Genomic DNA, 57,671 nt, shown 5'->3' on the forward strand with positions numbered 1-57,671 from the left:
ACTGTCTAGTGAAGGCGTGACGAAACAGGAAGGTTCTCGGGGTGACTCAAGAACCCTCGCCTAAAGCGCGAAGCGCGGCGGGCGGGGAGTGTCAGAACAGCAGATTTTACCCGCTTGTGGCCGATTGAAGGTTTTACTGCAAGTGCACTGCCTGTGGATGTGGTGTCTTTAGATGCACAGCGCCAAGGGGCTTGGATCACTTGGAGTGATTTAGGTGCAGGCGAAAGTTATTTTAGTACTCGCCTATATTATTTTGATGGCCAACAAGTGGATCAGCTTTATCAGGTCGATTTTTCTGATAATTATGGGGTGTGTGGTGCTCAATCCCAGCGTATTTGTCAGGGGGATGATATCTATATTCAAAGTTATTGGCACCCAACCCAAGCCCCCATCAATCAATATCAATTCTTGCAAACACGGATTCACTATCAAGGGATAGAAAGTGATGCATTACAGATCAAAAGCATCCAAACACACATTAAAAGTTTGACGACGCAGCAACTGCAATAAATAAGAGAGATTTATGGCGTATTGGTTATTTAAATCTGAGCCAGATCAGTTTTCAATCCAAGATCTGGCGCAGTGTCCGCAGCAACGTGAGCCTTGGGATGGGGTGCGTAATTATCAAGCACGTAATTTGATGCGTGATCAAATGCAGGTCGGGGATTTGGGTTTTTTTTATCATTCTAATTGCAAACCACCAGCGATTGTTGGTAGCGTCCGTGTGTGTCGTACGCAAGTGCGCGATGAAAGTGCATTTGATCCGCAAAGCCCATATTTTGATCCTAAATCAACGCTAGAAAACCCGCGTTGGTGGTGTGTAGAGGTGGAGTTAGTTGAAATCTTTGCACGCCCTTTGCCTCTGCCCTGGCTGAAGCAACAAGCGCAACTTGCCAAGATGCCGTTACTTGCCAAAGGGCAGCGTCTTTCTGTGCAGCCAGTGGCACCAGAACATTGGCAATACTTGATGCAGGCGGTTCAGACTGGCGTTTAATGCATTGATAAAGCGCAGACTTTTGTTGTTGCGCTCTTATTTGGTGCATTTTTGGTAAGGCCTTATGTGAGATGAATACCATACTACTCTGATTCAAGGTGCTAAGATCGTAAATACATGTATTTAGGTTGCAGTTATGTGTGAGCCTATCTCACTTAAAAACTCGGTTTCTAGGGCGAAAATCCTTAAAGATTGATTTTTAGGCATACTTTTGGCTAGTTTTACTAGGTTGTTAACTTCTTGTCTCCAGTGTGAAGCCTATACCTTCTTGTCTGTGCTGGCCTTCCTAATAACAAGAATAAATGCCTGCAATCCCCGTGTTTTGGGTCGCTGAAGTCGGTCTGCTGAAGATCGCTTGCCCCCGATTAGGTAGGAGCCTATGAATGATGGAAGCCTCTGTCGTACAGGAACATTTAAATCTCGTATGGATGCTGGTGGCGGCTGCAATGGTGATGCTGATGCAAGCCGGTTTTACTGCGCTTGAATCTGGCTTAACTCAAGCAAAAAATACGATTAATGTCGCTATCAAAAATATCACTGATTTTATTGTCGCTGTCTTATCTTTCTGGGCGATTGGCTATGGTTTGATGTTTGGTGACACGAGCAGTGGTTGGTGGGGGAGCAATCTATTCTTTTTGCATACAGAAGATCCCAGCTTATACGCCAGTTTTGTCTTCCAAGCGACTTTTGCGGGTACTGCAGCGACCATTGTCTCTGGTGCGGTGGCTGAGCGTATGAAGTTTATGGCATATGTGGCAGCTGCTTTTGTACTCACCACTTTTATTTATCCTATTTCTGGCCATTGGATTTGGCACCCTGAAGGCTGGCTGGCAGAAATGGGCATGATAGATTTTGCTGGCTCAACGGTCGTGCATTCTTTAGGCGGTTGGGTTGGTTTGGCTGGTGCTTGGATTATCGGGCCGCGTTTACATCGATTTAACGCACAAGGTCAAGCCCAGCCTATTTATGGTCATTCTTTAGTATTGGCAGTGGTTGGGGTGCTGATTCTTTGGTTTGGTTGGTTTGGTTTTAATGGCGGCAGCACCTTAACCGGCGATGCCAGTATTGCCCCGATTATTGCGAATACATTATTAGCGGCTGCCGCTGGTGGTGCGGCTTGCTTTGTGACTTCTGCACTTTTACATGAACGCCGTGAAGTGCAAGTTGAAAAGCTACTCAATGGTGTCGTGGGCGGTTTGGTAGCCATTACCGCAGGCTGTGCTGTGGTTGAGCCTTCTGGGGCAGTTGCTATAGGTTTTTCTGCAGGCTTGGTGACCTTTGCCGCGGAACACGTCATCTTGCATGTTTTAAAGATTGATGACCCGATTAATGTCGTTGCTGCGCATGGGTGTGGTGGTGCTTGGGGTACCTTGATTCTGGTATTTTTTGCAGATCCCAGCCAGTTAGTGAACCAATCTTTAGGTGATCAATTTATCGTACAACTGATTGGTGTGGCTAGCGTATTTGCTTGGGGATTTGGATTAGGTTGCTTGTTATTTTGGCTGTTAAAGCAAATGAACTGGCTGCGTGTGCCGCCAGAGGATGAAGAGCGCGGTCTCAATGTGAGTGAGCATGGTGCTAGCTCTGCGGTATTAGATTTACAAAATGCCATGCATTCGATTATTCAAGACGGCAATTTGACCCGTCGTGTGCGTGTGGAAATTGGCAGTGAATACGCGCCTTTAGCCCAAGTCTTTAATCGCTTTATGGACAGTTATGAAATGGCGATTGGCAAAATTCAGCGCAGTTCTAACAAAATGCAAAACTATGCTGCTTCGATTGCTCAAGCAGGGGAATCGCTTAATCAGGGGGTGGCTAGCCAAGAAGTCCAAACAACGCAAATTGCCGTAGCTATTGCGGAATTGAGCCAAACGGCTACCGAAGTTGCGCATACGATTCGAGCGACCTCAGAAGGAGCGCATAGCGCCGCACAAGATGCGCACACAGGTGAGCAAGAAGCAGAACGTACTCTAGTGCATATTCAAAATTTGGCAGCACAGATTGAGCAAGTGACGCAAGTGGTGCAACAAGTAGAAACCGATACCCAAGCGATTTCTAGTATCTTAAGTACGATTGATGAAGTGTCTGAACAAACCAATTTACTGGCATTAAATGCGGCGATTGAGGCGGCACGTGCGGGAGAAGCCGGACGCGGGTTTGCGGTGGTGGCAGATGAAGTCCGTGCCTTATCACGTAAAACACGTGATAACACGCAGCATATTTATCAAACGATTCACACACTGCGTGCAAAAGTAGGGCAATCAGTCCAAGAAGTGCAAGCCAGTTTGGAGCAAGCGAATCTCAGCGTGCTTGCAGTCCAGCAATCTGGCGAGACTTTTAAAAGAATTGCCACCCAGGTACAGGCGATTAGCAGTCAAAGTACCCAGATGGCGGCGACTGCAGAGCAACAAAGCCAAATTGCGCATGAGGTGAATTTGAGCACTCAAGCCATTAGTGAGGTCGCGCATACTAATGTAGCGCGCCTGCGTGAAGTGGCGGAGCGCAATCAAGAATTGCAAGCAATGGCATTGCGTTTAGCAGATTCAGTGGCGCGCTTCCAGGTGTCCCCTGTGTAGCTCAACTCTGGGTTTGACCCAATATTCATTGATGATTAAGGAACCAAGAATTAAAGCGCCTCCTAAGGATAAGCGGGTTAAATCCGCCTCCTTATTCCAAATCAGCACATTGACCAGCAGACCTGCCGGCACTAGGGCATTATTCATAATGGCTAGTGCCCCCGCATCCACCAAGCAAGCGCCTTTATTCCATAGAAAATAACCGATCCCAGAAGCGACCACACCCAACCAAAGCAAAATACCCCAATGGGTACTGGTGCTGGGGAGTTTGTCCAGATTGCCCCAAATTAAGAAAGCGGGCACAGCAATACATAAAGCCCCTAAATAAAAGAAGCCAAAAATAGACGCTTGCTGAATTGGGTTGTTTTGCTTTTCTAATAAGTATTTATAAGCGACTTGACCAATAGCAAAGCAAAGATTAGCGGCTTGCACTAAAAGAAAACCAATCAAAAAACCTTCGCTAATATTCTGATAGCGAATCACTAAGGCCCCTAAAACTGCAATCGCAGCCGTCACTAAGTACCAAGGGGTGAAGCGCCCTTTTAAACCATCATAAATTAGTGTGATATATAAGGGGGTAAAAATAGTAAAGAGCAACACTTCTGCAACGCTTAAATATAAAAAAGAATGATAAAAGCAGATATACATGATGCCTAATTGTATAGCTCCTATCCCCATTAAAGGATAAATAAGCGGTTTGCTGAGTGTGCGCCAACGTAAAAAGGGTAAAAAAATGAGCGCAGCTAATAAAACTCTAAGCATCACCGCAAAGTAAGCATCGACTTGACCTGCCAAATAAACCCCAATCAGGCTAAAAGAAAAAGCCCATAGTAAAGTGACCCCAATAAGGTATGGCATCTGATTCCTCGATTTGTGTTGATTTGATCTTGTATTAGATGATGGAAGGCAAAACAAACGCCTCAAAAAAAGTACGCTTGCCTACGCAAGAAACCGCTGAGTTGATTTAAACACCAAGAACTCACGGAATCGGCTACCAAAACACATCAGCAGTAGATTGACAATAGCCAAGAAATGCTCAGCTTATTGCAAGCATGAGCATCAAGAACCAAGAGAGATCTTTCCCCCTTGGTGGTGGGTTATTCTGGACTTTTTTGCGGTGAGTTTGCTTGATTTTTTGATTTAGACTCATTCATTAAAATTTCCCCAAATAAGCGGCTTACAGTTAAAGTCGCTGCAGCACCTAAAAAGAAAATCCCCAAAGTTAACCAAGTTTTCCACACGATTTCATCTTCTATTTCGCCCCAAATAATCGCTAACGAGAGCACGACGCCAGCGACAATACATAAAATACAGATGGTAAAACACACACGATTTAAAGTTTTTAAGTTCATGTAGTTGCCTCTGGCTGATCTTGTAAAGTAAAAGGCGGGCTTAATTGTGGAAAGCCTAATCTTTGATCAATTAAAGCACGCGCCTGTATTTGTGGATGCTGACAGGCTTCTGTAAAGGTTAATACGGGTTCCACGCAGGCATCAACTTGTGCAAAACGTGCACACCAATACGCAAAATCTTGTTGTTGAAAGGCTTGTGTGAGTAAGGCTTTCGCTTGTGTTTGACTCTTAGGGTCAAAGTCTTGAAATAAAGGCAAATAATCGGCGGAAATCGCCAAAGTTTCTAGTAATTTAGCTAAAAACACAGGCTCTAGGCTGCCAACCGCCATATAACGCCCATCTGAGGTGGCGTAATAGTCGTAAAAAGTACCGCCATTGAGCCAGCCGTTCTCCGCACTAGGCGCTTCCCCTCCTGCTAAGGCTGCTGCGCCTGTCATCGCATTTAAGGCAAAGGCGGCATCTGTCATACTAATATCAAGATGTTGGCCTTGGCCTGTACTCTGGCGTTGAATCACGGCAGCTAAAATACTCATCACCGCATGGTGAGAGCCACCGGCAATATCAGCAATTTGGGTCCCTTGTGGCACAGGTGCTTGATTTTGCCGACGTGAATAATCAGCGAGCCCACTCAGTGCTAAATAATTAATATCATGGCCGGCGCGTTCCCGATAGGGGCCAGTTTGCCCGTATCCTGTGATGCTGCAATAAATCAACCTTGGATTCAAGGCAGCGAGAGTCTCGTAATCTAAACCTAAACGCTGCATCACCCCAGGGCGAAACTGCTCAATCACAATATCGTATTCTTGAATAAGGCTTTTGGCCTTTGCTACATCTTGTGCTTGTTTGAGATCCAAGGCGATCTCTTGCTTATAAGCATTTAACTGCCAGAAAGCCGCGGATTGCCCTTGGATTTGTGGCGGTAAAAACTTCACCATATCCGGCCGTGGTGCTTGCACACGTAACACTTGTGCACCCATGTGCGCCAGTAACATGCTAGCGTAAGGACCCGGTAACAGGGTGCTAAAATCAAGAATTTTTAACTGGGCTAATGCTTGCATCTTGAGGATCTCCTTCTTTTTTGATCAGGCTGGTTTATTTGTATTTCAGAATGCAATAACCTTTCAGTGAAGTACACTGCTTATCTTTATCTACGCTCATAAAATGATGACAAAAAAGGAGTTGGGCCTATGCAAGCACTTCACAAAATTCAAGTGACGGATTATATGTCACATGACACTTACCATATTCTAGAAACCCAAGATATTGCGCAAGCAGCCAAAGCCTTACGTGAGCATCGTTTGCCTGGTGCGCCTGTCACCAATGCGCAGGGTGAATTGATTGGGTTTGTTTCTGAGCATGATCTGTTACGTCAGTTATTACAAAGCTCTTATCACTGTGATAGTGCAGCCAAGATAGGCACGGTTATGCAAACCCAGGTTGTTTCAGTGAAACCCAGTGATAGTATTATTGAAGTAGCAGAAATGATGAGTGGTGATAAACCGAAAGTCTATCCTGTCGTTGAAGGTAAAAAGCTGGTGGGAATTATCACGCGGCGTGATATCTTAAATGCCCTGTTAGCAAATCGCCAAAATTGTTAAGCTGATGTGTATAGCAGGTGTCTAGCGGGCATCTGCTTTTGTTGGTCTCTACTTATTATTTGACACAACCTATTTGACGCAAAGAGGGAAATCTCATGCCTTATGCAACTTATTATGCTTGGCCTATCCAGTGGCGATTTAGTCATTTATTTACCCTAAATACTTGTAGATTGGCGGCCAGTGTGCCTTTACTTTGTGTTCGCGTTCGACGTCGGTGATTTCTCATTAAAGATGTCAACGCCTCGTGATAGAGTCGTTTTTTATGTTAACCCAAGCGGTCATCTCGCCTGCAGATCTTATTCGTCAACTGCCAGTTGATGCCTCCTTAAGTGCCAGTATTCAAGCCCATAGAGCACAAATCCGCCGTATTTTACATCAAGAAGATAAACGCTGGTTGCTGATTGTCGGCCCCTGTTCCGTGCATGATGTGGACGCCAGTTTAGAATACGCCCATGCCTTAGCGGATTTGCAAGCACAATGCGCCTCCCAGCTTAAATTAGTGATGCGTGTTTATATTGAAAAACCCCGCACGCACTTGGGTTGGAAAGGCTTGGCTTATGATCCCCATTTAGATGAAAGTGACGATCTTCAGCAAGGTCTTTACCTGAGCCGCCAACTTATGCGTGCTTGTGCGCGTTTAGGCCTTGCGGTAGCGACTGAGGTTTTAAGCCCTTTGGTCGTGCCTTATATGGCTGATTTAGTGAGTTGGGGAGCGATTGGTGCACGCACCAGTGAATCGCAAACTCATAGAGAAATTGCCAGTGCCTTGCCTTATCCGGTGGGTTTTAAAAACACCACAGATGGACAAATTCAAATTGCGATTCAAGGGATGCAAGCGGCTGCACGCGCCCACCATAGGTTGACGATCAATGCCCAAGGCCAGTTGGTCCGTGAGCAAACCGCAGGTAATTTGGATACACACTTGGTACTGCGTGGTGGTCATCAAGGGCCAAATTATTCGCATCAACACCTGCAAGCCTATACCCATTTGAGTCAGAGTCTCACAGGGCGCCAGGTGCCTATGTTAGTTGATTGCAACCATGCCAACAGTGGCAAGCGCGCCGATTTACAGCCAGAGATTGCCTTGGATGTGCTTGCCAGTACCTTAAGTGCACAATTACCTGTCGTTGGCTTGATGTTAGAAAGCTTTCTCGTTGGTGGACAACAGGCGAGTGCTTGCGTGTATGGACAATCCATCACGGACCCTTGTTTAGACTGGGCCAGTACGCAGCATCTGATTTTGCAAATTCAACGTGAGCTTGAGCAAGCGCGGCATTTCCAGTCGGTTTGTGCCTAATCCACATAGGTTTTCAATGGCTTGTTGATACTTGGTGTTTTTGGCCAATTTACGCCCCTAGTGAACCAGGGGCGTTTTGGGTACTTTTAGATTTAAAAATGGTATGATGCGCCCTTTATTTTGACTGTGCAGGATATCTTCGGCTATGCAACTTCAATCCCTAGATGCACAAGTGTATCGGCAACGCTCCCGCCGTCTTGCTTGGCTGTTTGCGCTGGTCTTTGCGTTTTTAGGTATGCTGTTTTCTAGCAGTTTGGTGTACTTTTGGGGGAGTTCTCAAGGTGGGAATTTCTATCTTAACCTAACAGGTGTGCTTTTAGGACTGGGATTGACCAGTTTGCTTGTCAGCCTCAACCGCAAACATCCTTATATGGCAGAAATCCAGTACGCATGGGCACTAAAAAAGACCCTCAATCAAATCAGCAACCGGATGCCGCAAATCAAAGCCGCTGCGCAAGCCAATCAGCCAAGGGCGCTACAGTGTTTATATTTTTATTATCAAGGGTTAAAGCAGATTTATCATTTAGAAGATAATCCGCATCACCAAGTGGAACTCTTAGCCGATATACAAGCGCTCAAAGAACAATTAGAAAGTTTGGGTTTAGATTATAGTCACTTGGATACCTTTGATCCTCAATGGCTAACCGACTTGGAAGCAGGCTAGTGTATGTGGGTGTATCCAGAGATTGATCCTATTGCTTTGCAACTAGGCCCCTTAAGTATCCACTGGTATGGGCTTATGTATGTCGTAAGTTTTGCCGCTGTGTGGGCGTTAGCACATCGGCGCCGTGCCGCTTTAGGATTAACAGGGGAGCAAATCCAAGATTTAATTTTCTACGCCGCTTTGGGTGTGGTTTTAGGTGGACGTTTTGGTTATGCGCTCTTTTACCATTTTGACCGTGTACTTGCAGAGCCTTTGTGGATTTTTAAGGTCTGGGAAGGCGGCATGTCTTTTCATGGTGGTTTACTCGGAGTCTTACTAGCGTTATTGCTCTTCGTACGCCGTTATACGCTATCTGCTGCACAACATTCTGGGTTGCAACACCCTTTTTGGCGCTTAAGTGATTTTATCGCACCTTTAGTGCCTATTGGTCTGGGAGCAGGGCGTATTGGTAACTTTATCGGCGGTGAATTGTGGGGGCGACCAACGGATTTACCTTGGGGTATGGTGTTTCCACATGTGGATGCGTTAGCACGTCATCCATCCCAATTGTATCAAGCGACTTTAGAAGGTCTCGGGTTGTTTGTACTTTTACATTGGTATCAAAGCCATCCTCGGCCTGCAGGGGCGGTTTCTGGGGTCTTTCTCCTTGGTTATGCCAGTGCGCGCTTTGTTGCAGAATTTGCACGTCAACCCGATGCGCATTTAGGCTTGTTAATGATGGGGTTGAGTATGGGGCAAATACTCACCTTGCCGATGTTTCTAGTTGGCGCTTGGTTGTTACAGCAAGCTTATCGTCGTTAAACAGCGCCTATCTTCCACATAAAGTACAGATGCTAAGACCATGCAAACCTACCTAGATTTAATGCAAGATATTTATACCCAAGGCCTGGTGAAATCCGATCGCACCGGCGTAGGTACACGTTCTGTCTTCGGGCGGCAAATCCGCCATGACTTGCGCACCGGTTTTCCTTTGCTGACCACTAAAAAATTGCACTTTAAAAGCATTGTCTGTGAGCTTTTGTGGTTTTTAAGTGGTGATACAAATGTGAAAACACTGCAAGCCCAAGGCGTTAATATTTGGAACGAATGGGCGACGGAAACTGGGGATCTTGGGCCGATTTATGGCAAGCAATGGACCGCATGGCCCACCGCTGACGGCGAGCATCTCAATCAAATTGATGCAGTCGTGCATGCCCTCAAACATAATCCAGAGAGCCGTCGTATTTTATTCCATGGGTGGAACCCTGCAGATTTACCAGATGAAGGTCTTTCCCCGCAAGAGAATGTCAAACGCGGCAAAATGGCATTACCACCTTGTCATTTGTTGTATCAATTTTATGTGGCTGAAGGTCATCTCAGTGCCCAGCTTTACCTGCGCAGCTCAGATACTTTCTTAGGTCTGCCTTACAATATTGCCAGCCTTGCTCTATTAACCCATATGTTGGCCCAACAAACGGATCTAATCGCGCACGAAATTATCCTAACGACTGGGGATTCGCATTTATACTTAAACCATGATGCGCAAGTACAAAAGCAATTGACGCGTACCCCGAAACCTCTACCTGAATTAAAGATATTACGTCGACCTGAAAGTCTCTATGATTACCGTTTCGAGGACTTTGCTATCCTAGGTTATGATCCTCATCCACACATTGCTGCGCCCATTGCTGTTTAGGCGTGGTGTCTTGAGAAAAAAGTAGCTTACTGTATGACAACGCCAGCCAGAATTGCCTTAATTGCTGCCTGTGACCGCGCAGGTGTGATTGGGGTTGATAATCGCCTTCCTTGGTATTTGCCTGAGGATTTGCAATATTTTAAGCGGATTACCTTGGGTAAACCTATTATTATGGGACGCAAAACCTTCGAATCGATAGGGCGTCCTTTGCCTGGACGCTGTAATCTTGTGGTCACAGCAAACCCGCATTTTAAAGCTGAGGGTGTCAAAGTGGCATCTAGCCCACAAGAAGCCTTACGTATGGCGCAACATATTGCACATATTGATGGCACAGAGGAGATTATGGTGATAGGTGGCGCACAAATTTATGCACAAACGCTTGCTGCGGCACAACGTCTCTATTTGACGCAAGTCGAGGTCGAAGTGACCGGTGGAGATGCGTATTTCCCGCAATTTGATTCACAACAATGGCAAATGATCAGTGAGATCAAGCGTCCACCGCAAGATCCCTTGCCTGGATACCGTTTTTGTGTACTGGAAGCGGTGACGCAAGCGAGCGAGTAACCAAGCATGAAAGGGTTTAAATTTTGGCCATTGGGCCAAAGCGTTTTGGCACGGCAAGCCAGTGTAGAGGCTTTATGGCAAGAGTTGCAGCACAAGACACAAACCAGTCTTGAACAATTGCAACAACTGCGTCAACGTGTGCACGCGCTAGAAACCCTAGTTCACCAACAAAACCAAGAATATACACAGCTGCAAGTTCAGTATCAGCAGCTTTTAACCCTGCATCAAAATAGCTTGCAAACCCATCAAGCGACAGTGCAGGCGCTGCAGGAATTTCGACAAGGCGTGCTGGCGGCGACTCAGCTACCCTTATCCCATTCTGCAGCCGCTTTGTTGAAATTAATTCGTGTTGCCAAACTTCAGCCAGGGTCGGCTCAGTTGCATACGCCCGCTTCGCCGATCCCTTTTTCCACCCCTGCGGTATCCGCATCTGACTTAGTAGAGCAAACCAAGATCGTTATGAGTGAACAGGCCCTAGATACTCAGCCTTTAGAGGATAAGGCACCTTTAGAAGATACTGATACGGCTCAGGCAGCAGACGCGCCGGCGCCTAGTCCGCATGAAATATTGCAACACTGGTATCAAAAATATCCGCAGATTTTTAACCCACGCGAACCCAAACCTTTAAAAAAAGGGATTCACAAAGAGTTTGCCCAGTTAGAAGGTCTCAGTGATCGCCAAGCCAGACGCGTTTTAAGTATTTATGTTAACTTAAATACTTATTTGCGTACCTTTGAGCTAGGCGCAGTGCGTATTGATAGCCAAGGACAGCCTACGCAAGAAAGCATCCAAGCCGATGAGGTGGAATATGCACAGCAAAAGCTGGCACAGCGCAAACAAAAGTACTTAGAGCGTCAAGCCGCGCGTAAAGCACAGCAAGAAACGACAGGTGATGTCAAGCACGAAAAGCCTAAAAGTCATCCGCGTCGCTTTAAGGCTAAAAAGGTACCTGTGAAAAAAACAGCAGCATCTCAACCACAAACAAAAGTAACACAAGTGGCTGAGGCCAACGCCGAGCCTCAGTTACAAGATGTGCAAGATCCACAAGCACGGATGCAGCAAAAATTACAATGGTTATTAGAAAAAAATAACCGCAAGTAAGCCAAACCGAGGACGTCACTATCACAGTCTAAATTGATGTGGTAGTGGCGACTTTAAACGAGTTGCCAAAAGGCAATGGCTGTCAGGCTCGCTAGCTTGTTAAAAAATCACGGGGGCTGAAAGTGCATGGCACTGAATAAGGAGGAGCAAGCCCGCTGGTCATTAGGGATAAAGACACTGGAAAAGCGGCCTTGATGGTGTCAGTTTTGCAAATTTATTTTTCGGAATTTGTGTATGCGTCCAACCAGTCTGCTTACTCACTTGCAGTGCTATTTAAGCTTGATTTTGCTGAGTTTCAGCGCTGGTTTGACGGCGGTCGCTAGTACTCAAGCAACCGATCCGCAAAAAATTCCCTTACGTGATTATTTCGCTGAAACTTGGTCAACTCGTGATGGTCTCCCGCATAACAGCATTAATAGCATGGCACAGACGCCAGAAGGGTATCTGTGGTTTGCCACTTGGGAAGGTGCGGCACGTTATAACGGTCACGCATTTCGTATTTATACCCGAGGACAAGAAACCCACTTACCTGATTCCGGCTTGCGTGCTCTTGTTACAGATGATGAAGGTCGTCTATGGGTCGCAGGATCGCGTGGTGGTATGAGCTCTTGGTATCAAGATCAATGGCATCCTTATCCACAAGCAGCAGGTATGATTAATCATCTTTTATGGGCCGATGAAGGTGATTTATGGTTTGCTATCGAAGGAATGGGGGTGTATCAAAGACCAGCGGCTAGCTTGCATACGAATGCGCAAGATCAGGCCGTGCTCAAGGATCTAAGCGCTTATTATCTCGTGCAAGATCAAGCAGGCGATTTATGGGCTGCCACCGATGAGGGCTTGTATCAGATTGATCCGGTAAATCGGCAAAGCCAAGCGATGAGTCTGCGCCTTGGTTTGCCACCAGGACGAGTTTTCACCCTGCAGTTATTAAAAACAAAAAATCAACTTTTGATCGGGCATGAGCAAGGCTTGTGGCAGCTCGATTTACATACTTTAGCGCTTAAGTTAGTACATCCACAACTGGCACAAGAAGCCGTCACTGCTTTAATGCTAGACTCACATCAGCATCTTTGGCTGGGGACTTTAAATCACGGTCTCTATCGATTAGGTAGTCCTGATTGGCAAGTCTTAGAAAAGTTAGATGCATCCGCAGGTTTGCCGAATAACCGCATTTTGTCCCTACTCGAAGACCAAGAAGGCAGTATTTGGATTGGTACCAATGGTGGTTTATTTCGCTTGCGGGCAGCGCCTTTTGTCTCTTGGACCCCTCGGCATGGCCTAGCCGGTTACTATGTGCGCACCCTGCTCAGTCATCCACAAGATCAAAGCGTCTGGATTGGCAGTAGCACAGGATTAAATCGGTATAGTGCGCAAGGTGCGTTAACGACGTTAGCGCTTGCCACTGAAAGTCATCAGCAGACGCCTTTATCCGTACTGAGTTTAGCGGTATCACCTCAGCAGTATCTTTGGGTTGGCACCTACACACAAGGCTTGCTAAAAGTTGTCGGTGAACACTTAGAACCTGTATTAAATCGACAAACAGGTCTAAGTAGTAATGAAGTCCGCGCGATTTTAGAAGACAGTCAAGGCCGAATTTGGATAGGTACAGCGTCTGGCTTGAACCTTTGGTATCCACAGCGTCAACAAGTATACACCTATACGCAGGCACAAGGCTTGCCGGCAGATTTTATTATTGGGTTGGCAGAAGATGAACAAGGCCGTATCTGGATAGGTACAGGGGAGGGCGTCAGTTATTTAACGCCACAAGCACACCAAGAAACCCCAGCACACTTACAGCAAGGCTTGCCTGGCGAGCTAACACATCTTAACTTAACGCCCTTAGATCAAGCTGAATATGCGTTTGGTTTTTATCAACAGCCAGGCTTTATGTGGATGACAACCGACAGAGGTTTGATCCGTTATCGTTATTCGGATAGTCATCTGGCTTTGGTTGCTCGCCGTCATGGTTTGCCAGTGGATAAATTATTCCAAGTGGTGGCAGATAGCCAAGGTGGATTCTGGCTGACGAGCAATCGGGGGGTTTTGCGTATTCAACAACAAGAGGCCCATGCGATTGCCGATGGCTTAAGTTCACGTATTCAGTTTGAACATTATGGCGAAAGCGACGGTATGCTGAGTGCACAAGCAAACGGTGGCTCAAACCCCGCAGCGACTGTCGATCATCAAGGACGTGTCTGGATTGCCAGTGCTCGCGGGGCGGTTAAAGTGCAGCCGCAAGATTTACAAGAAGCAGGCTTGTATTATCCACCTGTCGTATTAGAAAACTTGCAAATAGATGGACATACTTATCCTCTTGTACCAACACAAAAAATCAAATTACCTGCAGGAATACAAAGGCTAGCCATTACTTATGCCGGTTTGGGCTATGTGATGCCGCATCGTATTGAATATCGTACGCGCTTGCTGGGTTTTAGTTCTGATTGGATTGTCCGTGATCATCAAGCCCTTGTTGAATATACCAATTTGCCACCGGGAGATTATCGCTTTGAAGTGCAAGCACGTTATCCTTATGGTCAATGGGATGGCCCTAGCACACATTTAGTGTTTTCTATCCAGCCGCTGGTATGGGAACGTATGGAATTTAAAGCCTTAATGGCCGGTGCAAGTTTAGCGCTTGTGCTTGGTTTGATGCGTTGGCGTACTTGGCATTTAAAGCGTAACGAACAACATCTTTCAGCCTTGGTAGATCAAAAAACCTACGAATTACAGCAGCAAGCCAGTGTCTTGGCACGTCAGGCCAATGAGGATCAGTTAACTGGCTTAGCGAATCGACGTGCGCTCGATGCTTGGTTAGCTAAGACGTTTTATCATGCGCAGCAAGCAAATCGCCCCTTATGTTTGGCGATTTTGGATATAGATCATTTTAAGCGAATTAATGATACTTGGTCACATTTGGTGGGAGATCAAGCGATTTGTGCCCTAGCAAAAATTTTGAATACGCACTTGCCGACAGATTGCAAAGTCGCGCGTTGGGGCGGGGAAGAATTTACGCTGATTTTGCCAGAACGCTCGTTAGAAACCGCTTATGCAGAGTGCGAACACTTGCGTAAATTAATAGAAGGCCAAAATTATAGTGCTTTGGCAGAAGGCTTACAGATGACAGCGAGTTTTGGTTTAGCCTCACGCGAAGGCGCTTTAGATTACAACAAAATGCTCAACCATGCGGACCAAGCTTTATATCAGGCAAAAGCCCAAGGACGTAATCAGGTAGTGATTTGGCAACCTGAAATGAGCAACACTGAGGCAGACACATCGTGCTGACTCCTACTTTGATGAGGAGCCAGCAAAGGGTAAAAGTCTTATTTAGGACGCAAGTCGGTCACGCGTTTTGCCTTGCCTTCCGAGCGCGCTAAACTGCCGGGTGCTTTGACCTCGACTTGGGTGCTAATCCCAATAAAGGATTTGATGTGGTGTTGTAATTCCTTGCCGATTGCTTGTTGATTGTCGGTTTCTAAATGCGTTGCATCAGGCTTAAGCTCCACACGCACCAACATGGTATCGAGGTGACCGTCGCGGTCGACTTGAATTTCATAATGTGGAGAAAGCGGCGCCATTTTTAAAATGATTTCTTCGATTTGCGTAGGGAAGACGTTCACGCCACGAATGATTAACATATCATCACTACGGCCGGTGATTTTATCAATACGCCGCATGGGCCGCGCAGTACCAGGTAACAAGCGTGTTAAATCACGGGTACGATAGCGAATAATAGGGAAGGCTTCCTTCGTTAAAGAAGTGAACACCAGCTCGCCATACTCACCGTCGGGCAAAACTTCTCCTGTATTTGGATCAATAATTTCTGGATAGAAATGATCTTCCCAAATGGTGGGACCATCTTTGGTTTCGACACATTCCATGCCGACGCCAGGGCCCATAACTTCAGAAAGCCCATAAATATCCATCGCATCAATGCCAAGGCGTTGTTCTAATTCTTGGCGCATGGTCCCTGTCCAAGGTTCGGCACCAAAAATCCCAATACGTAAATTGATCGAACGTGGATCAATGCCTTGGCGGTCCATCTCATCTGCAATATTGAGCATATAAGAGGGCGTGACCATAATGATATCCGGATTAAAGTCACGGATCAGTTGCACTTGTTTCTCGGTTTGTCCTCCCGACATAGGAATCACAGTACAACCAAGACGCTCAGCACCATAATGTGCCCCGAGACCGCCGGTAAAAAGACCATAGCCATAGGCAATATGTACTATATCTCCCGGATGCCCACCAGCCGCACGAATCGAGCGAGCGACCACATGCGCCCAGTGATCAATATCCGTTTGAGTATAGCCAACAACCGTGGGTTTCCCTGTGGTACCACTGGAGGCATGGACCCGCACGATATCGCGCATAGGCACAGCAAACATACCGAAAGGGTAGTTATCACGCAGATCATTTTTGACTGTAAAGGGAAATTTCGCTAAATCCTCTAAGCTGCGCAAGTCATAGGGATGAATGCCCATATCATTAAAGGTTTTACGGTAAAAAGGCACATTATGATAGGCATGAGCTAGGCTCCAGCGCATACGTTCTAGTTGCAATGCGCGTAATTGATCAAGGCTAGCGGTTTCGATCGCATCAAGCTTGGATAAAGGATGAATCAAGCTACTCATAAAATATCTCCCAAAATCTTTTATTGTTATTAGCCGTATCTTAGGGAGGCGCGTGCAGCGCACTCTTAAGATGCATCACCAAGGCCGCCCATTTTTAATCTCTTTTGTGTGGCTGTACCTTGGATGCTTGCTAGCAAGTGGTTTATAAACGTTCGATGACAGTCGCAATCCCTTGACCCACACCAATACACATCATGCACAAAGCGTAGCGCCCGCCGGTACGTTCTAGCTCATGCAAGGCGGTAGTGATCAAACGCGCGCCACTCATGCCCAAAGGATGCCCTAAAGCAATGGCACCACCATTGGGATTGACGTGGGCCGCATCGTCAGCCAGCCCCAAATCCCGCATCACAGCTAGCGCTTGCGCAGCAAAGGCTTCGTTAAGCTCAATCACATCCATTTGCTCAATGCTGAGGCCGGTTTGTGCCAAAACCTTACGTGCTGCAGGTGCAGGACCAAAGCCCATAATCCTTGGCTCAACCCCCGCGGTGGCCATGCCTAAAACGCGCGCGCGTGCCCTGAGACCGAATTGTTGAGCAGCTTCTGGGTTCGCAAGTAAGAGGGCACAAGCACCGTCATTGACGCCTGAGGCATTACCTGCAGTGACACTACCACCGGCCCGGAAAGGCGTTGGCAGTTTGGCAAGAATCTCTAAAGTCGTTTCTGCGCGTGGGTGCTCATCTTGGCTGATGATCTTGGGTTCGCCTTTACGCTGCGGAATGACCACAGGAATGATTTCTTGGGCAAGCTTGCCATTGGCTTGCGCAGTTGCGGTTCTTTGTTGGCTACGTAAAGCAAAGGCATCTTGATCCGCACGGGAGATATTGAAATCTTCGGCAACGTTTTCCGCGGTTTCTGGCATTGAATCCACGCCAAAGGCCTGCTTCATCAAGCGGTTAATAAAGCGCCAGCCAATGGTGGTATCGTAAATTTCCGCATTGCGTGTAAAGGCACTTTCTGCTTTGCCCATCACAAACGGCGCCCGCGACATGGATTCTACGCCGCCTGCCAGCATTAAACGGGTTTCGCCGGCTTTGATAGAACGTGCAGCTAAGCCAACAGCATCCATTCCTGAACCACATAAGCGGTTAATGGTGGTGCCCGGTAAAGTCACAGGTAAGCCTGCCAATAAAGAGGACATACGCGCGACATTGCGGTTATCTTCTCCTGCTTGGTTGGCACAGCCATAAATCACATCATCGACTTGGGTCCAATCTAAGTTGGGGTGGCGTTCCATTAAGGCTTTTAGAGGGACTGCGCCCAAATCATCTGCACGGACACTTGCTAAAGCCCCAGCATAACGACCAATGGGGGTACGAATGGCATCAATAATGAGGGCATCTTTCATGCGGGGGTCTCCTCTGCTAATAAAGTTCCGCGCACACTGTAGGATTTACCACGGAAAAGGGCGATCAGTTGCCCGTTTTGGTTTTCAATACGCACATCATAAGTGCCTGTGCGTCCTTTACGGGCTTTTTCCTCTGCCGTGGCTGTGAGCACATCGCCAAGTTTGGCCGGTGCGATATACTCAATACTGCATCCAGAGGCAACAGTGACCACATTGTAAGTATTGCAAGCAAAGGCAAAGGTTGAATCTGCCAAGGCAAAGATATAGCCGCCGTGGCAACTTTGATGGCCTTGAATCATGGTGTCGCTGACAGACATTTGCAAACGTGCAAACCCAGGGGCAATTTTTACGATCTGCATCCCTAGGGTTTGGCTCGCCTGATCGCGCGCGAACATGGCTTGTGCACAAGCTTGGGCTAAGGCTTGTGGATCTTGAGGGACCTTATTCATAGAATACGCCTCCGCTATAAGCTTTACGACGTAGTAATAGGGCTGGGCGGTATCTATCTTCTGCATAACTGGCTTGCAGATGGGCTAAGACTTGATAAATACGTGCTAACCCGACCTCCTGGGCCCAAGCGAGAGGACCACGGGGATAATTCACCCCATTTTGCATGGCGATGTCGGCATCTTGTGGGTTACAAACCCCTTGTAAGACAGCATCTGCAGCCTCATTGGCTAACATGGCGAGCGTCCGCATCACCACAAGGGCCGGCGTGTCTTCCATCACGGACACTTGAATTCCCAAGGCTTGTAACCAACCCACGACTTGGGTTACAGCCGTTTCTGAGGTGGAATCCGCCGCAGCAATGGCTAAGTGCGTGGTCTTGGCATAATCCAAGGCTAAATCCAATACCACCAATTGACTGATGCCTTCTACGACGGCGCGTTCACTGGCCATACGTCCATCGGTCAGAGCCACACAGGCATCACCAATACGTAAAAGACCATCTTGCGTACGTCCTGCGTTAGCGCGTTGATGCATTGGAATACCAGCGGCTTGGCTACGTGTAATCAAAGCCTGTGCAGGTCCTAAATTGCCCTCAAGCAAAATCTCGCTGGGAGCCGGTGCTGCAGTGGCATAGTTCACAGCTTGCTTCGCCTGTGCATGTACAAGGGCGCCGGCGGTTTCTGTGTAAGCATAAAAACCTTGACCGCTTTTGCGCCCTAGACGTCCACCTTCCACTAAAGCTTTTTGAATTAACGAGGGTTTAAAGCGCGGATCTTGATAGTAGGCACTGAAAACGGAGCTGGTCACCGCATAATTCACATCATGCCCAATCAGATCCATCAATTCGAAAGGTCCCATGCGAAACCCACCGGCATCACGCATCAGTGCATCAAGGGTTGCCACAGAGGCAGCCCCTTCCTCTAATAGGCGTAAGCTTTCCGCGTAAAAAGGGCGTGCGACCCGATTCACAATAAAACCTGGGGTGGAGCTAGCATAGACGCTTTGTTTGCCCCAAGCTTTGGCGGTGGCGTACAAGCATTGGGCAACCTCAGGTGCGGTTGCTAAACCAGAAATCACTTCCACCAGTTTCATAATGGGGGCTGGGTTAAAAAAGTGCAGTCCGGCAAAACGTTGTGGCTGGGCTAAAGGAGCAGCAATTGAGGTAATCGAAATCGAAGAGGTATTTGAAGTCAGTAAAGTATGTGGACGGCAAAGACTTTCAAGCTCGGCAAAGACTTTTTGTTTAATCTCTAGGTTTTCTACGATAGCTTCAATCACCAAATCGACTGGCGCAAAATCTGCTAAGGTGTTGACCGCTTGTATACGTCCACAAAGTTGATCGGCATCGGCTTGGCTGAGCTTGCCTTTGGCAACGAGTTTGCTCAATCCTTGCGCGGTTTTGTCGATACCTTGTTGGGCAGCGCCTTCGGCGGCATCATACAGTAACACCTGATGCCCATACGCCGCAGCGACTTGGGTAATCCCCGCCCCCATAGCGCCTGCACCAACCACACCAATGACGGCCTCTGGTGTGAGTGCGCCTTGGGCGTCTAATAATTCCGTGGGAATTTTATGCATTATGTGCTCCTTGTCTTAGCGGCCGCTAAATTCTGGCTGGCGTTTTTCCATAAAAGCGGCCACCCCTTCGCGATAATCTTGGGTGCGTCCTGCTAAACGCTGCAAATCACGTTCTAAATCCAATTGCTGATCGAACGTATTGGTCGCACTGGCATTGAGGGCACGTTTAATTAGCGCCAGTCCTTGGGTGGGTTGGGTTGCCAAGAAGCGGGCTTTCTCAAGCACGGTATCCATCAGGGCGTCATCCTCGACCACCTGCCAAATCATGCCCCATTGTTGGGCTTGTTCGGCGCTGATTTTATCGCCTAACATGGCTAACGCGGTGGCACGGGCTTGACCAACCAAACGTGGTAAAGTCCAAGTACCACCAGAATCAGGAATTAAGCCAATTTTGCAGAAGGCTTGAATAAAACTGGCTGAGCGTGCGGCATATACAAGGTCGCAAGCAAGGGCAATGTTGGCCCCTGCCCCTGCCGCCACGCCATTGACCGCGCAGATCACAGGCATCGGCAGATCACGTAGCATACGCATTAAGGGGTTGTAGTTTTTCTCAATCGAAGCCCCTAAATCCGGTGCTTGTGCATCTGGTGCGACATTACGATCGGATAAGTCCTGCCCTGCGCAAAAACCACGGCCTGCACCTGTGATCACGAGACAACGCACTTGGGAATCTTTGCGTGCGGCTTTTAGGGCATCTTTGACTTCGGCGTGCATGTCGGCATTAAAGCTGTTGAGATTGGCCGGACGGTTCAGCGTCAGGACAGCCACACCCGCGTTAACTGTGTATTCAATACAGGTATAAGTCATAGCACTAGCATCCTTTATAAAGGGGTTGGCGTTTTTCCATAAAGGCTTGAATGCCTTCATTGCGGTCTTGGGTGGCTGCCAATAAGGTAAAGGCTTTGCGCTCGTATTGCAGGCCAGTGGCTAAATCCATATCCAAGGCTTTGAGGAGGACGTCTTTCGCTTGTTGTACGGCTAAAGGCGCTTTGCGGGCGATGGTCCGCGCGATGCTTTGCGCACGTTCTAAGGTGAGCTCAGCTTGGGTGATTTCAGAAATTAAGCCGGCTTCATACGCACGTTGCGCACTGATGGGCTCTCCAGTGAGGACCATCTGCATCGCAGTACTTTTACCGACAGCTCTAAGTAAACGTTGCGTACCACCAGCTCCTGGAATGATGCCGAGGTTAATTTCTGGTTGCCCAAATTGGGCTTGGTGGCCGGCAATCAGAATATCCGCATGCATGGCGAGCTCGCAGCCACCACCAAGGGCAAATCCATTGACTGCGGCAATGATAGGTTTAGGAAATTGACTGATGCGCTTCCAGTAACCAACACGTGGATCTTGCAGGACACCCACAGCATCCAAGGTTGCCATTTCCTTGATATCTGCGCCGGCAGCAAAAGCGCGTTGGCTGCCTGTGATCACCACAGCAGCAATACGGTCATCTTGCGCACTTTGATCGAGAATATCCGCGAGTTCGCCTAGTAAAGCGGTATTGAGGGCATTAAGAGCCTCTGGCCGGTGCAAGGTTAGCGTGAGCACGCCAGCCTCTGGGCCATCAAGCAGAAGGTAATTTGGCATAGACTCCCCACAGGCTAAATTAGCCTCTAGCATCACTTTGTTATTCTTGTGGGCCAAGCCCATTGGCTTAGCTTGAGTGCAAATCTTTCAATGCGTGTGAAGCGCATAGCAAAAATTGCGCTAAATCAGTATATCTAAAAAGGGATACAGATCAATACATAAGAAAAGACTTTATGTATCGCATGTGGCAAAAAGCCGCATAGGCAAAAGCAAAAAAATTATTTGTATGACCTAGATAGCTAGCAAAGATTGACTGTCGGGTTTATAGTGAAAATCAAAGTTTCAATGCATGCAGGTGCAGTTGAGTTAATTTAAAGTGTTACAAAAAATTTGATATTGTCTTTAGCTATGTTTACCTTTGCCAAGGTGTCCTACCTTGTTGCTCTGGTGATGTTTGACGATCAGTTAGCCAACAAGTGATAACAAAATCAATAAAATGTACCCAGCAGGAGAGATCTTCCTATGAGTGATGCGCAAGCGCTATTTGCAACCCACCAAGCCACATTGCAGCAAGCTTTAGAGGCGATTCAAACACGTGATTATTGGACGCCCTATTCAGAGATGCCCAGTAAGCGGATCTATGGAGAAAATGCAGAAGCAGAAGGCAAGGCGGCTTTCGAAAGTTATTTAAACGCCCGTTTTGAACTTGCTGGTGTACCAGAGGTTGCAGACGTAGGCGAGGAAGCTTCTCCCTATGGTATCGAGCTCAATATCCGTTACCCACAACCTGATCCGCAAGCCTTGATTGCGCGGATGCAAGCGGCTTTACCTGCATGGCGGGATGCAGGTGTGGATGCACGTGCTGGGGTGTGTATGGAGATTTTGCAGCGTTTAAATCAACGCAGCTTTGAAATTGCCCATGCGGTGATGCACACCACAGGACAAGCCTTTATGATGGCTTTCCAAGCGGGTGGCCCTCATGCACAAGATCGTGGTTTGGAAGCGGTCGCTTATGCCTATGCAGAAATGAAAAAAGTCCCTGAAAATGCGACTTGGACCAAGCCACAAGGGAAAAACCCGCCTCTAGTCATGCACAAGCGTTTCCATATTGTACCGCGTGGGATTAGTTTAGTGATTGCTTGTTCCACCTTCCCCACTTGGAATACTTATCCAGGGCTTTTTGCCAGCTTAGTCACAGGTAACCCTGTGATTGTGAAACCTCATCCAGGTGCGGTCTTGCCTGTGGCGATTTCGGTGAAGATTGCTCAACAAGTGTTAGAAGAAGCGGGTTTTGATCCTGCCTTGGTCTCTATGGCGGCGGATTCCAGTCAAGCGCCGATAACCAAAACGCTCGCTTTAGATCCTGCTGTCAAGTTGATTGACTTTACCGGTTCTACGGCTTTTGGGGATTGGCTAGAAGAAAACGCACGTCAAGCCCAAGTCTTCACTGAAAAAGCCGGCGTCAATAGTATTGTGATTGATAGCGTGCAAGACATGAAAGCTGTGGCGCGCAACCTTGCCTTTACTTTGAGTTTATATTCAGGGCAAATGTGTACGACCACCCAAGCGATCTATGTGCCACGCACTGGGATTAAAACCGCGGAAGGTTCGCTTTCCTTTGATGAGGTGGCACAAGCGCTTGCCACGGCAACGAGTAAATTCCTTGCAGATAATGACCGTGCGTGTGCTGTTTTGGGAGCAGTGCAATCATGTGCTACCGCGGAACGTATTGAGCAATGCACGGCTTTAGGTGAGGTGGTACTCGCGAGCGAAAGCCGCCAACATCCAGAGTTTGCGAATGCGCGTGTGCGTACCCCCTTGATTTTAAAGGTCGATGCGCAAGATAAGGCGACTTATAGCGAAGAACGCTTTGGCCCGATTGCCTTTATCATTGCCACCGACAGTACAGAACATAGCCTGAATTTAGCCCGTGAAGTGATTAACGAAAAAGGCGCCATTACTTTAGGCGTCTATTCCACAGATGCGCAGGTTTTAGAGGCTGCAGAAGCGCTGGCAATCGATGTAAAAGTAGCGCTTTCTTGTAACCTAGATGGTGGTGTATTTGTGAACCAATCGGCTGCGTTTAGCGACTTTCACGCGACTGGGGGTAACCCAGCGGCGAATGCCTCTTTAACAGATACGGCTTTTGTGGCACGTCGTTTTGTGATTGTGCAAAGCCGTCGTCACGCTTAAGAGATTCAGTTAACAAAGGACAGAGGTGAAGTTATCAACTAACTTCACCTTTTTTATGTATTCATAACCAGAATATCCAAGGAGATCTTAAAATGCCTTGTTATCGTTTAGAAGGGGTCACGCCGGTTGTCGATCCCAGTGCCTATGTACATCCAACGGCTGTATTAATTGGTGATGTCATTGTTGGGCCTGGGGTTTATGTGGGTCCCAATGCGTGCTTGCGTGGCGATTTCGGACGCTTGATTTTAGAAAAAGGTGCCAATATCCAAGATACTTGCGTGATGCATGGCTTTCCAGGGACAGATACTGTGGTTGAGGAAGATGGCCATATTGGTCATGGCGCGGTTTTGCATGGTTGTCGTGTGGGTCGTAATGCCTTAATTGGCATGAATGCGGTCATTATGGATGGGGCCGTGATTGGTGAAGCCTCTATTGTCGCGGCCACCGCCTTTGTGAAAGCAGGTTTTGAGTGTGCGCCTCGATCCTTAGTCGTCGGTGCGCCAGCCGAGGTGAAGCGTCAACTCAGTGAGCAAGAAATTGCTTGGAAAGTGGCTGGAACCCAAGAATATCAGCGTCTAGTGACCCGTTGCCACGATAGTTTGCAAGAATGTGTCCCCTTAACCCAAGTGGAAGCACAACGCCCAAGAGTTAACGCCGGTGAAGTCAAACCCAAATACCAAACCAACCCATAGGTTCAACGTATGCAATACCAATTGATTTGTGTCGAACGCCAAGGTGCTGTCGGTATCTTGCGTCTGAATCGTCCGGAAGTGCTCAATGCTTTATCTGTGGCTTTGGTTGCTGAACTTGGCCATGCGATTCGCGCCTTTAATCAGGAGGATCAGATCGGTGCTTTATTATTGCTTGGGAGTGAGAAAGCCTTTGCCGCAGGTGCGGATATTAAGGATATGCAAGATAAGGCTTTTGTGGATTTGTTCCTAAGCGATTTTCCGCATCTTGCAGGCGATGGCTGGCAAGCTTTGCAGCAAGGCCGTAAACCTATTATTGCCGCGGTTGCCGGTTTTGCGTTAGGGGGTGGTTGCGAGCTTGCGATGGCCTGTGATTTTATTTTGGCAGCAGAAAATGCCAAGTTTGGCCAGCCTGAAGTCAATATAGGTACTTTACCCGGCGCAGGCGGTACACAACGTTTAACCCGTGCAGTCGGCAAGGCTAAAGCTATGGAAATGTGTCTGACAGGGCGCATGATGGATGCGCAAGAAGCTGAGCGCGCAGGTTTAGTGAGTCGGATTGTACCACTGGCAGATTTGGAAGCAGAAGCACTGAAGGTCGCCACGAAAATTGCTGCGCAATCGCGCCCTGTGACTTTGATGATTAAAGAAGCGGTCAACCAAGCCTTTGAATCATCTTTAGCCGATGGTTTAAAGCTAGAGCGCCGCTTATTTGCTAGTAGTTTCGCCCTAGAAGATCAAAAAGAAGGGATGCGTGCTTTTGTAGAAAAACGCCGACCTGAGTTTAAACATCGTTAATCTGGGTAGAAAAACAGGTTGGGTGCTGTACTTGCCCAACCTTGCAAGTTCACCTTTTTCCTACTTAGGTAATATAAGATTGACTAGCTTCCAAGAAAGGCCACGACGTTCAAGGATAAATCTTGTTTCCTTGCCCTGCTCATTCGGGACCCATACGGAGAATTGACTGCTTGAGTCATAGGAAAAACGTGCATTTTTGAACAAATCGTCTTTTTCAGGGGGCGGTGTCTGATCACGAGACGGCGCATCTTTAACAGGCTGTTTGCCTTCCATGATGGCGGCAAGTCCACTGGGTGTTACAAAAGAATCTACCATGCCATCAACGACTTGAGCAGCTAATCCCACAGCCAGAGCGGCAAAAGGATTGTCTTGCATGGCGACGCCTGATTTTTTCATCATGGAAGCATTGAGTTGTTCTTTGATGTTCTGACGCAAGGTGGGAAATTCGATATTTTCCGACATTTTTTCAGCATCATTTTCTGCTATCCCTGTTTTAATTGCGGCAACAGTGATATAGGGGCCAGCTGCAAGATAACCAATAAATAAGGCGACTAGCATGGCTAGGCTCACGATGATTTTTTTCATATCTACCCTTGGTGCGGTTACTGGAATGATTTTGATCAATTTTCTGTTGGCAAAGCTTCGGGTGCTTGATAATGCTCTGGCCATACACGTGCTACCACAGGGGAAGTCCGGCTTAAGCTATGACAGGTATCCAGGATAAAAGGTGTATGTCCTTGCCTTTGGTGATGATCTCGCAAAGCTTCATACATGGTTTGATAGGCTGAAGTCGCCATAGGGCCCAGGAGTTCTGTAAGATGGGTGCAGCCTTTCACACCACCTAGACGATCTTTGACCGCACGATTCCAACCCGGACCAATTTGTAAGCCAATTAAGGCTTTATACGCTGTGCTAATACTATGGCAGTGATTAAAAGGAGCATATTCTGTACTGGCGGCAGCATCGACAATATTCAGATCTAAATCTAGGGTGAGCCTGAGCCACATTGCATGGATGGGTTCTCCAGCGGGGATTTGCCCATTTCTGTCGTCATTATCCACAGCATAAGTTTTAATATCTGTCATATGGCCTTCAATATCCCAAAGACCATCGGCACGCTGATAACCGCGGCAAGTCACTGTACGTGTATGTAATAAGCGACGTTCAGCGGTTGCTGGAGGTAGGGTATTTGTCATTTGATTCAGTCCTTAATTCAAACCACCAAAACGCTTGTAAAAGGCTGGGCTAGGCTCAGGCAAAGGCCCTTCGGCAGTTTCTAAAATTTGGCTTAAATGTTGTTCGGCGGCGGCATAGATTAATCGATAAAGATTACGACAGAGTTGACGTGCTGAACGTCCCTCCCAATCCACAGGTAATAACTCTTCGGGCAATAAAGGATCACGTAGCAAGACTTTGCGGTATTCGTGAATCATCAAAGTGCGGGCAATAAAGCATTCTTGCGGATCTAATTGGCTTTTATCTTTTAATTCTTGCCACACAGGGCGAAAACGATTGAGAAAATTACGATAGCTATCAGAGAGTTGTTGTAAGTTCCAGCATTCACAGGCCTGTTGGCGTAAGGCTTTTGAGGCGAGCGGATCTTGGCGTTTGGTCTCAAACAACAAGGTGTGATCTAGCGCATCGAGCTCTTGCAAAGTCGCCATGACTTCACTGCGATCACAACGCGGGTGTGCCAAAACAGTCGGCGCTAGGGCACCAAAACCCATCCACTCCAGTTCCTCGCGCACGGTGCGCCTTTGTTCTGCACTCAGTTGCGACAAAACGGCTAAACACCAAGTGCCATCCCAATCTGGATAAACAGGGACATAGACGCGCTTGAAGGCTTTTTCAAAGCGGCGGCGCCCAGAGGCCGTCAAGCTGTAATAACTGCGACGTCCAATTTGTTCCGGTAATAGCCAGGACTCTTTACTGAGCCGAAAAACAGAAGTGCGTACCAAACGCTGGCTTAATCCCAAAGGTTCAAGTAAGTGGATCAAACTACCTAACCAGACGGTGCCGCCACGGGGTGCAATGGCATCGCCGTAAATTGTAATAATCAGGGAGCCTGCACGTATGGGGCGTTGTTCGCGAAATGCATCGATCAAATAATTTAAATGAGGTGAATACTGCATAGTAGGGTAGGTAAGCGTAAGTCAAAAGGAACAATGCACCCTTACTGCGTACATTGAGCGTGTACCTCCCTTGGTTGGCGACAAGAGAAGCATCGGATGCCTGTATCTTAAGGGATGCCAAGGCACTTGTGCATTAGAGTTTATAATTTTATTAATCTTTACAAATAGTTAATTTTTTAGCTTAGTGAACTCAGCTCATAAAACGGGCGTATGCTTTTTACAGGGTCAATAAAAAAGCCCTGCAAGGCGAGCAAAAATGAGTGCCTACGCATATTGACATTGATATTATGATACACTAGGTTTTGTTCTGTTATTTTGATTGTGTCACTTTAGCCAGCAGTGCAAAAAGCTTGTTTCGTCCAGTGATTAACTATCAACTACTTGATTTAACAAGATTAGACGGATTAAGCTCTTTTGGTCAGTGTAGGTAACTTGATACACTTTAACCAGTAAAAAGCAAAGTTTTTGCAATACCTTACTATAGCTGCCCTGAGCTATAGCAGATTAGCGCTAGGCCCTTTGTGTCCCTAGATGATAAGTTAAACCTTGGTACCTAGCACCGAAGACTGGCGGTGTGTGCGTATATACGCAAAGAGCCTGAAATCATGGCACAGTCTGAATATAAGATAACAACAATAAAACAGGCAACCTCCCAACGAGAGTGAGCTTGTCTAGGAGAACTGAATGAAAACAACAAAATATACCCTCGCACTGACTTTAACACTCGCAGCAACGGGAGTAAGCCTGACGCCTGTACAAGCAGCAGAAACCTTGCGTATTGGCGCATTCGTTTCCGCTACTGGCCCAGCCTCTTTTTTGGGTGATCCAGAACTGAAAACCCTGGAACTTTATATTAAAGAAATCAATGCCCAAGGTGGGGTTTTAGGTCAGCAAGTTGAGTTAGTACACTATGATGACGGCGGCAGTGCAGGTAAAGCGCGTACTTATGTCAACCGTTTAATTGGCGCCGATAAAGTCGATATGATCATTGGTGGGTCTACCACTGGAACCACTATGGCAGCAGTGCCTTTGGTAGAACAAGCGCAAGTGCCTTTTATTTCTATGGCCGGTGCGATTGTGATTACGGATCCAGTAAAAAAATGGGTCTTTAAAACACCACAGACAGACCGCATGGCTGCCACTAAAGTGCTGCAAGATATGAAAGCACGCGGTATGACAAAAATTGGTTTGATTTCTGGTACAGGGGGTTTTGGGCGTTCAGGCCACAAACACACGCTAGAAGTCGCCAAAGAAATGGGTATTGAAATTGTCGCTGACGAGACCTATGGTCCGCAAGATACCGACATGACCGCTCAGCTGACTAAAATCAAAAGCACCCCAGGTGTGCAGGCGGTGTTTAATTTTGGTTTTGGTCAAGGCCCAGCCATTGTCACTAAAAACTATGCCCAACTTGCGATTGATCTGCCGCTTTACCAATCTCATGGGGTCGCCTCAGACAAGTATATCGAGCTAGCCGGTGATGCGGCGGAAGGCGTGCGCTTGCCGGCTTCCCCTCTTCTCGTGGCAGATACCCTACCAGAAACAGATCCACAAAAACCTGTGGTCACCGCCTATAAAGCCAAGTTTGAAGCTGCTTATAACATGCCAGTATCGACTTTTGGCGCTTATGCTTATGACGCTTTAATGCTGGCGGTGGATGCGCTTGAACGTGCAGGAAGTACAGACAAAGCCAAAGTGCGCGATGCTTTGGAGCAAACCCAAAATTATGTCGGTGTGACAGGGGTTTATAATCTTTCTGCGCAAGACCACATGGGCCTAGATGTTTCTTCCTTCCGTTTGTTAGAAGTCTCCCAAGGGACTTGGAAACTCGTGGAATAAGCACATCTCTTGCTGGACAAGCAACCGCGGTATAAATGTTGTTTGTCCTGATGCACATGAGCCTCCCTTTTCTTATGGAAACTTGCTTTGTTGAACAAGGCAGGGGGAGGCTGTGCCTGCAAGTTTGCCAAACTCAATACTTGTCACTTACACCTTATCCGTTGCGGGCTATCATCATGTTAGCAGAATTACTGCAATACCTATTTACTGGTGTCACCCTAGGTGCAACTTATGCCTTAGTTGCTCTAGGCTTTACTCTGATCTACAACGCGAGTCATGTGATTAACTTTGCCCAAGGTGAGTTTTTAATGATAGGGGGCATGTCGACTTTCTTCTTGTTAGAAGCTGGCCTGCCTTTGCCCATTGCGATTTTATTGTCTGTGTTGCTGGCTGGCGCTTTGGGGATTGCCTTGCAAAAGTTTGCTATTGCGCCTGCTAAAAACGCGGATGTGGTGACCTTAATTATCATCACCATTGGTGCTTCGATTTTTCTGCGTGGTCTTGCGCAATTGGTGTGGGATAAAGAAATCCATGCGGTACCCGCCTTTAGTGGCGATACCCCCTTAGTCATCGGTGGGGCGACCTTGCTACCGCAAAACCTTTGGGTATTAGGGATTTCTGTCATTGTGGTCTTGGCTTTGGTGTACTTTTTTACCCGTACTTTGACCGGCAAAGCCATTTTAGCCACCTCGATGAATGCAGACGCGGCCAAATTGGTGGGTATTAAGACCCAATTTATCTTAATGCTGGCTTTTGCTTTATCGGCGATTTTAGGTGCAGTTGCTGGGGTGGTCGTTGCTCCTATTACTTTTACTGCTTATGACATTGGCATTATGTTAGGCCTTAAAGGTTTTGTGGCCGCGGCAATTGGTGGCTTAGGCAATGGTGTCGGGGCAATTGTTGGTGGTTTGATTCTAGGGGTGACTGAAACCCTCGCTGCCGGTTACATCTCCTCCGACTATAAAGATGCTGTTCCCTTTGTGATTATTTTGCTCATTCTCTTTTTCTTACCTAACGGCCTGTTCGGGTCGCGCAGCACGGAGCGTGTTTAATATGATGCAAGCTCTCAAATCACCTCGTTTAGGTGGCTTAAGCGCACTGAGCTGTGTGCTCATCATCCTACCTTTTACGCTCAGCAATAGCTTCCAGCTTGATGTAGCGATTCAAGTCGGGATTGCCGCGATTGTGGTCGTGGGTTTGAATTTATTGGTGGGTTTTGCCGGACAAATTAGCTTAGGGCATGCCGGCTTTATGGGGATGGGTGCTTATATGAGTGCCATTTTAAGTGGTACTTATGGCTGGAGCCCACTGCTTGCGCTCATTTTTGCAGCGATTTGTGTTGGTGGTTTAGCCTTTTTAATTGGCGGTCCCATTTTACGCTTGAAAGGTCATTACTTGTCGATGGCAACTTTGGGCCTTGGCATCATTATTGCCATTGTGATTAATACAGAAAGTTGGCTGACCGGTGGCCCTGATGGCTTAGTTGTGGAGCCTTTATCTCTTTTTGGCTGGGCGCTAAGCCCTTTTGATGAATATCACCTGCTAGGGATCAGTCTCTCAGGAACGCAAGTCTGGTATATCCTGATTGCCAGCTTATTAGTGTTTGCCGTTTGGTTAGCCTTAAATATCATTGATTCCCCAACAGGCCGCGCCTTGCGTGCGGTTCATGGCTCTGAAATTGCCGCTCAGGTCGTTGGTGTCAATACAGCACACTATAAAGTAAAAGTCTTTGTGATTTCTGCAGTTTTTGCCTCTGTGATGGGCAGTTTATCTGCGCATTATACGGGCTTTATCACGCCAAATATTGCGGGTTTCCACCACTCTATTGAGTTGATTACCATGGTCGTTTTAGGTGGTATGGCATCGACTTATGGGGTGATTTTAGGTGCGGTGATTTTAGTGCTTTTGCCGCAAGTGCTTGCCGATTTGCAAGAGTTTGAAATGCTCGCCTTTGGTTTAATTTTGATGGTGACCATGATTTTTATGCCCAAAGGTTTGTTACCTACCTTGCTAAACCTGCTTAATAAACCCAAGCAGAAGACCACTTCTGAGGAGGCCGCATGAGCACACCTATCATTCAAGTGGAAGGGCTAAGCAAGGTTTTCGGGGGGGTACATGCCATCGAGAATCTCTCCTTTAGTATTCAGCAAGGCCATATACACTCAGTGATTGGCCCCAACGGTGCAGGGAAAACCACTTTATTTAACCTGATTACAGGGATTTATACGCCAACCCATGGCGATATTAAACTTAAAGGAGAAAGTATTGTTGGCCTAGATCCCAGCCAACTGGCACCGCGTGGTATGTGCCGCACTTTCCAGAATTTGCAAATCTGTATGAATATGACTGCACTAGAAAATGTCATGATTGGTCAGCATTTGCAGTTTAAAAGTAGCTTATTGGCCACTTTATTTCGCTTACCCTGCGTGGTGCAAGCCGATCAACAAGCGCGTGAAAAAGCCGCTGAACTTATGGATTTTGTCGGCTGTGCTAAGTACCTGAATACGGAAGCTTCTGCCATGCCTTATGGCGCACTCAAGCGTTTAGAAATTGCCCGTGCGTTGGCGGCTAAGCCGGATATTTTGTTGTTGGATGAACCAGCTGCTGGCCTCAACGGTGCAGAAACTGCAGAGCTGGATACCCTGATTCAAAAAGTTGCGCAAAGCGGGGTCACTGTGGTGCTGGTCGAACACGATATGAAATTGGTGATGAATATTTCTGATTACCTTTTGGTGCTAGATTATGGCAAAAAACTGGCCGAAGGTACCCCAGAAGAAATTCGTCATAATCCGGATGTAATCGCAGCTTATCTAGGGGGTTAATGTCAGATGACGACCAAGACTACATCGGTGAGCACAGACACCAACGCCCAAGAAACCACCATTAAAACCATTATGCGTGAGCATCTAGGGCTGTGGCATATTATTGGCATTTTAGAGCAGCTGCAGCAAGAAATGAACTTGCAAGATACGCCGCCGGATGTCCTTTTGATTAGCACGATTTTTGATTACTTTGAGCATTTTTCTAACAGGGTACATTCAGGTCCGCAAGAAGTCCTTTTATATCAACGCCTAAATGCCCGTTGCGATGATGCCCGCGAAGTGATTGCTAAACTGGAAATTGGTTATCAACGTGGCCATGATCAACTCCAGCAATTACGTCAGCTGTTAGAGACTTGTGCAGCCAATTTCCCAGAAGGGCGTGACACCTTTAGTTATGAGTTAACTGGCTTTATTCTGGCACTGCGCAAGCACATTAAAAAGGAAGAGGGGGTGATTATCCCCAAAGCACGCCAATATTTGACGGAAGAAGATTGGCAGGCAATCTTACATGCGAAAGACCAGCACCAAGATCCTTTATTTGGGACGCGCGTCCGTGAGGAATTTAAAGCCCTACGACACCGAATTGTCAGCTTAACGCCTGAAAATCTTGGTGGTTTAGGCTTGGCACATGTTAACCCGAGCAGTCCAGCGAGTGAAACATCTGGTGTTGCCCCTTTATTGCAGCTGGAAAATATCAATGCCAGTTATGGGCGTATCCAGGTCTTACATTCGGTCAATATCGAGATTCAACGCGGTGAGCTAGTGGCTTTGGTGGGCGCTAATGGTGCGGGTAAAACCACACTTTTGCGTACATTGTCAGGCTTACACCAGCAAGACTCGGGCCGTATTTTATTTGCCAGTCAGGATATGCACAGCGTGAGTGCAGATCAAAGGGTGCATGCGGGGATTGTACAAGTGCCTGAAGGCCGTCAAGTGTTTAAAGCCTTATCTGTCGAGGATAATATTCAGCTGGGGGCCTATTCACGTAAAGACAGCCCAGAGGCGATTCGTGCTGATTTGGAGCATATGTATGAAACCTTCCCGATTTTGCGCCAAAAACGCTTACAAGCTGCAGGGACTTTATCTGGGGGGCAACAGCAAATGCTAGCGATGGCCCGTGCTTTAATGGCACGTCCTAAACTTTTATTGCTGGACGAGCCAAGCATGGGGCTGGCGCCTTTAATTGTGGAAGAAATCTTCAATATTGTAAGCGAGCTTAAGCGTCAAGGTATGACCATCTTTCTTGTCGAGCAAAATGCGGCGCAAGCACTTGCATTGGCAGATCGCGGCTATGTCTTGGAAACTGGGGAAGTGGTCCTTTCTGGTGCAGGCGCAGACTTGTTAAAGGATGAAAAAGTCAAGGAAGCCTATTTAGGTATTTAATCGTTACTCGTTTTTTCCTGCACAATCAGGGCATTCTCACCTGCTTTGGGTCACCCTAAAGCGGGTGTTCTTGTTTGTTCAAAAAAATTGAATAAATTTAGGGGAAATGAAAGTTTGTTATCACTGATTTTGGCTGCATTGCAGCATCAATACTGTGAATCTGCCTAGAACAAAAATTTAAAATGACACATAAATTAGGTGTTGATTTATTTTTAGGTATCATATAAAACTATCTAGGAGTCACAGACCTGTTTAGCTGTCACCCGACACAGATCACAAGAATTCAAGCAAGAACAAGAATTCAGGAGTTCCTATGTACGCCCAGCTTGTTGATACCGGAACCACAGGCGTTAAGTCTCTGCAAGAGATGAGCGCAGAAGAACGTGCATTCCAAGAAAAAATCGATGCAGAAATTAAAATCGAAGCGAAAAATTGGATGCCAGAGGCTTACCGCCGCACTTTAATCCGCCAAATTTCTCAACATGCACACTCTGAAATTGTCGGCATGTTGCCTGAAGGCAACTGGGTCACGCGTGCCCCTACCTTCAAACGTAAATTGCAATTGATGGCAAAAATCCAAGATGAAGCCGGTCACGGTTTGTACCTGTACAGCGCCATGGAAACCTTAGGTGCTGACCGTGATGACGAGATTGAGCGCTTGCATCGCGGCGAGGTGAAATATTCCAGTATCTTTAATTACCCCACCCTCAATTGGGCAGATATGGGCACGATTGGTTGGTTAGTCGATGGTGCTGCGATTGTGAACCAAGTCGCTTTACAGCGGACTTCCTATGGCCCTTATTCGCGTGCCATGATTCGTATTTGTAAAGAAGAAAGTTTCCACCAGCGCCAAGGTTATGAAATCTTGCTCACTATGATGCGTGAGGGCACAGATGAGCAAAAAGCCATGGTACAAGATTCGATTAACCGTTTCTGGTGGCCTTCGTTAATGATGTTTGGTCCACATGATTCGGATTCTCCGCATACTGGCCAATCCATGGCGTGGAAAATCAAGCGCCATACCAATGACGAGTTACGTCAGCGCTTTATTGATCAAACGATCCCTCAGCTTGAATTCCTTGGCTGCACAGTACCTGATCCAGATCTCAAGTGGAATGAAGCGCGTGGCCATTATGACTTTGGTGAAATTCAATGGGAGGAGTTTTACCAAGTCTTAAAAGGCAATGGCCCTTGTAACCGTGAGCGTTTGCGCACTCGTAAAAATGCCTTAGATGAAGGGGCTTGGGTACGGGAAGCAGCTATGGTTTACGCAAAAAAACAACAACAGAAACAACAACAAAACGCTGCCTAATTTGAGGAGATGAGCATGTCTGACTGGCCACTTTATGAAGTTTTCGTACGTAGCAAACATGGCTTAAATCACAAGCATGTAGGAAGCGTACATGCTGCCGACGCGCAAATGGCGATTGAAAACGCCCGTGATTTATACACGCGCCGCAATGAAGGTGTGAGCCTATGGGTTGTCCCTTCGAATGCCATTACGGCTTCTGCACCAGACGAAAAAGAACCCTTGTTCGATCCATCACAAGACAAGGTGTATCGTCACCCCACCTTTTACAAATTGCCCGCTGAAGTAGACAACATGTAAGGATGGGTTGTATGACAAATCAAGAAGCCTTAACTGATTATGTGCTACGCCTTGGCGATAGTGCGTTAATTTTAGGTCAGCGTTTGTGTGAGTGGTGTGGTCGCGCGCCCGCCGTTGAAGAAGAAATGGCGCTGATGAATGTGGGGTTGGATCTTATTGGTCAAGCTCGCAATTGGATGGAATACGCGGTGGAGTTGCAAGGCCAAGGTCAAGATGCTGACCAGTTGGCTTTTACCCGAGATGCGCACCAGTATCGCAATCTCTTGTTGGTTGAGCAGCCTAACGGTAACTATGCAGATACCTGTGCGCGTCAATATTTTTATGATGCTTGGCATTACTTCACCCTGAAAGCCTTATGTGATTCGAGTGATGCACGTGTGGCTGAAATTGCCGCTAAGGGCTTGAAGGAGGTGACTTATCATCTGCGCCGTTCTAGCGAGTGGATTAAACGCCTTGGGGATGGTACTGAACAAAGCCATGCCAAAATGCAAGCGGCGATTGATGAAATCTGGACTTATACCGGAGAAGCTTTCATTGCGGATGCGGTAGATGAACAGATGCAAGCGGCCGGCATAGGTGTTGATTTGGCCCTCATCCATGAGCAATGGCGTGCGCACGTAGAAGCCACTTTACAAGAAGCCACCTTAACTTGCCCAGATATGCAAGCTTATATGCAGCAAGGCAGTAAGCAAGGCATTCATACTGAGCGTCTAGGCTTTATCTTAGCGGAAATGCAATTTTTGCAACGTGCTTACCCGCATTCTACTTGGTAAATTTTTGGCACACTTCAGATCACAGGTGGTGGTCTGAAGTGTTTTAATGCCATTTACAGAGGTGATCTTGCTATGGCACAAGCGCACGATAACGCCCCAGACCATCCAGTACACTATCAAGTACCTGAGCTGACCGATTCTCTAGAAGCGAGTTTGCGTTCGGCTGATTTGATTACCACAGATCGTGGACGTACTTTAGATTTTCATGGTCGCCGCCCGAGCTTGGACGAAGTGTGGGCTTTACTGGCACAAGTGGCCGATCCTGAAGTCCCTGTTGTGAGTGTGGTTGATTTGGGGATTGTGCGTGAATTGGTATGGGCTAAAGAGGTTTTGCAAGTTTATATCACGCCGACTTATTCAGGATGCCCAGCCACAGAGCTGATTGAAAGCGAGATCAAGCTGGCTTTGATGCAAGCCGGTATTGCACAAGTGTCTATGCATCAGCGGATTTCGCCAGCATGGACGACAGATTGGATCACTGCGCAAGGGCGTGCCAAATTAAAAGCCTATGGCATTGCACCACCAGAAGGTAGCGCAAGCAAGGCGGCTTTATTTGGGCAAGTGCAAGAGGTGACCTGTCCGCATTGCAATAGCCAAAATACCCAACGCATTAGTGATTTTGGTTCAACAGCTTGTAAATCCCTCTATAAATGCAATGCCTGCTTAGAACCTTTTGAATATTTCAAATGCATCTAAGTAAGATTCCTGACATTTTAATAACAAAGATTATAGCGAGGCCTGTATGAGCCGTTTTCATGCTTTGACGGTGACAGATATCCAGCAAGAAACCCGAGATGCGGTATCTATCAGTTTTGCAGTACCTGAGGAAGTGGCCAGCGAGTTTGCGTATAAGCAAGGTCAATATTTAACTTTACGTACCCAGATTCAAGGTGAAGAAGTACGCCGCTCGTATTCGATTTGTCGCAGTGTCGCAGATAATGAATTGCGTGTGGCCGTGAAGCGTGTGCCAGGCGGCGTGTTTTCCAACTATGTAAACGATGCGCTTAAGGTCGGGCAAACCTTAGAAGCTATGCCGCCGATGGGTAACTTTTATGTGAATCTGGAGCCAACGCGTACCGCCTCTTACTTGGCAATTGCTGCCGGTAGTGGGATTACGCCTATGCTATCGATTATTAAAACCACGCTAGAAACTGAGCCGCAAAGCGAATTTACCCTGTTTTATGGGAACCGCTCTGCATCAAGCACCATGTTCCGTGAAGAGCTCGAAGATTTAAAAAACCTCTATATGGGGCGTTTTAACCTGATTTACATCATGAGCCGCGAACAGCAAGATATTGATTTATACAACGGGCGTATTGATGCAGATAAGTGTAATGCCTTGTTTGATCACTGGATTGATGTGCCTAACTTAGAAGCCGCTTTCCTTTGTGGCCCACAGGCGATGATTGAAAGTGTTTCTGGCGCTTTGCAGGCTCACGGTTTAGAAAAAGCCAAAGTACATTTTGAGCTTTTTGCCCCCGCGGGTAGTCAGCAGCAAAAACGTGAGCGTCAAGTAGAAGCTGGTACCCAAACTGGCGTGAGCCAAGTCACTGTGATTGCTGACGGGCGTCAAATCAGCTTTGAGTTAGCTAAAAATAGTAAGAATATTTTAGAAGCTGGTAATGAACAAGGTGCCGACTTGCCTTATGCCTGTAAAGCTGGGGTCTGTTCAACCTGTCGTGCCAAAGTAGTTGAAGGAGAGGTGGATATGGATGCCAACTTTGCCTTAGAAGATTACGAAGTGGAAGCGGGTTATGTTCTGACCTGCCAGTGTTACCCTGTTTCTGACAAGTTAGTGGTCGATTACGATCAGTAAGGTGTTAAAAACCCTGTGTGTCCTTGCAACAAGCCTTGTAAAAACAAGCCTTGTAAAAAAGAGTACCTAAGTATTTTTCAATGCCTCCTTGATTTGCCCAACCTTGTGTTGGGCTTTTTTATGCGCACATGCAGGTACGGTCATCAGGGTGTGGGCGCTGGTTGGGGATGAAAACTGAGTGTGAGTATGATCACGACACAAGATAAAATCACAGCTGCTGCAATAAAGCCTTTGCCTTGATAGACTTCAGGTAATTTACGAATTTCGCGCCAACCTAAGCCTGCACTGATCCAAACGAGAGGAACTAAGATAGGGCCAAAAATTAGGCTTGCCATGGCCAAAATAATGGCGACCAAGGCCCAATCAGAATTTTTACTGATCGGGGGGGTATCTTTGGTTTGGGTAATGCCTTGAGCCTGCATCTGCTTTTGCGGACTACGGATTAACATGCGTGCTTCTTGTTCAATCACTTCAAAATGAACAGCAAGCCCTTCACTGGGTAGGCCGCCACTGCGCCAGTGGGCCAGTTGAAATGGGTAGTGTTGGCCATCATCACATGCTTGTACGACACCGCTTTGCTGTTCAAGATCAAAACGAATAATTTCACCTTGCATCAAAATTACCTTAATTAATTTAGCTAACATGGTGGGTCAGCTGAGGCGTTTTAAGCCCATCTAAATGCTCAGCTGCAAGTAAAAAGTTGCACTCACTTGCGGCCTGAGGTCGTCCTAATAAAAATCCTTGGACCTCATGACAGCCACGACGTGCTAAAAACATTAGCTGTTCTTGGGTTTCTATGCCTTCGGCAAGCACTTGCATTCCTAGACTAGTACCCAATTGCAGGACGGTTTGAATAATGGCCTCATCCTCTTTGCATTGCCCTATATCTTGTACAAAACTGCGATCAATTTTTAAGCGATCTAAAGGCAAGCGCTTTAAACGATGTAAAGAAGAATAACCTGTACCAAAATCATCTAAAGCAAGTCGATAGCCCGCATGCCGTAATTGATGGAGCTTATTTTCTGTATATTCCGGATCTTGCATCAGCAAGCTTTCGGTGATTTCTAATTCTAAATGTTCCGCTTGTAAACCGTAATGATGGACAAGGCTATCAAGCTTGGTGTTAAAGTCTGACTGCAACAGCTGTAATGCCGAAATATTTACTGCAACTAAGGGGGGGTGATAACCTGCATCTAGCCAAAGCCGAATTTGTTGGCAAGCTAATTCAATGACTTTCCAACCTAATGGAATAATTAAGCGAGTTTCTTCTGCTAAAGGAATAAACTCTCCCGGGGAAAGCCAACCTTGTTGTGGATGATGCCAACGAACTAAAGCTTCAAATCCAGATAAATAAGCATCACCATAGATATTGAGCTTAAATTGTGGCTGATAATGTAATGTTAATTCATTGTCTTGTAATAAAGCACTGCGTAAATCTTGTTCTAATGCAAAATAACGCACAGTGACATCGGTTTGCTCTTCTGTATAAAAAGCATAAGTATTTTTACCTTGCGCTTTAGCCGCATACATGGCGGTATCTGCATGTTTGATCAGTGCATCTAATGTCGTGCCATGCTTGGGTGATAGGCTAATGCCTACACTGGATGTGACTTGTAAGGCAAGTTGTTTTAGATCAAAGGTATATTGACCAAGGCATAAAATGGTTTCAGCCACTTCTTGGGCCAGGCAGGCATTTTCCTCTGCGGAATGATGCCGTGCAAAAGGATAGATAAATACAAACTCATCGCCACCATTACGAATCAGATCGCCTTCTTTAGGTAAGACTTGGGTTAAATAATGGCCCACTGCGTTAAGAAGATCATCACCGACTTGATGCCCTAAACTATCATTAATGATTTTAAATCGATCGAGGTCGATAAAAAATAAAGCAAACGATTTGGAAGGCGTTTGGCTTAATAAAGCAGCTACTTTCTCTTGTAAAAATAAACGATTGGGTAAGCCTGTAAGAATATCATGCCGAGCTAAATAATTAAGATCTTGGGTTTTGCGTTGCACTTTAGCCGCAAGCGTATATTCACGACTATGGGTAGTGAGTAGAACCGCCGTCGCTAAACACGCAATTAAAACGAGCAAGCTTTGTACATGATAAACACTAGAGCCTTGATTGGCAGATAAGTAATTATGCCCTGCTTGAATATGTAAGTGCCAATGTTGATGGGCTACTTCGATGGTGAATTTTTCATGCAGGGGTAAGTTTTGAATATCCTGCCCCAAACCAACACGGGTTTGATAAAAAGGTGTACTAGCACTGCGCTCATAGGCACTGACAGCAACAAAATTTAAGTTGGCTTCCTGTAGCGCTAGCTTAATTAAAGAATCCACTGTAAAAACCCCGACCATATAACCTGCTAGGTGTTTGCTGCTGGTCATTAAAGCTTCCCCTGCCTGTTGATACACAGGGTGTAAGATCAAAAAAGCGGGCTGTTGTTGATCTTGGACTAAGCGCAAAATTTGCGTGGCAATTGGCCCACTTTGGCTTTGTGCTTGGATCACCCAGCGTTGTCTATCCTCTTTAGATAAGAGATTAAATCCAAGGGCCGCTTGATTGACGTATAGAGGCTCTACGTATTTTACAGGGAGTAAAAGATGATCTAACTGATGGCCACTAAGGGTTTCTCCACGCACTTGGTAGTCACTACGTGCCAGTAGGGTGCGCGTATCTTGTTCAAATGTTTGCCGCTGATCAATATGAATCAAAGGATCCCAAGAATAGGCACGCACAGAAGGATTCGTGCGGAAAATTTGCCAAGTGGCATCACGAAATTCTGTCGGAGTTAGTCCTTGATTTTGGGTATATTGGCGCTCTAAGCTACTTAAATCTTTTAAGTTTTTTTGCATCCACGCTTGTAAACGTGCTTCCACCACTTGGACATCTTTAGCAAAGTGGGCGCTCAATTGTTCCCGTTGTTGTTGTAGATAAAAGTAATTGAGTAAGATGACACCTAGTGCAATCCCGAGTAACAAAATAAATAAACGTCGGTCGTTATTGGATTGCCAATGATGATGATCCTGATCCTTGCTGTCCCCACTGATAACAGGTAAGGGAAGGGCTTGCGCACGATAGGAAAAACATAAATAACCTTGATGAAAGCAGCGCAACATCAGCAAAACAACGGGTGTGACTAGAACCGCACCAAAGGTATCTCCCATCCACCAAGAAAAAGCGCTATCCCACCAAGAGGTATTGGCATATTCCGACTGACCAATAAAATGTAATGCCGAGCTGCCAATCCCTGCACTAACTAGGCTAGTGAGGGCACCGGCATATAAGACAAAGAAAAAGGCATCTTCTTCTTTAGCGAGTTGAAATAAGTTGTGAATACGTGGACGTAATAAATAAAATGCCAGAAGCACATGCGCACTAGCCCCAAGTGCCATTACGAGTGCTTGTAAGGATTCGTCAAAATTCAGGGTATTTTGCCAGCGCCAGTGAATGCTGAGGTTAAATAGCAGATTGCCAAGAAAGACTCCTGGCCAAAGTTTGCTACCGTAATACCAAAGTGTGCCTAAACCTATCCCAGCAGGTACCCATAAGGGGACAACTTGAGCATGGAGACCCATGGAAACCACCAAGTGACCAGCCAAGGCATAAGCTAGGGTTAGCATGAGTACTGAGGCAAGATATGTAAGCTTCATCCCTGTGCACCTAAAGGTAGAGTCTTTCTAGCTTGTCGTTTGCGCTGAAGCACGTGAGGCCCCCGATGTTTGAATACTAGAGTTTGTATTTTCTCAAATAAAAACCAAACAAGCGCCAACTTTATTGATAAGCTAACAAAAAGTGTTTTCTTCCAAAAAAATGTATTTCTTTAGAATATAATCAGGGTTTTTTATGGTTATACGACTAGTTTTTTATCGCTGAATTCGAATCAAGGCGTCGGGATACTTTGAGAAAAAAGTTACATACAAGCATTATCCCTAACTCAAATCATAAATACAATCGCATTAGGTAGCACTTGCTTACCTTGATGTCTACGAGAAGTTACATAATTGCTAGGTCGCGTATTTTTGTGACTAATGGGCTAAAAGCTAGCCCACAATCGTTTTGGGATACCGCACCAAAACGAGGCAAGCTTGCATACGGATCCACCCAGCCTGTACCTAGTACCAATGTATTCTTGTGTTTGTGATTTGGGGACGGTATTGTGCTTAAATCTATTTTTCATGGGTATAACGCCCGTACACTTACTAAGCTGGCACAGCGAAGTTTGATTATAAGAGAGACAACAAGGAGTCTTAGAGTATGCGTTTAATTCTGCTAGGTGCACCAGGTGCAGGCAAGGGGACACAAGCACAATTTATCTGTGAACACTTTAGCATCCCGCAAATTTCTACTGGGGATATGCTACGCGCAGCAGTGAAAGCAGGTACAGAATTAGGTCTAAAAGTACAAGAGATTATGAACACCGGTGGCCTAGTATCCGATGACATCATCATTGCTTTAGTCAAAGAACGCATTGCACAAGACGATTGTGCAAAAGGCTTTTTATTCGATGGTTTCCCACGCACTATTCCACAAGCAGATGCGATGAAAGAAGCCGGCGTGCCACTGGATCATGTGGTGGAAATTGCGGTTGAAGATGAAGAAATCGTTAAACGTATGGCAGGTCGTCGCGTGCATCCAGCTTCAGGACGTACGTATCATGTGGAGTACAATCCGCCCAAGGTAGCAGGGAAAGATGATGTCACAGGGGAAGACTTAATTCAGCGTGATGACGATCGTGAAGAAACAGTGCGCCACCGTCTGAGTGTTTACCATGAGCAAACGGCACCCTTGGTAGACTATTACAAAAATTGGGCTGTACAAGATGCACAGACTGCACCTAAATATACACGTATTTTAGGTGTCGGCAGCGTGGATGATATCCGTTCACAAGTGATGGCTGCACTTTCTTAAGTGACTCTCAGTACACATTGAAATATGAACCCCAAAGGGAGCTGACTTTGGGGTTTTTTTTATGCTAAGGCTTAAGCATCAGGTGTTGGGGTTGCGTTAAAAGTACGTGGACGCAAGACCTCTGGTTTCAGAAAAGGCTTTTCACCCGTATTAGAATGTTGACCTAAAATACGCCCTTCATGCTCTGTGCCGTAGCGCGTATGTTTATGGAAATTAAAATATTTTTGCCGTGTTTCCTGTGCATCGCCTGTGTAACGTGGATCTTGCGGACGTTCTTGCGAGTTAATATATAAGGCGACATCCCAAGCCTCTTGCACGCTCAAACGCCCTGGTTGGCTTAACGGCATATTGCGGTGGATAAAAGTTGCTGAGGTAAAAATACGTGTCATACCTGCACCCCAGTTATAGGAATAATCGCCCCATAAAGGAGGGTAAACTACTTTGCCGGCGACCTTCTGTCCTTGCCCATCAGCCCCATGACAAAGTGCACAGGCTTGTGCATAAACCGCTTGCCCTCTTTGATAATCTGGGGTTTGTGCAGGTTTTTCTAGATCGCTAAAGCCACGTCCAGCAAGGTTTTTCTCATACACGGGGGCGCTTTTGGCTAACCATTGATGATAGGCTGTAAGTGCCAACATATCATCACTACCATAGGCAGGTGGTGTGCCATTCATGGAAAAAGAGAAACAGCCCGCAATACGCTCTTCTAATGAGTTCACATGCTGATTTTTGCCACGATAATCGGGCAAAGTGGTTGCCGCTGGCCAAATAGGCCCAGACCAAAGTTTGCGGCCTTCCCCCATATGACAGCTTTTACAGGACATTTCATTAAACACATGGCGTCCACGTAATTGCTGGGTATTCATAAATAAATCATAGCCACGCCGAATGACAGCTTTGAGTTCTGGATGTAAGTTAGAGGCTTCCAGATCAGCTAGGGTAGGCGCTTGGTGTACGTATTGACCGGCTTTGGGCGTGGGCAAATGAATAGGTACTTTGGGAGCTTCCACTGCTTGACTGAAGGAGGCTGCGACAAGTAAAGCGCACCCTGTTAATGTGTGTTTTAACATGTTAGCGACCCTCCTTGGTGGATGTGGGTTGATGAGCAAAATAATAGGCTAGAGCTTCGATTTCCTCCGCAGTGAGACGCTCAGCAATCCCCAGCATAAGTTGCAAAGGATCATTAGTACGTTGACCTTGCTGCCAAGCGGTCAGTTGCCCAGCCAAATAGCTTACGTGCTGTCCAGATAACGCAGGAAAATCGGCACCGACACCTTGAGAATCAGGTCCGTGGCAACTCTCACAAGGCGGTAAATAACGATCCCAATCCCCTTGCTTGGCGAGATGCTCACCTAAAGCCATTTTAGCCGTATCGCTTGGTGTCAGCTGGGTGTTCACCACTTGAGCGGCATAATAAGCGCCTACATCCAATCTCTCTTGTGCCGTTAAACCCACGGCATTAGGGCTCATAATCGCATGGGTACGCGTTTTGGCCTGATAATCCGCCAGCTGTTTGGCAATATAGCCTGCATCAAGACCGGCTAAACGTGCAAAGCCTGCTGCGGCATTGCCTGCACCATCCACACCATGACAAGCCGCGCAAGGAGCAACACTGGGTGGTTTGCCTTGGAGTACGAGTTGTTGGCCACGTGTTGCATCCCCTTCTAAAGGTGCAGATACACTAGGCAAACTGATTAGACTACAAGTGATTAGGCTCGCAGTCGCGAGCCAACGTCCTTGGTACATAGCGCCTCTCCCATCAAGCAGTTTGATTTCTTTTTTTATTTATTGGACTTGGGTATTCAATCAGCATACAAGTAGGCATCCATAATTTCTAATGTAGTCTGGTTTAAATAAGGTAAAGCTAAGTAATTTCAGCCTCACTTGAGTAGCTAGTTAACGCATTTTTCTGTCCATCTACGCCAAAAGATCAATAGACTAAACTTGGTAACTCCTAGATGCAGCCCGTATAATCGCGCTGGCAGCTTTGTAAAGCCCGTGTTTTGCAAAGCATGTGTACCGAGCCTTAAAACCTCTAAAAGGAAAGACCCATGAGCTTTAACTCTATTCCTGCTGGAAAAGATCTGCCTAATGACATCTATGTAGTGGTTGAGATTCCTGCCAATCATGCGCCGATCAAGTATGAAATCGATAAGGACATGGACGCCCTTTTAGTGGATCGTTTCATGGCAACGCCTATGTTCTACCCTGCAAACTATGGCTATATTCCTAACACCTTGGGCGAAGATGGCGACCCGTTAGATGTCTTAGTGGTCACGCCTTACCCTGTACAGCCAGGTTCTGTGATTCGTTGCCGCCCTGTTGGTGTGTTGAATATGAGTGACGAAGCTGGCTCAGATGCCAAGTTAGTTGCCGTACCCCATAGTAAGCTCACCACACTTTATGACAATGTGCAGGATATTGATGACTTGCCTGTCTTGCTTCGTGATCAGATTGCGCACTTCTTCGAAAACTACAAGGATCTGGAAAAAGGCAAGTGGGTGAAAGTAGAAGGTTGGGCGGATGCCGATGCTGCACGTGCTGCGATTGAGAAAGCGGCAGCAGCTTACCAAGGTTAATACGTCGCTTGTATTAATGCTTTGTTTATAAAGTAAAAAGCCTCATCCTCTTGGATGAGGCTTTTTTGTTATCGGCGAAACCTTATTCCGCCAAGGCTTTTAACATTTTTTGGTGTTGAGCTTGAATGCTTTCCCCCGGCGCTGGTGTGGCTAAAGAAACGCCCACAATTGCGATACTGGCAAAGAGCACGCCAGGGACGATTTCATATAAATCAAACACGCCACCGCTGATTTGTTTCCAGATCACGACGGTCAAAGCACCAACGACAATCCCTGCTAGCGCACCTTGGCGATTCATCCGTGGCCAATAGAGGCTGAATAAAAGCGCAGGGCCAAAAGCGGCGCCAAAGCCTGCCCAAGCGTAGGAAACTAAAGAAAGCACACTGCTATCTGGATTCATAGCAAGCACGAGGGCAACTAAGGATAAGCCCATCACGGCAAAACGCCCCACTTTCACAATATCTTGCGCACTGGCCTGCGGATTAATCCATTGCTTATAAAAATCTTCTGCAAGGGCAGAGGAAGAAACCAAAAGTTGAGAATCTGCAGTACTCATAATGGCAGCCAAGATAGCAGCAAGTAAAATACCGGCAATCACAGGATGAAATACGGCATTCACTAAGACCATAAAAATCGTCTCGCCATCACCCAAGCTACCGCCTAAATGCGCATCAACGTACACCATGCCCGTAAGGCCGACAAAAATCGCCCCTGCCATCGAAAGTGCGGTCCAACTAACGGCAATTCGGCGTGCTGTAGGAATTTCTTGATTACTGCGGCAGGCTTGAAAACGTGCCAAAACGTGTGGCTGACCAAAATAACCCAAGCCCCAAGCCATTAAGGAAATTAAGCTAATCCAGCCTAGAGTTTCTCCTTGGCTATCTGTCCATAAGTTCATTAACTCAGGATTTTTCGCGCTAATGCTGGTAAACATAGCACTCATACCGCCATCGGCTTGCATCACAGCAATAGGGACGATTAAAAGTGCCGCAGCCATCAGTAAGCCTTGCACTAAATCGGTCCAAGAAACCGCGAGAAAACCCCCAAATAGGGTATAAGACACTACACATAAAGTACCGATAATCACCGCTGTGGTGTATTCCATACCAAAAACGGTTTCAAAGAGTTTGCCACCGGCCACTAATCCCGAGCTGGTGTAAAACAAGAAAAATAACAGGATAAAAAAGGCAGAAATGACTTGTAAAAGTCGTGAGGTATCTTGGAAACGGTTGGCGAAAAACTCAGGTAGGGTTAAAGCATCTTGCGCCACGATACTATAAGTGCGTAAGCGTTTTGCCATCACTAACCAGTTGGCCCAAGTGCCGACTAATAAACCGACAGCCAGCCATAAAGATTCCATCCCAGAAGCAAAAGCATAGCCAGGTAAGCCTAAAAGTAGCCAACCACTCATATCAGATGCCCCAGCGGATAAAGCCGCTGGCCAAGGGCCCAGTGAGCGTCCACCAAGGAAATAATCTGAAGAGTTTGCCGTTTTTTGGTAAGCATAAAACCCAATGCCTAACATGACGACAAGGTAGAGTAAAAAGGTGCCATATACGGCAACATGCGTTTCTATCATAGCGCGCCTCTTAGCCCCATCTTTGTTGTTGTTATGATGGTATGCAAGCGGGGGCAATCAGAAGGTCAACGGGTGAGGTTGACCCAAACCTGCATACGCATCTTAGTCTAATCAATCTTTGTACATCTAGTCGTGACGACTACCTAACTCGAGCAAGGTCGCATTGCCACCGACTGCCGTGGTGTTGATGGTCCGTGTGCGCTCTGTGACGAGCTTGAGTAAATAATCCGGCATCAATAAAGTGCGCCCATCTGGATAGGCCTCATAAATAAGAGGCACTAACACTTGGGTACCTTGCGCTAAACGCTGACACCAAGGAATCACTTGGGTGGGTTCAGTCAAAACCGCTTGCATCAGTCTTAACTCAGGGCGTTGCAGCGCTTGTGCTAAATCTTCCACTTGTGCCGGCGTAAAAACACCTGCGGGCAGTTTAGCTTGAGTCAGCACTTGTTCAACTTGTTGAAGTAACTCCTTATGCTCAGGTAAACAGCAAAGCACACTATTACCACACAAAAGACTAGCAAAAATCTGGCCTAAAATAAGGGATTCTGCGGCATTTTTTTCTGCATAGATAAAGCTTAAACCGCGTGCGGTGAGATACAGCTCGTTAGATTCGCCTGTTGGCCCAGGTAAAACGAGAGTTTGATCCCAAGTGGCGCTGACCTGATTAAAGTGCGTCCACAGCCTGTGGACTTGGGCATAAAATACCGCATCTTTTAAGGCAGCACTTTGCAGTGCTTGATCAAGGATATGGCGACGTGCTTGAAAGCTTAAATGTTGCCAATCGCTGACTTGAGAGGCTAATACTGTCATGATTGATCTCCTACACCGCATTCGACAAGATGAGTAAAACTCGCTAAATAGTGGGGACCGCCAGCTTTTGGGCCTGTACCTGATAAGCCTTGACCACCAAAAGGCTGCACACCGACCACAGCACCGATTTGGTTGCGATTAATATAGGTATTGCCAACCCGTGCGCAGGCTTCAATGTAGGCGGCTGTGGTCTCGTTGCGGCTATGAATCCCTAGGGTTAGTCCATATCCCTTCGCATTGATTTGCTGGATTAACTGTGGCAACTCGTTGGCGCGATAAGTGAGCAGGTGTACAAAGGGACCAAATTCTTCTTCGCCGAGTTGATCCAAACTCTGTAGGCGAATCGCTGTTGGTGCAACAAAGGTCGCTTGTTGCTGATAAGCTTCAGGTATGGGTGTTTGTGCAAGAATATGTGTTTTGGCACCCAGATTTGTCAGGTGGGCTTCTAGTTTGGTTTGCGCCACTTGATCAATCACAGGGCCAACATCTGTGGCCAGTTCGCGTGGATCACCTAAACGCAGTTCTGCCATCGCACCTTGTAGTAAATCAAAGACACGCTCGGCAATATCTTCTTGCACACAGAGTAGACGCAAGGCAGAACATCTTTGACCTGCAGAAGCGAAACCCGACAAAAGGACATCCTTCACTACCTGTTCAGGCAAGGCTGTAGAATCAACGATCATCGCATTTTGCCCGCCGGTTTCTGCAATCAGCACAGGAGGCGTATCGATTTGAGGGCGTTGTGCAAGGGCACGATAAATGTGTCTGGCCGTTGGTGTTGAGCCGGTAAAAGCCACCCCAGCAACTTGGGTAGCACTGGTTAAGGCCGCGCCGACTTCACCGGCGCCAAGTACCAAGTGCAAAGCTTGTTTAGGTAAGCCCGCTTGATATAAGAGTTCTAACGCACGATAGGCAATTAAAGAGGTTTGCGGTGCCGGTTTGGCGACTACGGTATTGCCTGTCACCAAGGCAGCGCTGATTTGGCCGAGGAAAATAGCCAAGGGGAAATTCCACGGGCTAATACAGACCCAAACGCCTCTGGGTTGGCGCTGGTATCGACGGATAACCCCGGTTAAATCGGTGATTTCAAGGGGTTGCTCGCTGATTTCTTGTGCACGCGCACCATAGTAGTAACAAAAATCAACCGCCTCGCGCACTTCATCAATACTATCTTGCAAGGTTTTGCCAGCTTCACGCTGACATAAGGCCACTAGCTCGGCAAGATGCGTTTGCATTAACTGCGCCATACGCCGGAAAATATCGGCTCTTTCAGTAACAGCGACCTGTGCCCAAGCTGCTTGATAATCGGCTGCTGCGTTGAGGGCCGCGTGTGCATCTTCTGGACTTGACCAAGCGATTTGGCCGACTTGATGGCTATGATCCCAAGGGGCATACACAGGTTGCCAAGCGCTTGTTTGAGGCGTTTGCCCGTTAATTGAAGCACTGGCTTGCCATTGAGTCGTATGAAACTGCGCAACCGCTTGTAAAAAAGGCGTGGCTTGGCTGTCAATAAATAGGTTGGGGCCTGTGCTAGCGGGGCGCTCGCTACCATAGATGGCTACAGGTAGGGGAATATGTGGGTTGTGTAAACTGACTTTTGCACTTAATGCATGCCAAGGATGTTGTACCAGATCTGCAATCGGGCAATTGGCATCGACGTGTACAAAGGAACTATTGGCGCCATTTTCCAGTAAACGCCGCACTAAATAGGGTAATAAATCTTTGTGACTGCCGACAGGCGCATAAATCCGTGTGGCCACCTGAGAGCTAGCTAAAATGCGATCATGCAAAGCATCGCCCATGCCGTGCAAACGCTGGAATTCATACGCTTGGTGACTAGCCATCTGTTGAATGGCCACCAGTGTATGGGCGTTATGGCTGGCGAATTGTGGCCATAATTTGCCCCGTACCGGTTCGCTTAATAAAAAGCGTGCACAGGCCAAATAGGAAACATCTGTCGCTTCTTTACGGGTAAAGACAGGATAGCCAGATAAGCCCCTTTGTTGACAGAGTTTAATTTCTGCATCCCAATACGCGCCTTTTACCAAGCGTACAGGAATTAAATCGCCCCCTTGATGGGCGAGAGAGGCGAGCCAAGCTAATACCGCCAACGCACGTTTAGAGTAAGCTTGTACCACTAAACCTAAACCGCCCCAGCCTTGCACTTCTGGGTGTTGATACAAGGCTTGGAAAACTTCCAGTGAAAGCTCTAAACGGTCGGCTTCCTCGGCATCAATGGTCAAATGCACATCTAAAATACGTGCACGACGAATTAACGTCAGCAAGCTCGCACAAAGTTCCTCTAGTACACGGGCTTTTTGGGCCACTTCGTAGCGTGGGTGTAATGCGGAAAGTTTGATAGAGACACTAGGGCGTGGTGCTTGGGTACTGGGATATTGGCCAACGGCTTCAATGGCTTTGGCATAATCGGCGGCGTATTTTTGTGCATCTGCTTGAGTTAACGCGGCCTCGCCGAGCATATCAAAGGAATAGGTATAGCCTTTGTCGCGGTAAGGCTGGCCACGGCGGATTGCCTCTTGCATTGTCTGCCCAAGGACAAACTGGTGTCCCATAATTTTCATTGCTTGTTGCATGGCGCGCCGAATCAGGGGCTCACCGAGGCGTTGCACTAAACGGTTGAGGGCTTGGCTAGCGTTGGCTTGGGTGTCTTGTGGGCTGAGGGTGACGACCTTCCCTGTGAGCAATAATCCCCAAGTGGAGGCATTGACCAGAAAGGAATCGGATTGTCTTAAATGCGCATGCCAATCGGCGACCCCGAGCTTATCACGAATCAAAGCTTGCGCACTTGCCGCATCAGGAATCCGAATTAAAGCCTCTGCCAAGCACATCAGCAAAATCCCTTCGCGTGTGTCTAGGCTGTATTCCAGCAAAAGGGCGTCGATCATATGCATAGCGCCATCATCGGCACGGATCTGCGCGATTAATGCACTGGCTTGGGTTTCAATTTGGGTTGCTTGCGTTGGGCTCGGTTGCGCTAGAGGTAAGAGTTCTTGTAACCAAAGTGACTCATCCACGGCGTATAACGGAGAAATTAAAGGCCAAATCGCCGAGGGTGCCTGTTGAATAAATTCAGGATTCAGCACAGCATTCGCTTGCAACATAGGGCTATCCTCAAAATAAATTGAATCTCCTGCGTGAAAGGATCAAGGCAGGGCTATCCAGTATGTTTTGAGCATAGGCAAAGCGTGCCGGTGGCGTCTTGTCAAAATCTCGGTTTTTTTATCCAAATAAAGAATAAAAAAGTCACCAAGATACGCGCGCAAGTAAATACCTCATCCACTTAAGGGAGCTAAAAGTGCCACAAATGGATGAGGTGTCTTGTCTGTAGGCTGCTTCCCCTTATGAGCAGGGGAAGCACTTTTCTTTGAGGAAAGATCAGGTTTTAAACTGAGCAATCAAAGTTTGCAGCTTGTGCGCGCTTGCGACCAGGCTGGTGCTGGTAGCATTGACTTGCTGCATTTCGGCACTGGTTTGTTCAGACACTTGGTTAATACTGCTTAAGTTGCGGATAAAATCTTCTGCTGCTTGACTTTGCTCCTCTGCAGCACTGGCCATCGCTGCATTGAGCTGGTCGATTTCGCCAATTGAAGACGCAATATGGTTAAAAGCTTCACCCGCAGCACTGGCACTTTCTACGCTGGTTTCTGCTTGAGTGCGTCCTTGAGCCATCATGCTGACCGCAGAGTGTGAATGCTGCTGTAGGCGCTGAATCATTTGTTGGATTTGCTGGGTTGATTCATGCGAACGTTGTGCTAATTGACGCACCTCATCCGCGACGACGGCAAAGCCACGGCCTTGCTCACCCGCGCGTGCCGCCTCAATTGCGGCATTTAAGGCGAGGAGATTGGTTTGCTCGGCAATTTCTTCGATCACCTCCAAAATGGTTTCTATGCCAGCAACTTGTTCGCCCAAAGTATTAATCGCTGTGGCTGCTTTCTCTACATCTTGCGCAAGCGCGTTAATGCTTTGGCTGGCATTAGAGACCGTATGCAAGCCGGATTGGGTTTGTAAGCGTACCGCATTGGCTTTTTCACTCGCTTGCTCAGCAATACCGGCACTTTCTTGCGCAGAAGCCGCCATTTGTTGCATGGTGGCGACCGCTTGTGCTGTGTCTTCAAGTTGACGTTGCATACCAAGAGCAGTGCTCGAGGTCGCTTGATTCATTTGCTCACTGGCTGCGACTAATTGTTCTGTCGATTGGCTGACAAGGTTAACCAAATTTTGGAATTGGTCCATAAGATGATTATAAGCGCCAGCAATTTTCCCTAACTCATCATGGGTATAAACATCCACACGCTGGCGTAAATCGCCGGAATCTTTAACTTGTAAAATCGTAGTTTGCAAATGATGAATATGAGAAGTAATAATATGAATGATAAATAAAGCAATGCCACCAATAAATAAGCTTAATACACCAATCGTTTGCACATAGTGCCAAACAGCTTGATGAATAATAATATCCACATCGTCAAGATAAATGCCATTACCTACAACCCAACCCCAGGGTTGAAAACCTTTCACATAAGAAATTTTGGCGACGGGTTCTTCTTGTCCGGGTTTTGGCCATAAATAATCCACAAAGCCTTCGCCTTGCTCACGAACAATACGCACAAACTCATCAAATAAGCGTTTGCCGTTAGGATCTTGAAAACCACTTAAATTGCGGCCATCGAGTTCGGGTTTAATCGGGTGCATGACAATCACAACTTGCATATCATTTACCCAAAAATACTCTTGGCGATTCTCACCATAACGCATGTCTCTTAAAGCATCTAAGGCAGCGTTTTGCGCGGCTTGTGTACTTAAAATCCCTTGTTGCGCTTGTTGATAATAATGTTCTACCAAGCTGTGTGCGGTTTCTACGACGTGGCGTGTTTTGACTTTACGGTCTTCCATTAAATAATGCGTCAATGCCCATAAAGAGAGCACGACAAGAAACACCGTACCTACCCCCATCAGCACAACAATTGACCAGAGCTTGTATTTTATTTTTATATTGGCCAAAACTGAGGACATGGCGATTTGCTCCTTACTAAACCTCAATCTGCAGTTTCAGTGCTAAGGGTGCTCTAAAGATACCTTACACATACAGGAATTATATCATAATTAGTTGAGCAAAGCGGTATCCTTGTGTTAACTCGGTCTGCTACCTGGTAAAGTAGCAGACCCAAGCCATTAGCTTGCTGGCGGTGTCGCAGGCGCTTGCATTAGGGCTTTGCTCGTTTTGTAGCTTAAGTATACGACCATAAGTGTCGTAAAGGTCAAGCCGAGTGTGCCTAAGAGACTAAAAAGTGCATAACCGCTGTAATCTGCATAGTGAAATAAAGCCACACTAAAAGCGGCGCTCGGGAAAGAATAAGCCCACCAAGAAAAAGCAAAACTCAGTTGCATAAAATAACGGACTTGGCTTAAAAGTAATAAAGCCATAAAACAAGCAAATCCAAAGAGAATATGGCTAAAAGCATCTAAGTCTGCACCTATGGGTAGATTTTGTAGTTTTAACCAAGCAATCCAAGCAACGGTTGGCGGCGCTAATAGAATAAATAAAGTCGGCATTAATTGTTCAGGTAAGGGGTGATGAAACATCACTCGATTAAAAATAAGTACTTTTAAAATCGGCCAGAAAAACAACCCTACTGCAAAGAAAAACCAACAAACTTCTATTGGTGCATAGTTCACCCCAGCAACAGGTGCAATTAAATTCCCTACTACAGGAATAAACCAAGCGGGTGTGGCATGAATCATTTGCGAGCGTCCGTGGTGCATCCATGAGGAAAGCACATACAAGGTTAAACCAACATGGACGATCGCACCAAGCCACCACATGGAAACGGCAAGATTAGGGAAATAATGGCCAACGGGGCCAGCAAGTAACATCAAGCCAATAGAAATGGCAGGGAAAAAACTAATACGTATAGGATGGTGAAATTCTTCCAATAAATGTTGGGGCGCGTAACGCCATTTTAAAAAAAGCGCCAGCATGATTTTCAGTAAAATCAAACAACTGATAAGCAAAAGTAGGGGGCTAACCCAAGGCGTCAGTTGCCAATGTGCTTCTGCGGCTAACCAGACGAGGGTTAACCCACCCCAACCCATGACACTGGCAAATAAAGGAATAGGTAATTTTTGTAGGGTGTGTAACCCCTGGCGAGGTGGCCAGTACAAAGATGACAGAGAAGACATGCTCAAAACCTCTTGTGTTAATCTAGGAACCCAAAGGCTAAAGACCTAGTTTATTAGCTTTTTCTTATAAAAACTATGCTTTCAGGTAGGCCCATGACAGAAATTTCCACTAAAGCGCAAACACGGATACTAGAACATCAATTTCATCAACAAGATGTCCAAATTCTACGTCAACAAACCCAATATCAAGGGTTTTTCCGTTTAGATAAGGTGTTTTTGCGCCACCGTTTATTTGCTGGGGGGTGGACACCCGAATTTAGCCGCGAGCTTTTTATTCGTGATTTAGCTGTAGGGGTGCTTTTGTTCGATCCTTGGCAAGATACGGTCATTTTGTTGGAGCAATTTCGTATCGGCGCTTTAACAGATGACATCTCGCCTTGGCAGTTTGAATTGGTCGCCGGTATCTTGGAAGAAGGAGAACAAGAAGCCCAAGTTGCACACAGAGAAACCTACGAAGAAGCAGGCTGTACTTTAAAAGATTTGCTGCCTTTGTATTCTTATTGGGCAAGCCCGGGTGGTAACTCAGAGCGTTTAAGTCTGTATTGTGGGATTGTTGATAGTCAAAATGCTGCGGGTGTGTACGGGCTAGCACACGAAAACGAGGATATTCGCACGCATGTATTGCCCAGAACCCAAGTATTGCAGGCATTACAGCAAGGCGAAATTTGTAATGCGATGACTTTAATCGCGCTCCAGTGGTTAGCCTTACATCATCAAGAGTTGCGCGCTCGCTATGTGGCGGAGGTTTAGCCATGCAATTTACCATTGCGCATTTATCAGACTTACACCTCAAGCGAGACACACAGGCCTTATTCAAGGGCCAATGCCCAGAAGCCCATTTTCTGCAAGCTTTGGCCGCTAGTAAACGCATCAGGGCTGATTTGTTATTGCTGACCGGTGATTTGGTACAAGATGTACACCCAGAAGTGTACCAAAGATTGTATCAGCATTTGCAAGCGCACCCTGTCCCTTGGGTGTGGTTACCTGGCAATCATGATGATCCGCAATTGATGCAAACTTGGGCAGCTTCTGCACCACGACAAATCGCTTTAAATGCACATTGGGACTTGATCACCTTAAATACACAAGCGCAAGAAAGCCGGCCGCTGGGGAGTGGCTGTCTTGGTCAGCAAGCGTTGGCTTGGCTGGAAACCTGTTTGCGTACTAGCCACAAAGCACAGTTGATAGCGATGCATCATCCAGCCCATAAGGTGGCGACGCCTTGGATTGATCGTCTGAATTTACAAGATGCGCAAGCCTTTTGGGCCTTGTGCCGAAGTTTACCGAAAGCAAAACGCCCCGCTTTGATTGTGAGCGGTCATGTGCATCAAGCATGGCAAGGGCGTTATTTAGGAATCAATTTATTAACAGCGCCGGCTACCAGTGTGGCTTTTCAAGCCGGTGCCACCCAATCACAGTTAGCACCTGTGACCATGCAAGGGTGGCGACAAATTGATTTGCTAGCGCAAGGCCAGTGGCGCACTCGGGTCCTGAGCCTTCAGTATTAAATCGGCTGCTGCATTCGATAACGCAAGCGCCATACTAATAAAGCCGCTGCGCAGGTGAGCCCAGCAATCAAGCCGTACCAAAAGCCATAGACGCCTAAAGGTGGTACGGTCAATCCGAGAAGATCAACCTCTAAAAGCCCTAAAGTATAGCCACCACCTAATCCAACAATCCAATAGGCAAATAAAGTCACCCACATAATGACTCGGGTATCTTTATAGCCACGCAAAGCACCTGCACAAGTAACCTGCAAAGCATCAGAAATTTGATAAGCCGCGGCAATACTGACCAAGGTAGCCGCTAACTGGATGACTTGGGTATTTTCTGTATACAAGCTGACTAAGGTGGTTGCGGCAAGCAACATACTGATGGCCATCATGCAGGCGATGACTAAGGCGGTCCAAATACCACGGGTCGCAAGGCTGGCGGCGTATTCCAGCTGGTGCGCACCTACGGCATTACCCACCCGAATGGTTAATGCCATCCCTAAGCTTAAAGGCAACATAAATAAGAGGGAGGTTAAATTAATCGCAATTTGATGTGCTGCTAGCACGGTTTCGCCAAAGCGGGCAATAAATAAGGCAATCACTGCAAATAAAGACACTTCTGCAAAAATGGCGACCCCGATGGGCAAGCCGACCACTAGAATTTCTTTAAAAATAGCTGGCACCCAACCGGTAAATTTGCGATACAGAGGAATCATGGCAAAGCTTTGGCTGCGTCCTGTATAGGCAAGTGCAAGCAGCAACATGACCCAGAAAGAAAGGGCTGTCGCATAACCACAGCCAACAGCGCCTAACTGAGGAAACCCCCAAGCCCCATAAATTAACGCATAGTTTGCTGGAATATTGAGCAAAAGCCCACATAAAGCAATCAAGAGCATAGGGCGTGCGTGTCCTAGTGCCTCGCAGTAGCTGCGTAAAATTTGGAAACCTGCCACTGCGGGTAAACCCCAAGCCAGCGCTTGTAAATACGCCACGCTTAAGCGACGGATTTCCGTTTCTACCTGCATCGCAAGGAAGAGAACTTCGCTATGCGTCAATACCCAAACACCTAACACCGTGAGTAAAATAGCGACCCAAAGGGCTTGTTGCACACTGGCAGCAATTAAACCGTATTGGCGTGCTCCTTGGGCTTGCGCAACCAGGGCTGTCGTGGCTAATAAAGTACCAATTACAAATAAAAATAAGGGCATCCATAAACTGGAGCCAACAGATATGGCGGCAAGATCCAGCGCACTCAGGCGTCCGGCCATCAGGGTATCGACGACACTCATACCCGTTTGTGCAACTTGTGCCCCGAGAATCGGCCAAGCTAATTGTAATAAGGATTGCAGTGAGATCCACCAAGCTTCCTTACTGGTTGCATCGGATTGATATTTCATAACAAGAGAACAATTCCATTCAGGTTAGAAAAATTGCATTGATATTGAAAGGAGTGAATAAAATGGCATCTTCCAGTGCAGTCACTTACAGTCTGAGCCCGCCTGCCATGCCAGAGGCTTGTGAGCTATGTCAGCGCCAAGGTGAAGCTTTAACCAAACACCATCTCATTCCAAAAACACGCCATAATAAGCCGCAAGTGCGTAAGCGTTTCACACGTCAACAAAGGCTCACGCAAATTTTATGGGTTTGCCGTCCTTGCCATGATCATCTACACCGTTGCTTTAGTGAAAGCGAGTTGGCCGCGCGTTTGTACACTAAAGAGGCTTTGTTAGCAGAGGCGCAAATCCAAGAATTTATTGCGTGGATTGGTACGCGCCCAAGCGGATTTCGCCCTAAATCGCCACATCGCAGAATGAAAGGCTAGTTCGGATTCAATAAGAAGCTGGTTATAATCAGGTTTTTGCTAATAGGGAAGCGTTGAGCATGGGTTCTCACACAGCCTCTTATCAGGCTGAAGACTTAATACAACTTTTTAATCAGTGTTTTTTGCAGACCTATCGTACACGTTTAGCCGCGAGTGAGGGAGAACCCTTGTATTTACCGGCGGCTGATCCACAAGGGACGCATCAAATTCTATTTGCTTACGGATATTTTCGCAGTGCATTACATGAAATTAGCCATTGGTGCATTGCCGGTAGCGCGCGTAGATTACAGGAAGATTATGGCTATTGGTATGCGCCCGATGGACGCACAAAAGCACAACAAGCTGCCTTTGCACGTGTTGAGGTCAACCCCCAAGCCTTAGAGCTGATCTTGACGACCGCAACAGGGCACCCTTTTTGTGTGAGTTTGGATAATCTGGCATCGCCACCAACGGCAAGCGAATATCAAAGCTTTCAGCTGGCCGTCTACCAAAAGGCGGTGGCTTATCTGCAAACGCCTACCAGCTTACCAGCACGCGGCGCCACGTTTTTTCATGCGCTTTGTGCGCATTATCAACGCCAGCCGACGCAAGTTTACCAGCAAATTGTGCAAGCGCTTGCATCAATCCGCCATTTATCGCCACCGTAAATAACGCACTGCCCTGTCGAAGCCTGTGTTTTTACTAAGTCTTGCACGCAGTTTTGCAGGGCTTGGTGTTGGCAAGGCTTCTGCTCTCTTGACAACCCAAGGCTTCAACAAGTCACCTGCATCAGCTTGGATGTGGGGCAAGGGATTCTCTGAAGGAAACGCACACCATGTTAAATCAAGACCAGATTAACAAAGCCCTATGGAAC

General features: G+C 46.9%; 53 protein-coding genes (1 of these 53 running past the window's edge). 31 read left to right on the plus strand and 22 right to left on the minus strand.

The genetic code is table 11. From position 1 onward, the window contains the following. Window positions 1–114: 114 nt before the first annotated feature. From BMX05_RS08160 to amt, 3 genes are all read left to right on the plus strand, one after another. A complete protein-coding gene (locus BMX05_RS08160) occupies window positions 115–510 on the plus strand; it encodes a hypothetical protein (RefSeq protein WP_093309996.1) in 396 nt (131 codons plus the stop codon). A gap of 13 nt (window positions 511–523) precedes the next feature. After that, on the plus strand, window positions 524–994 hold the full coding sequence (locus tag BMX05_RS08165) for an EVE domain-containing protein (RefSeq protein ID WP_093309998.1): 471 nt from the start codon (window positions 524–526) through the stop codon (window positions 992–994). 383 nt (window positions 995–1,377) lie between these two features. Beyond that, window positions 1,378–3,570, plus strand: coding sequence for an ammonium transporter (gene amt, locus BMX05_RS08170; RefSeq protein WP_093310001.1), 2,193 nt, complete (start codon window positions 1,378–1,380; stop codon window positions 3,568–3,570). On the opposite strand, the gene BMX05_RS08175 is transcribed toward amt, so the two are convergent. From BMX05_RS08175 to BMX05_RS08185, 3 genes are all read right to left on the minus strand, one after another. Further along, window positions 3,538–4,428 (minus strand): carboxylate/amino acid/amine transporter, encoded by an 891-nt coding sequence (locus tag BMX05_RS08175; RefSeq protein WP_093310005.1) that lies wholly within the window; start codon window positions 4,426–4,428, stop codon window positions 3,538–3,540. The two genes, amt and BMX05_RS08175, sit on opposite strands and share 33 nt — an antisense overlap. Window positions 4,429–4,667: 239 nt before the next feature. After that, window positions 4,668–4,922: a hypothetical protein gene (locus BMX05_RS08180; RefSeq protein WP_093310007.1), complete on the minus strand. Its 255-nt coding sequence runs from the start codon at window positions 4,920–4,922 to the stop codon at window positions 4,668–4,670. Beyond that, a complete protein-coding gene (locus BMX05_RS08185; RefSeq protein ID WP_093310009.1) occupies window positions 4,919–5,980 on the minus strand; it encodes a CaiB/BaiF CoA transferase family protein in 1,062 nt (353 codons plus the stop codon). The genes BMX05_RS08180 and BMX05_RS08185 overlap by 4 nt, the downstream gene beginning before the upstream one ends. A gap of 129 nt (window positions 5,981–6,109) precedes the next feature. Between BMX05_RS08185 and BMX05_RS08190 the strand changes: the two genes are divergently transcribed. The 8 genes from BMX05_RS08190 (at window position 6,110) to BMX05_RS08225 (ending at window position 15,106) form a co-directional block, all read left to right on the plus strand. Continuing rightward, the gene (locus tag BMX05_RS08190; protein ID WP_093310013.1) at window positions 6,110–6,520 is read left to right on the plus strand and encodes a CBS domain-containing protein; all 411 of its coding nucleotides are present in this window, start codon (window positions 6,110–6,112) and stop codon (window positions 6,518–6,520) included. A gap of 262 nt (window positions 6,521–6,782) precedes the next feature. Continuing rightward, window positions 6,783–7,817: a 3-deoxy-7-phosphoheptulonate synthase gene (locus BMX05_RS08195; RefSeq protein ID WP_093310015.1), complete on the plus strand. Its 1,035-nt coding sequence runs from the start codon at window positions 6,783–6,785 to the stop codon at window positions 7,815–7,817. Window positions 7,818–7,962: 145 nt separating this feature from the next. Next, window positions 7,963–8,481: a DUF3087 family protein gene (locus BMX05_RS08200; protein ID WP_093310019.1), complete on the plus strand. Its 519-nt coding sequence runs from the start codon at window positions 7,963–7,965 to the stop codon at window positions 8,479–8,481. 3 nt (window positions 8,482–8,484) lie between these two features. Further along, entirely contained in the window at window positions 8,485–9,282 is a 798-nt protein-coding gene (gene lgt, locus BMX05_RS08205; RefSeq protein WP_093310022.1) for a prolipoprotein diacylglyceryl transferase, read from the plus strand. 40 nt (window positions 9,283–9,322) lie between these two features. Next, the gene (locus BMX05_RS08210) at window positions 9,323–10,156 is read left to right on the plus strand and encodes a thymidylate synthase (RefSeq protein ID WP_093310025.1); all 834 of its coding nucleotides are present in this window, start codon (window positions 9,323–9,325) and stop codon (window positions 10,154–10,156) included. 33 nt (window positions 10,157–10,189) lie between these two features. Then, a complete protein-coding gene (locus BMX05_RS08215; protein WP_093310029.1) occupies window positions 10,190–10,720 on the plus strand; it encodes a dihydrofolate reductase in 531 nt (176 codons plus the stop codon). Window positions 10,721–10,726: 6 nt separating this feature from the next. Beyond that, on the plus strand, window positions 10,727–11,821 hold the full coding sequence (locus tag BMX05_RS08220) for a ProQ/FINO family protein (RefSeq protein WP_093310031.1): 1,095 nt from the start codon (window positions 10,727–10,729) through the stop codon (window positions 11,819–11,821). Window positions 11,822–12,055: 234 nt separating this feature from the next. Beyond that, window positions 12,056–15,106 (plus strand): ligand-binding sensor domain-containing diguanylate cyclase, encoded by a 3,051-nt coding sequence (locus BMX05_RS08225; RefSeq protein WP_093310034.1) that lies wholly within the window; start codon window positions 12,056–12,058, stop codon window positions 15,104–15,106. A 38-nt stretch (window positions 15,107–15,144) separates the two neighbouring features. On the opposite strand, the gene paaK is transcribed toward BMX05_RS08225, so the two are convergent. The 6 genes from paaK to paaF form a co-directional block, all read right to left on the minus strand. Next, a complete protein-coding gene (gene paaK / locus BMX05_RS08230) occupies window positions 15,145–16,458 on the minus strand; it encodes a phenylacetate--CoA ligase PaaK (protein WP_093310038.1) in 1,314 nt (437 codons plus the stop codon). A 142-nt stretch (window positions 16,459–16,600) separates the two neighbouring features. Then, window positions 16,601–17,806: a 3-oxoadipyl-CoA thiolase gene (pcaF, locus tag BMX05_RS08235; RefSeq protein WP_093310040.1), complete on the minus strand. Its 1,206-nt coding sequence runs from the start codon at window positions 17,804–17,806 to the stop codon at window positions 16,601–16,603. Further along, window positions 17,803–18,255: a hydroxyphenylacetyl-CoA thioesterase PaaI gene (gene paaI / locus BMX05_RS08240; protein WP_093310043.1), complete on the minus strand. Its 453-nt coding sequence runs from the start codon at window positions 18,253–18,255 to the stop codon at window positions 17,803–17,805. The genes pcaF and paaI overlap by 4 nt, the downstream gene beginning before the upstream one ends. Further along, window positions 18,248–19,834 carry a 3-hydroxyacyl-CoA dehydrogenase PaaH gene (gene paaH, locus BMX05_RS08245; RefSeq protein ID WP_093310046.1) on the minus strand — a complete coding sequence of 529 codons (1,587 nt, stop codon included), beginning with the start codon at window positions 19,832–19,834 and terminating at the stop codon, window positions 18,248–18,250. The genes paaI and paaH overlap by 8 nt, the downstream gene beginning before the upstream one ends. A 15-nt stretch (window positions 19,835–19,849) precedes the next feature. Further along, the gene (gene paaG, locus BMX05_RS08250; RefSeq protein WP_093310048.1) at window positions 19,850–20,641 is read right to left on the minus strand and encodes a 2-(1,2-epoxy-1,2-dihydrophenyl)acetyl-CoA isomerase PaaG; all 792 of its coding nucleotides are present in this window, start codon (window positions 20,639–20,641) and stop codon (window positions 19,850–19,852) included. 4 nt (window positions 20,642–20,645) lie between these two features. Further along, a complete protein-coding gene (gene paaF, locus BMX05_RS08255; protein ID WP_093310396.1) occupies window positions 20,646–21,419 on the minus strand; it encodes a 2,3-dehydroadipyl-CoA hydratase PaaF in 774 nt (257 codons plus the stop codon). Window positions 21,420–21,881: 462 nt separating this feature from the next. On the opposite strand from paaF, the gene paaN reads away from it, so the two are divergent. The 3 genes from paaN to BMX05_RS08270 all read left to right on the plus strand — a co-directional run bounded on the left by paaN (window position 21,882) and on the right by BMX05_RS08270 (window position 25,039). Beyond that, complete coding sequence (paaN, locus tag BMX05_RS08260; RefSeq protein WP_093310052.1) at window positions 21,882–23,552, plus strand: phenylacetic acid degradation protein PaaN; 1,671 nt, start codon at window positions 21,882–21,884, stop codon at window positions 23,550–23,552. Window positions 23,553–23,644: 92 nt separating this feature from the next. Next, window positions 23,645–24,244, plus strand: a complete 600-nt coding sequence (paaY, locus tag BMX05_RS08265; protein WP_093310056.1) for a phenylacetic acid degradation protein PaaY — start codon at window positions 23,645–23,647, stop codon at window positions 24,242–24,244. A 9-nt stretch (window positions 24,245–24,253) separates the two neighbouring features. Further along, complete coding sequence (locus BMX05_RS08270) at window positions 24,254–25,039, plus strand: enoyl-CoA hydratase (RefSeq protein WP_093310060.1); 786 nt, start codon at window positions 24,254–24,256, stop codon at window positions 25,037–25,039. Between the two features lie 60 nt (window positions 25,040–25,099). Here BMX05_RS08270 and BMX05_RS08275 read toward each other — a convergent pair whose 3' ends face one another. From BMX05_RS08275 to paaX, 3 genes are read right to left on the minus strand one after another with little or no spacing between them, the layout of a single operon-like run. Then, window positions 25,100–25,708, minus strand: a complete 609-nt coding sequence (locus BMX05_RS08275) for a DUF2939 domain-containing protein (protein ID WP_218139016.1) — start codon at window positions 25,706–25,708, stop codon at window positions 25,100–25,102. After that, a complete protein-coding gene (locus tag BMX05_RS08280) occupies window positions 25,660–26,235 on the minus strand; it encodes a DUF2889 domain-containing protein (RefSeq protein WP_093310066.1) in 576 nt (191 codons plus the stop codon). Before BMX05_RS08280 ends, BMX05_RS08275 begins: the two co-directional genes overlap by 49 nt. A gap of 12 nt (window positions 26,236–26,247) precedes the next feature. Next, window positions 26,248–27,171: a phenylacetic acid degradation operon negative regulatory protein PaaX gene (gene paaX, locus BMX05_RS08285; RefSeq protein WP_093310069.1), complete on the minus strand. Its 924-nt coding sequence runs from the start codon at window positions 27,169–27,171 to the stop codon at window positions 26,248–26,250. Between the two features lie 684 nt (window positions 27,172–27,855). Here paaX and BMX05_RS08290 point away from each other — a divergent pair. From BMX05_RS08290 to paaE, 10 genes are all read left to right on the plus strand, one after another. Next, complete coding sequence (locus tag BMX05_RS08290) at window positions 27,856–29,010, plus strand: ABC transporter substrate-binding protein (protein ID WP_093310071.1); 1,155 nt, start codon at window positions 27,856–27,858, stop codon at window positions 29,008–29,010. A gap of 176 nt (window positions 29,011–29,186) precedes the next feature. Then, window positions 29,187–30,062 carry a branched-chain amino acid ABC transporter permease gene (locus BMX05_RS08295; protein WP_093310072.1) on the plus strand — a complete coding sequence of 292 codons (876 nt, stop codon included), beginning with the start codon at window positions 29,187–29,189 and terminating at the stop codon, window positions 30,060–30,062. A gap of 1 nt (window position 30,063) precedes the next feature. Continuing rightward, entirely contained in the window at window positions 30,064–31,074 is a 1,011-nt protein-coding gene (locus BMX05_RS08300) for a branched-chain amino acid ABC transporter permease (protein WP_218139017.1), read from the plus strand. Further along, window positions 31,071–31,832, plus strand: coding sequence for an ABC transporter ATP-binding protein (locus BMX05_RS08305; RefSeq protein ID WP_093310073.1), 762 nt, complete (start codon window positions 31,071–31,073; stop codon window positions 31,830–31,832). The genes BMX05_RS08300 and BMX05_RS08305 overlap by 4 nt, the downstream gene beginning before the upstream one ends. Before the next feature lie 6 nt (window positions 31,833–31,838). Next, a complete protein-coding gene (locus tag BMX05_RS13020; protein WP_093310075.1) occupies window positions 31,839–33,215 on the plus strand; it encodes an ATP-binding cassette domain-containing protein in 1,377 nt (458 codons plus the stop codon). Window positions 33,216–33,528: 313 nt separating this feature from the next. Continuing rightward, window positions 33,529–34,527 carry a 1,2-phenylacetyl-CoA epoxidase subunit PaaA gene (paaA, locus tag BMX05_RS08315; RefSeq protein ID WP_093310076.1) on the plus strand — a complete coding sequence of 333 codons (999 nt, stop codon included), beginning with the start codon at window positions 33,529–33,531 and terminating at the stop codon, window positions 34,525–34,527. A gap of 15 nt (window positions 34,528–34,542) precedes the next feature. Further along, window positions 34,543–34,824, plus strand: a complete 282-nt coding sequence (gene paaB / locus BMX05_RS08320) for a 1,2-phenylacetyl-CoA epoxidase subunit PaaB (RefSeq protein WP_093310077.1) — start codon at window positions 34,543–34,545, stop codon at window positions 34,822–34,824. An 11-nt stretch (window positions 34,825–34,835) separates the two neighbouring features. Further along, window positions 34,836–35,597 (plus strand): 1,2-phenylacetyl-CoA epoxidase subunit PaaC, encoded by a 762-nt coding sequence (gene paaC, locus BMX05_RS08325; protein ID WP_093310079.1) that lies wholly within the window; start codon window positions 34,836–34,838, stop codon window positions 35,595–35,597. 72 nt (window positions 35,598–35,669) lie between these two features. Beyond that, window positions 35,670–36,293: a 1,2-phenylacetyl-CoA epoxidase subunit PaaD gene (gene paaD, locus BMX05_RS08330; protein WP_093310080.1), complete on the plus strand. Its 624-nt coding sequence runs from the start codon at window positions 35,670–35,672 to the stop codon at window positions 36,291–36,293. Between the two features lie 46 nt (window positions 36,294–36,339). Continuing rightward, window positions 36,340–37,413 carry a 1,2-phenylacetyl-CoA epoxidase subunit PaaE gene (paaE, locus tag BMX05_RS08335; RefSeq protein WP_093310081.1) on the plus strand — a complete coding sequence of 358 codons (1,074 nt, stop codon included), beginning with the start codon at window positions 36,340–36,342 and terminating at the stop codon, window positions 37,411–37,413. 143 nt (window positions 37,414–37,556) lie between these two features. On the opposite strand, the gene BMX05_RS08340 is transcribed toward paaE, so the two are convergent. Continuing rightward, window positions 37,557–38,057: a hypothetical protein gene (locus tag BMX05_RS08340; RefSeq protein ID WP_093310083.1), complete on the minus strand. Its 501-nt coding sequence runs from the start codon at window positions 38,055–38,057 to the stop codon at window positions 37,557–37,559. Continuing rightward, window positions 38,047–41,070 (minus strand): bifunctional diguanylate cyclase/phosphodiesterase, encoded by a 3,024-nt coding sequence (locus tag BMX05_RS08345; RefSeq protein ID WP_093310085.1) that lies wholly within the window; start codon window positions 41,068–41,070, stop codon window positions 38,047–38,049. The genes BMX05_RS08340 and BMX05_RS08345 overlap by 11 nt, the downstream gene beginning before the upstream one ends. Window positions 41,071–41,674: 604 nt before the next feature. Between BMX05_RS08345 and adk the strand changes: the two genes are divergently transcribed. Further along, a complete protein-coding gene (gene adk, locus BMX05_RS08350; RefSeq protein WP_093310088.1) occupies window positions 41,675–42,328 on the plus strand; it encodes an adenylate kinase in 654 nt (217 codons plus the stop codon). Between the two features lie 71 nt (window positions 42,329–42,399). Here adk and BMX05_RS08355 read toward each other — a convergent pair whose 3' ends face one another. Next, window positions 42,400–43,398, minus strand: a complete 999-nt coding sequence (locus BMX05_RS08355) for a c-type cytochrome (RefSeq protein ID WP_093310091.1) — start codon at window positions 43,396–43,398, stop codon at window positions 42,400–42,402. Window position 43,399: 1 nt separating this feature from the next. After that, window positions 43,400–44,074 (minus strand): c-type cytochrome, encoded by a 675-nt coding sequence (locus tag BMX05_RS08360; protein ID WP_093310094.1) that lies wholly within the window; start codon window positions 44,072–44,074, stop codon window positions 43,400–43,402. Between the two features lie 305 nt (window positions 44,075–44,379). Between BMX05_RS08360 and ppa the strand changes: the two genes are divergently transcribed. Beyond that, the gene (gene ppa / locus BMX05_RS08365) at window positions 44,380–44,907 is read left to right on the plus strand and encodes an inorganic diphosphatase (RefSeq protein ID WP_093310098.1); all 528 of its coding nucleotides are present in this window, start codon (window positions 44,380–44,382) and stop codon (window positions 44,905–44,907) included. A gap of 82 nt (window positions 44,908–44,989) precedes the next feature. Here ppa and putP read toward each other — a convergent pair whose 3' ends face one another. From putP to BMX05_RS08390, 5 genes are all read right to left on the minus strand, one after another. After that, entirely contained in the window at window positions 44,990–46,486 is a 1,497-nt protein-coding gene (gene putP / locus BMX05_RS08370; RefSeq protein WP_093310102.1) for a sodium/proline symporter PutP, read from the minus strand. A 126-nt stretch (window positions 46,487–46,612) separates the two neighbouring features. Next, on the minus strand, window positions 46,613–47,299 hold the full coding sequence (locus BMX05_RS08375; RefSeq protein ID WP_093310104.1) for a hypothetical protein: 687 nt from the start codon (window positions 47,297–47,299) through the stop codon (window positions 46,613–46,615). Next, complete coding sequence (gene putA / locus BMX05_RS08380; RefSeq protein WP_093310108.1) at window positions 47,296–50,421, minus strand: bifunctional proline dehydrogenase/L-glutamate gamma-semialdehyde dehydrogenase PutA; 3,126 nt, start codon at window positions 50,419–50,421, stop codon at window positions 47,296–47,298. Before putA ends, BMX05_RS08375 begins: the two co-directional genes overlap by 4 nt. 274 nt (window positions 50,422–50,695) lie before the next feature. Continuing rightward, the gene (locus BMX05_RS08385) at window positions 50,696–52,336 is read right to left on the minus strand and encodes a methyl-accepting chemotaxis protein (RefSeq protein ID WP_093310111.1); all 1,641 of its coding nucleotides are present in this window, start codon (window positions 52,334–52,336) and stop codon (window positions 50,696–50,698) included. Between the two features lie 159 nt (window positions 52,337–52,495). Beyond that, on the minus strand, window positions 52,496–53,503 hold the full coding sequence (locus tag BMX05_RS08390) for an SLAC1 anion channel family protein (RefSeq protein ID WP_093310115.1): 1,008 nt from the start codon (window positions 53,501–53,503) through the stop codon (window positions 52,496–52,498). A gap of 93 nt (window positions 53,504–53,596) precedes the next feature. On the opposite strand from BMX05_RS08390, the gene BMX05_RS08395 reads away from it, so the two are divergent. Both BMX05_RS08395 and BMX05_RS08400 read left to right on the plus strand, forming a co-directional pair. Further along, window positions 53,597–54,253 (plus strand): NUDIX domain-containing protein, encoded by a 657-nt coding sequence (locus BMX05_RS08395; protein ID WP_093310119.1) that lies wholly within the window; start codon window positions 53,597–53,599, stop codon window positions 54,251–54,253. 2 nt (window positions 54,254–54,255) lie between these two features. Next, window positions 54,256–55,011, plus strand: a complete 756-nt coding sequence (locus BMX05_RS08400) for a metallophosphoesterase (protein WP_093310123.1) — start codon at window positions 54,256–54,258, stop codon at window positions 55,009–55,011. On the opposite strand, the gene BMX05_RS08405 is transcribed toward BMX05_RS08400, so the two are convergent. After that, window positions 55,008–56,393: an MATE family efflux transporter gene (locus BMX05_RS08405; RefSeq protein WP_093310128.1), complete on the minus strand. Its 1,386-nt coding sequence runs from the start codon at window positions 56,391–56,393 to the stop codon at window positions 55,008–55,010. The two genes, BMX05_RS08400 and BMX05_RS08405, sit on opposite strands and share 4 nt — an antisense overlap. A 62-nt stretch (window positions 56,394–56,455) precedes the next feature. Here BMX05_RS08405 and BMX05_RS08410 point away from each other — a divergent pair, with 62 nt between their 5' ends. The 3 genes from BMX05_RS08410 to BMX05_RS08420 all read left to right on the plus strand — a co-directional run. Continuing rightward, the gene (locus tag BMX05_RS08410) at window positions 56,456–56,818 is read left to right on the plus strand and encodes a hypothetical protein (protein ID WP_093310131.1); all 363 of its coding nucleotides are present in this window, start codon (window positions 56,456–56,458) and stop codon (window positions 56,816–56,818) included. 59 nt (window positions 56,819–56,877) lie between these two features. Further along, complete coding sequence (locus BMX05_RS08415; protein ID WP_093310134.1) at window positions 56,878–57,465, plus strand: elongation factor P hydroxylase; 588 nt, start codon at window positions 56,878–56,880, stop codon at window positions 57,463–57,465. A 167-nt stretch (window positions 57,466–57,632) separates the two neighbouring features. Continuing rightward, window positions 57,633–57,671, plus strand: the 5' portion of a protein-coding gene (locus tag BMX05_RS08420; protein ID WP_093310138.1) for a type I restriction-modification system subunit M. It continues 1,473 nt past the right edge of the window; the window shows 39 of its 1,512 coding nt (coding positions 1–39); it begins with the start codon at window positions 57,633–57,635; the stop codon falls past the right edge of the window.

The sequence above is a fragment of the Allopseudospirillum japonicum genome (genome assembly GCF_900108915.1).
GTDB lineage: Bacteria > Pseudomonadota > Gammaproteobacteria > Pseudomonadales > Halomonadaceae > Pseudospirillum > Pseudospirillum japonicum.

Coding starts and splice junctions, on each gene's coding strand:
- BMX05_RS08165 (WP_093309998.1), top strand. CDS start 524: ATGGCGTATTGGTTATTTAAATCTGAGCCAGATCAGTTTTCAATCCAA.
- amt (WP_093310001.1), top strand. CDS start 1,378: ATGATGGAAGCCTCTGTCGTACAGGAACATTTAAATCTCGTATGGATG.
- BMX05_RS08175 (WP_093310005.1), bottom strand. CDS start 4,428: ATGCCATACCTTATTGGGGTCACTTTACTATGGGCTTTTTCTTTTAGC.
- BMX05_RS08180 (WP_093310007.1), bottom strand. CDS start 4,922: ATGAACTTAAAAACTTTAAATCGTGTGTGTTTTACCATCTGTATTTTA.
- BMX05_RS08185 (WP_093310009.1), bottom strand. CDS start 5,980: ATGCAAGCATTAGCCCAGTTAAAAATTCTTGATTTTAGCACCCTGTTA.
- BMX05_RS08190 (WP_093310013.1), top strand. CDS start 6,110: ATGCAAGCACTTCACAAAATTCAAGTGACGGATTATATGTCACATGAC.
- BMX05_RS08195 (WP_093310015.1), top strand. CDS start 6,783: ATGTTAACCCAAGCGGTCATCTCGCCTGCAGATCTTATTCGTCAACTG.
- BMX05_RS08200 (WP_093310019.1), top strand. CDS start 7,963: ATGCAACTTCAATCCCTAGATGCACAAGTGTATCGGCAACGCTCCCGC.
- lgt (WP_093310022.1), top strand. CDS start 8,485: ATGTGGGTGTATCCAGAGATTGATCCTATTGCTTTGCAACTAGGCCCC.
- BMX05_RS08210 (WP_093310025.1), top strand. CDS start 9,323: ATGCAAACCTACCTAGATTTAATGCAAGATATTTATACCCAAGGCCTG.
- BMX05_RS08215 (WP_093310029.1), top strand. CDS start 10,190: ATGACAACGCCAGCCAGAATTGCCTTAATTGCTGCCTGTGACCGCGCA.
- BMX05_RS08220 (WP_093310031.1), top strand. CDS start 10,727: ATGAAAGGGTTTAAATTTTGGCCATTGGGCCAAAGCGTTTTGGCACGG.
- BMX05_RS08225 (WP_093310034.1), top strand. CDS start 12,056: ATGCGTCCAACCAGTCTGCTTACTCACTTGCAGTGCTATTTAAGCTTG.
- paaK (WP_093310038.1), bottom strand. CDS start 16,458: ATGAGTAGCTTGATTCATCCTTTATCCAAGCTTGATGCGATCGAAACC.
- pcaF (WP_093310040.1), bottom strand. CDS start 17,806: ATGAAAGATGCCCTCATTATTGATGCCATTCGTACCCCCATTGGTCGT.
- paaI (WP_093310043.1), bottom strand. CDS start 18,255: ATGAATAAGGTCCCTCAAGATCCACAAGCCTTAGCCCAAGCTTGTGCA.
- paaH (WP_093310046.1), bottom strand. CDS start 19,834: ATGCATAAAATTCCCACGGAATTATTAGACGCCCAAGGCGCACTCACA.
- paaG (WP_093310048.1), bottom strand. CDS start 20,641: ATGACTTATACCTGTATTGAATACACAGTTAACGCGGGTGTGGCTGTC.
- paaF (WP_093310396.1), bottom strand. CDS start 21,419: ATGCCAAATTACCTTCTGCTTGATGGCCCAGAGGCTGGCGTGCTCACG.
- paaN (WP_093310052.1), top strand. CDS start 21,882: ATGAGTGATGCGCAAGCGCTATTTGCAACCCACCAAGCCACATTGCAG.
- paaY (WP_093310056.1), top strand. CDS start 23,645: ATGCCTTGTTATCGTTTAGAAGGGGTCACGCCGGTTGTCGATCCCAGT.
- BMX05_RS08270 (WP_093310060.1), top strand. CDS start 24,254: ATGCAATACCAATTGATTTGTGTCGAACGCCAAGGTGCTGTCGGTATC.
- BMX05_RS08275 (WP_218139016.1), bottom strand. CDS start 25,708: ATGGCCAGAGCATTATCAAGCACCCGAAGCTTTGCCAACAGAAAATTG.
- BMX05_RS08280 (WP_093310066.1), bottom strand. CDS start 26,235: ATGACAAATACCCTACCTCCAGCAACCGCTGAACGTCGCTTATTACAT.
- paaX (WP_093310069.1), bottom strand. CDS start 27,171: ATGCAGTATTCACCTCATTTAAATTATTTGATCGATGCATTTCGCGAA.
- BMX05_RS08290 (WP_093310071.1), top strand. CDS start 27,856: ATGAAAACAACAAAATATACCCTCGCACTGACTTTAACACTCGCAGCA.
- BMX05_RS08295 (WP_093310072.1), top strand. CDS start 29,187: ATGTTAGCAGAATTACTGCAATACCTATTTACTGGTGTCACCCTAGGT.
- BMX05_RS08300 (WP_218139017.1), top strand. CDS start 30,064: ATGATGCAAGCTCTCAAATCACCTCGTTTAGGTGGCTTAAGCGCACTG.
- BMX05_RS08305 (WP_093310073.1), top strand. CDS start 31,071: ATGAGCACACCTATCATTCAAGTGGAAGGGCTAAGCAAGGTTTTCGGG.
- BMX05_RS13020 (WP_093310075.1), top strand. CDS start 31,839: ATGACGACCAAGACTACATCGGTGAGCACAGACACCAACGCCCAAGAA.
- paaA (WP_093310076.1), top strand. CDS start 33,529: ATGTACGCCCAGCTTGTTGATACCGGAACCACAGGCGTTAAGTCTCTG.
- paaB (WP_093310077.1), top strand. CDS start 34,543: ATGTCTGACTGGCCACTTTATGAAGTTTTCGTACGTAGCAAACATGGC.
- paaC (WP_093310079.1), top strand. CDS start 34,836: ATGACAAATCAAGAAGCCTTAACTGATTATGTGCTACGCCTTGGCGAT.
- paaD (WP_093310080.1), top strand. CDS start 35,670: ATGGCACAAGCGCACGATAACGCCCCAGACCATCCAGTACACTATCAA.
- paaE (WP_093310081.1), top strand. CDS start 36,340: ATGAGCCGTTTTCATGCTTTGACGGTGACAGATATCCAGCAAGAAACC.
- BMX05_RS08340 (WP_093310083.1), bottom strand. CDS start 38,057: ATGTTAGCTAAATTAATTAAGGTAATTTTGATGCAAGGTGAAATTATT.
- BMX05_RS08345 (WP_093310085.1), bottom strand. CDS start 41,070: ATGAAGCTTACATATCTTGCCTCAGTACTCATGCTAACCCTAGCTTAT.
- adk (WP_093310088.1), top strand. CDS start 41,675: ATGCGTTTAATTCTGCTAGGTGCACCAGGTGCAGGCAAGGGGACACAA.
- BMX05_RS08355 (WP_093310091.1), bottom strand. CDS start 43,398: ATGTTAAAACACACATTAACAGGGTGCGCTTTACTTGTCGCAGCCTCC.
- BMX05_RS08360 (WP_093310094.1), bottom strand. CDS start 44,074: ATGTACCAAGGACGTTGGCTCGCGACTGCGAGCCTAATCACTTGTAGT.
- ppa (WP_093310098.1), top strand. CDS start 44,380: ATGAGCTTTAACTCTATTCCTGCTGGAAAAGATCTGCCTAATGACATC.
- putP (WP_093310102.1), bottom strand. CDS start 46,486: ATGATAGAAACGCATGTTGCCGTATATGGCACCTTTTTACTCTACCTT.
- BMX05_RS08375 (WP_093310104.1), bottom strand. CDS start 47,299: ATGACAGTATTAGCCTCTCAAGTCAGCGATTGGCAACATTTAAGCTTT.
- putA (WP_093310108.1), bottom strand. CDS start 50,421: ATGTTGCAAGCGAATGCTGTGCTGAATCCTGAATTTATTCAACAGGCA.
- BMX05_RS08385 (WP_093310111.1), bottom strand. CDS start 52,336: ATGTCCTCAGTTTTGGCCAATATAAAAATAAAATACAAGCTCTGGTCA.
- BMX05_RS08390 (WP_093310115.1), bottom strand. CDS start 53,503: ATGTCTTCTCTGTCATCTTTGTACTGGCCACCTCGCCAGGGGTTACAC.
- BMX05_RS08395 (WP_093310119.1), top strand. CDS start 53,597: ATGACAGAAATTTCCACTAAAGCGCAAACACGGATACTAGAACATCAA.
- BMX05_RS08400 (WP_093310123.1), top strand. CDS start 54,256: ATGCAATTTACCATTGCGCATTTATCAGACTTACACCTCAAGCGAGAC.
- BMX05_RS08405 (WP_093310128.1), bottom strand. CDS start 56,393: ATGAAATATCAATCCGATGCAACCAGTAAGGAAGCTTGGTGGATCTCA.
- BMX05_RS08410 (WP_093310131.1), top strand. CDS start 56,456: ATGGCATCTTCCAGTGCAGTCACTTACAGTCTGAGCCCGCCTGCCATG.
- BMX05_RS08415 (WP_093310134.1), top strand. CDS start 56,878: ATGGGTTCTCACACAGCCTCTTATCAGGCTGAAGACTTAATACAACTT.